Source organism: Streptomyces sp. R35, assembly GCF_041053035.1.
In the GTDB taxonomy this organism is placed as follows: Bacteria; Actinomycetota; Actinomycetes; order Streptomycetales; family Streptomycetaceae; genus Streptomyces; species Streptomyces lutosisoli.
Genome location: NZ_CP163440.1, coordinates 564833 through 620625, shown reverse-complemented (window position 1 = coordinate 620625; position 55793 = coordinate 564833). Strand labels below are relative to the sequence as shown.

Annotated in this window: 54 protein-coding genes, 1 tRNA gene and 6 pseudogenes (1 of these 61 cut by a window edge); 37 read left to right on the top strand and 24 right to left on the bottom strand. The window is 69.1% G+C overall.

The window, feature by feature from the left end; all coding sequences use genetic code 11:
* Positions 1-2: 2 nt before the first annotated feature.
* Both AB5J50_RS03130 and AB5J50_RS03125 read left to right on the top strand, forming a co-directional pair.
* The gene (locus tag AB5J50_RS03130; RefSeq protein WP_369254650.1) at positions 3-821 is read left to right on the top strand and encodes a universal stress protein; all 819 of its coding nucleotides are present in this window, start codon (positions 3-5) and stop codon (positions 819-821) included.
* Between the two features lie 127 nt (positions 822-948).
* Positions 949-1830, top strand: a complete 882-nt coding sequence (locus AB5J50_RS03125; RefSeq protein WP_369254648.1) for a universal stress protein — start codon at positions 949-951, stop codon at positions 1828-1830.
* A 249-nt stretch (positions 1831-2079) separates the two neighbouring features.
* On the opposite strand, the gene AB5J50_RS03120 is transcribed toward AB5J50_RS03125, so the two are convergent.
* From AB5J50_RS03120 to AB5J50_RS03105, 4 genes are all read right to left on the bottom strand, one after another.
* A complete protein-coding gene (locus AB5J50_RS03120) occupies positions 2080-3003 on the bottom strand; it encodes a nitroreductase family protein (protein WP_369265289.1) in 924 nt (307 codons plus the stop codon).
* Between the two features lie 167 nt (positions 3004-3170).
* Positions 3171-4112, bottom strand: a complete 942-nt coding sequence (locus AB5J50_RS03115; protein WP_369254646.1) for a pyridoxamine 5'-phosphate oxidase family protein — start codon at positions 4110-4112, stop codon at positions 3171-3173.
* A 291-nt stretch (positions 4113-4403) separates the two neighbouring features.
* Positions 4404-4694: a dsRBD fold-containing protein gene (locus AB5J50_RS03110; RefSeq protein ID WP_369254644.1), complete on the bottom strand. Its 291-nt coding sequence runs from the start codon at positions 4692-4694 to the stop codon at positions 4404-4406.
* Between the two features lie 36 nt (positions 4695-4730).
* Complete coding sequence (locus tag AB5J50_RS03105) at positions 4731-5315, bottom strand: hypothetical protein (protein ID WP_369254642.1); 585 nt, start codon at positions 5313-5315, stop codon at positions 4731-4733.
* A 415-nt stretch (positions 5316-5730) separates the two neighbouring features.
* Here AB5J50_RS03105 and AB5J50_RS03100 point away from each other — a divergent pair, with 415 nt between their 5' ends.
* The 10 genes from AB5J50_RS03100 (at position 5731) to AB5J50_RS03055 (ending at position 16513) form a co-directional block, all read left to right on the top strand.
* Entirely contained in the window at positions 5731-6801 is a 1071-nt protein-coding gene (locus tag AB5J50_RS03100) for a zinc-dependent alcohol dehydrogenase family protein (RefSeq protein WP_369254640.1), read from the top strand.
* A 19-nt stretch (positions 6802-6820) separates the two neighbouring features.
* Entirely contained in the window at positions 6821-7507 is a 687-nt protein-coding gene (locus AB5J50_RS03095; protein WP_369254638.1) for a helix-turn-helix domain-containing protein, read from the top strand.
* A gap of 134 nt (positions 7508-7641) precedes the next feature.
* The gene (locus AB5J50_RS03090) at positions 7642-8061 is read left to right on the top strand and encodes a pyridoxamine 5'-phosphate oxidase family protein (protein WP_369265288.1); all 420 of its coding nucleotides are present in this window, start codon (positions 7642-7644) and stop codon (positions 8059-8061) included.
* Positions 8062-8293: 232 nt separating this feature from the next.
* Entirely contained in the window at positions 8294-9775 is a 1482-nt protein-coding gene (locus AB5J50_RS03085; protein ID WP_369254636.1) for an APC family permease, read from the top strand.
* A 51-nt stretch (positions 9776-9826) separates the two neighbouring features.
* On the top strand, positions 9827-11050 hold the full coding sequence (locus tag AB5J50_RS03080; RefSeq protein ID WP_369254634.1) for an arginine deiminase: 1224 nt from the start codon (positions 9827-9829) through the stop codon (positions 11048-11050).
* 80 nt (positions 11051-11130) lie between these two features.
* On the top strand, positions 11131-12132 hold the full coding sequence (gene argF, locus AB5J50_RS03075; protein WP_369254632.1) for an ornithine carbamoyltransferase: 1002 nt from the start codon (positions 11131-11133) through the stop codon (positions 12130-12132).
* 3 nt (positions 12133-12135) lie between these two features.
* Positions 12136-13059, top strand: a complete 924-nt coding sequence (locus AB5J50_RS03070) for a carbamate kinase (RefSeq protein WP_369254630.1) — start codon at positions 12136-12138, stop codon at positions 13057-13059.
* 146 nt (positions 13060-13205) lie between these two features.
* Entirely contained in the window at positions 13206-15464 is a 2259-nt protein-coding gene (pflB, locus tag AB5J50_RS03065) for a formate C-acetyltransferase (RefSeq protein ID WP_369254628.1), read from the top strand.
* A 5-nt stretch (positions 15465-15469) separates the two neighbouring features.
* Positions 15470-16207: a pyruvate formate-lyase-activating protein gene (gene pflA, locus AB5J50_RS03060; protein ID WP_369265287.1), complete on the top strand. Its 738-nt coding sequence runs from the start codon at positions 15470-15472 to the stop codon at positions 16205-16207.
* A 48-nt stretch (positions 16208-16255) separates the two neighbouring features.
* Positions 16256-16513, top strand: a complete 258-nt coding sequence (locus AB5J50_RS03055) for a hypothetical protein (protein WP_369254626.1) — start codon at positions 16256-16258, stop codon at positions 16511-16513.
* Between the two features lie 59 nt (positions 16514-16572).
* Here the strand turns inward: AB5J50_RS03055 and AB5J50_RS03050 are convergent, their stop codons facing one another.
* From AB5J50_RS03050 to AB5J50_RS03040, 3 genes are all read right to left on the bottom strand, one after another.
* Entirely contained in the window at positions 16573-17718 is a 1146-nt protein-coding gene (locus AB5J50_RS03050; protein ID WP_369265286.1) for an RNA polymerase sigma factor, read from the bottom strand.
* Between the two features lie 11 nt (positions 17719-17729).
* Entirely contained in the window at positions 17730-18143 is a 414-nt protein-coding gene (locus AB5J50_RS03045) for a YciI family protein (RefSeq protein WP_369254624.1), read from the bottom strand.
* 370 nt (positions 18144-18513) lie between these two features.
* Positions 18514-19011, bottom strand: coding sequence for an N-acetyltransferase (locus AB5J50_RS03040; RefSeq protein WP_369254622.1), 498 nt, complete (start codon positions 19009-19011; stop codon positions 18514-18516).
* 610 nt (positions 19012-19621) lie between these two features.
* Here AB5J50_RS03040 and AB5J50_RS03035 point away from each other — a divergent pair.
* Entirely contained in the window at positions 19622-20497 is an 876-nt protein-coding gene (locus tag AB5J50_RS03035; protein ID WP_369254620.1) for a class I SAM-dependent methyltransferase, read from the top strand.
* A gap of 69 nt (positions 20498-20566) precedes the next feature.
* Positions 20567-20920, top strand: coding sequence for a VOC family protein (locus AB5J50_RS03030; protein WP_369254618.1), 354 nt, complete (start codon positions 20567-20569; stop codon positions 20918-20920).
* Positions 20921-21206: 286 nt separating this feature from the next.
* Here the strand turns inward: AB5J50_RS03030 and AB5J50_RS03025 are convergent, their stop codons facing one another.
* Entirely contained in the window at positions 21207-21965 is a 759-nt protein-coding gene (locus AB5J50_RS03025; RefSeq protein WP_369254616.1) for a PIG-L family deacetylase, read from the bottom strand.
* 152 nt (positions 21966-22117) lie between these two features.
* Between AB5J50_RS03025 and AB5J50_RS03020 the strand changes: the two genes are divergently transcribed.
* Positions 22118-22993, top strand: a complete 876-nt coding sequence (locus AB5J50_RS03020; RefSeq protein WP_369254614.1) for a PhzF family phenazine biosynthesis protein — start codon at positions 22118-22120, stop codon at positions 22991-22993.
* A gap of 472 nt (positions 22994-23465) precedes the next feature.
* Here AB5J50_RS03020 and AB5J50_RS03015 read toward each other — a convergent pair.
* The 3 genes and pseudogenes from AB5J50_RS03015 to AB5J50_RS03005 form a co-directional block, all read right to left on the bottom strand.
* A pseudogene (locus AB5J50_RS03015) lies at positions 23466-24493 on the bottom strand (RNA-guided endonuclease InsQ/TnpB family protein).
* 417 nt (positions 24494-24910) lie between these two features.
* A complete protein-coding gene (locus AB5J50_RS03010) occupies positions 24911-25360 on the bottom strand; it encodes an iron chaperone (protein ID WP_369254612.1) in 450 nt (149 codons plus the stop codon).
* A gap of 323 nt (positions 25361-25683) precedes the next feature.
* The gene (locus AB5J50_RS03005) at positions 25684-26424 is read right to left on the bottom strand and encodes an SDR family NAD(P)-dependent oxidoreductase (RefSeq protein WP_369254610.1); all 741 of its coding nucleotides are present in this window, start codon (positions 26422-26424) and stop codon (positions 25684-25686) included.
* A 263-nt stretch (positions 26425-26687) separates the two neighbouring features.
* On the opposite strand from AB5J50_RS03005, the gene AB5J50_RS03000 reads away from it, so the two are divergent.
* The gene (locus AB5J50_RS03000; protein WP_369254608.1) at positions 26688-26969 is read left to right on the top strand and encodes a hypothetical protein; all 282 of its coding nucleotides are present in this window, start codon (positions 26688-26690) and stop codon (positions 26967-26969) included.
* Positions 26970-27120: 151 nt separating this feature from the next.
* On the opposite strand, the gene AB5J50_RS02995 is transcribed toward AB5J50_RS03000, so the two are convergent.
* Positions 27121-28128, bottom strand: a complete 1008-nt coding sequence (locus AB5J50_RS02995) for a helix-turn-helix transcriptional regulator (RefSeq protein ID WP_369254606.1) — start codon at positions 28126-28128, stop codon at positions 27121-27123.
* Between the two features lie 166 nt (positions 28129-28294).
* On the opposite strand from AB5J50_RS02995, the gene AB5J50_RS02990 reads away from it, so the two are divergent.
* The 3 genes from AB5J50_RS02990 to AB5J50_RS02980 all read left to right on the top strand — a co-directional run bounded on the left by AB5J50_RS02990 (position 28295) and on the right by AB5J50_RS02980 (position 31010).
* Positions 28295-28717 (top strand): VOC family protein, encoded by a 423-nt coding sequence (locus AB5J50_RS02990; protein ID WP_369254604.1) that lies wholly within the window; start codon positions 28295-28297, stop codon positions 28715-28717.
* Between the two features lie 156 nt (positions 28718-28873).
* Positions 28874-29905: an aldo/keto reductase gene (locus AB5J50_RS02985; RefSeq protein WP_369254602.1), complete on the top strand. Its 1032-nt coding sequence runs from the start codon at positions 28874-28876 to the stop codon at positions 29903-29905.
* Between the two features lie 4 nt (positions 29906-29909).
* Positions 29910-31010 (top strand): winged helix DNA-binding domain-containing protein, encoded by a 1101-nt coding sequence (locus AB5J50_RS02980; protein WP_369254600.1) that lies wholly within the window; start codon positions 29910-29912, stop codon positions 31008-31010.
* A 328-nt stretch (positions 31011-31338) separates the two neighbouring features.
* Here AB5J50_RS02980 and AB5J50_RS02975 read toward each other — a convergent pair.
* A pseudogene (locus tag AB5J50_RS02975) lies at positions 31339-31466 on the bottom strand (transposase); the annotation flags it as partial.
* A gap of 92 nt (positions 31467-31558) precedes the next feature.
* On the opposite strand from AB5J50_RS02975, the gene AB5J50_RS02970 reads away from it, so the two are divergent.
* The gene (locus AB5J50_RS02970) at positions 31559-31768 is read left to right on the top strand and encodes a hypothetical protein (protein ID WP_369254598.1); all 210 of its coding nucleotides are present in this window, start codon (positions 31559-31561) and stop codon (positions 31766-31768) included.
* A 283-nt stretch (positions 31769-32051) separates the two neighbouring features.
* Complete coding sequence (locus AB5J50_RS02965) at positions 32052-32582, top strand: AAA family ATPase (protein WP_369254596.1); 531 nt, start codon at positions 32052-32054, stop codon at positions 32580-32582.
* Positions 32583-32657: 75 nt separating this feature from the next.
* On the opposite strand, the gene AB5J50_RS02960 is transcribed toward AB5J50_RS02965, so the two are convergent.
* Positions 32658-33887, bottom strand: coding sequence for an IS701 family transposase (locus tag AB5J50_RS02960; RefSeq protein ID WP_369254594.1), 1230 nt, complete (start codon positions 33885-33887; stop codon positions 32658-32660).
* A 355-nt stretch (positions 33888-34242) separates the two neighbouring features.
* Here AB5J50_RS02960 and AB5J50_RS02955 point away from each other — a divergent pair, with 355 nt between their 5' ends.
* From AB5J50_RS02955 to AB5J50_RS02945, 3 genes are all read left to right on the top strand, one after another.
* Positions 34243-34473: a hypothetical protein gene (locus AB5J50_RS02955; protein ID WP_369254592.1), complete on the top strand. Its 231-nt coding sequence runs from the start codon at positions 34243-34245 to the stop codon at positions 34471-34473.
* Between the two features lie 118 nt (positions 34474-34591).
* Positions 34592-35380: a tetratricopeptide repeat protein gene (locus AB5J50_RS02950; protein WP_369254590.1), complete on the top strand. Its 789-nt coding sequence runs from the start codon at positions 34592-34594 to the stop codon at positions 35378-35380.
* Between the two features lie 35 nt (positions 35381-35415).
* Positions 35416-36168 (top strand): tetratricopeptide repeat protein, encoded by a 753-nt coding sequence (locus AB5J50_RS02945; protein ID WP_369254588.1) that lies wholly within the window; start codon positions 35416-35418, stop codon positions 36166-36168.
* Between the two features lie 39 nt (positions 36169-36207).
* On the opposite strand, the pseudogene AB5J50_RS02940 reads toward AB5J50_RS02945, so the two are convergent.
* Positions 36208-36706: pseudogene (locus tag AB5J50_RS02940) on the bottom strand (IS701 family transposase); the annotation flags it as partial.
* Positions 36707-37056: 350 nt separating this feature from the next.
* A tRNA-Met gene (locus AB5J50_RS02935) sits at positions 37057-37130 on the bottom strand.
* A gap of 359 nt (positions 37131-37489) precedes the next feature.
* Here AB5J50_RS02935 and AB5J50_RS02930 point away from each other — a divergent pair.
* On the top strand, positions 37490-37915 hold the full coding sequence (locus AB5J50_RS02930) for a DUF3592 domain-containing protein (RefSeq protein WP_369254586.1): 426 nt from the start codon (positions 37490-37492) through the stop codon (positions 37913-37915).
* Between the two features lie 110 nt (positions 37916-38025).
* On the opposite strand, the gene AB5J50_RS02925 is transcribed toward AB5J50_RS02930, so the two are convergent.
* From AB5J50_RS02925 to AB5J50_RS02915, 3 genes are all read right to left on the bottom strand, one after another.
* On the bottom strand, positions 38026-38574 hold the full coding sequence (locus tag AB5J50_RS02925) for an SMI1/KNR4 family protein (protein ID WP_369254584.1): 549 nt from the start codon (positions 38572-38574) through the stop codon (positions 38026-38028).
* 179 nt (positions 38575-38753) lie between these two features.
* Positions 38754-39707: a sigma-70 family RNA polymerase sigma factor gene (locus tag AB5J50_RS02920; protein WP_369254582.1), complete on the bottom strand. Its 954-nt coding sequence runs from the start codon at positions 39705-39707 to the stop codon at positions 38754-38756.
* 21 nt (positions 39708-39728) lie between these two features.
* The gene (locus AB5J50_RS02915; RefSeq protein ID WP_369254581.1) at positions 39729-40928 is read right to left on the bottom strand and encodes an NAD(P)/FAD-dependent oxidoreductase; all 1200 of its coding nucleotides are present in this window, start codon (positions 40926-40928) and stop codon (positions 39729-39731) included.
* Between the two features lie 242 nt (positions 40929-41170).
* On the opposite strand from AB5J50_RS02915, the gene AB5J50_RS02910 reads away from it, so the two are divergent.
* The 5 genes and pseudogenes from AB5J50_RS02910 (at position 41171) to AB5J50_RS02890 (ending at position 43878) form a co-directional block, all read left to right on the top strand.
* Positions 41171-41476: a hypothetical protein gene (locus AB5J50_RS02910; protein ID WP_369254579.1), complete on the top strand. Its 306-nt coding sequence runs from the start codon at positions 41171-41173 to the stop codon at positions 41474-41476.
* A gap of 100 nt (positions 41477-41576) precedes the next feature.
* Positions 41577-42581 (top strand): ABC transporter substrate-binding protein, encoded by a 1005-nt coding sequence (locus tag AB5J50_RS02905; RefSeq protein ID WP_369254577.1) that lies wholly within the window; start codon positions 41577-41579, stop codon positions 42579-42581.
* A gap of 57 nt (positions 42582-42638) precedes the next feature.
* Positions 42639-42802, top strand: a pseudogene (locus AB5J50_RS02900) (MBL fold metallo-hydrolase); the annotation flags it as partial.
* A 124-nt stretch (positions 42803-42926) separates the two neighbouring features.
* Positions 42927-43544: pseudogene (locus AB5J50_RS02895) on the top strand (transposase); the annotation flags it as partial.
* A gap of 211 nt (positions 43545-43755) precedes the next feature.
* Positions 43756-43878, top strand: a complete 123-nt coding sequence (locus AB5J50_RS02890) for a hypothetical protein (RefSeq protein WP_369254575.1) — start codon at positions 43756-43758, stop codon at positions 43876-43878.
* Positions 43879-44124: 246 nt separating this feature from the next.
* On the opposite strand, the gene AB5J50_RS02885 is transcribed toward AB5J50_RS02890, so the two are convergent.
* The gene (locus AB5J50_RS02885) at positions 44125-45030 is read right to left on the bottom strand and encodes a LysR family transcriptional regulator (RefSeq protein WP_369265285.1); all 906 of its coding nucleotides are present in this window, start codon (positions 45028-45030) and stop codon (positions 44125-44127) included.
* Positions 45031-45176: 146 nt separating this feature from the next.
* Between AB5J50_RS02885 and AB5J50_RS02880 the strand changes: the two genes are divergently transcribed.
* The 3 genes from AB5J50_RS02880 (at position 45177) to AB5J50_RS02870 (ending at position 48399) form a co-directional block, all read left to right on the top strand.
* Entirely contained in the window at positions 45177-46295 is a 1119-nt protein-coding gene (locus AB5J50_RS02880) for a PrpF domain-containing protein (protein WP_369254573.1), read from the top strand.
* On the top strand, positions 46292-47689 hold the full coding sequence (gene dctA, locus AB5J50_RS02875; RefSeq protein ID WP_369254571.1) for a C4-dicarboxylate transporter DctA: 1398 nt from the start codon (positions 46292-46294) through the stop codon (positions 47687-47689). Before AB5J50_RS02880 ends, dctA begins: the two co-directional genes overlap by 4 nt.
* 248 nt (positions 47690-47937) lie before the next feature.
* A complete protein-coding gene (locus tag AB5J50_RS02870; protein ID WP_369254569.1) occupies positions 47938-48399 on the top strand; it encodes a hypothetical protein in 462 nt (153 codons plus the stop codon).
* Between the two features lie 70 nt (positions 48400-48469).
* Here the strand turns inward: AB5J50_RS02870 and AB5J50_RS02865 are convergent, their stop codons facing one another.
* Entirely contained in the window at positions 48470-48892 is a 423-nt protein-coding gene (locus AB5J50_RS02865) for a hypothetical protein (protein WP_369265759.1), read from the bottom strand.
* A 53-nt stretch (positions 48893-48945) separates the two neighbouring features.
* Between AB5J50_RS02865 and AB5J50_RS02860 the strand changes: the two genes are divergently transcribed.
* Entirely contained in the window at positions 48946-49314 is a 369-nt protein-coding gene (locus tag AB5J50_RS02860) for a transposase family protein (protein WP_369265284.1), read from the top strand.
* 253 nt (positions 49315-49567) lie between these two features.
* On the opposite strand, the gene AB5J50_RS02855 is transcribed toward AB5J50_RS02860, so the two are convergent.
* Positions 49568-49858, bottom strand: coding sequence for a hypothetical protein (locus AB5J50_RS02855; protein ID WP_369254568.1), 291 nt, complete (start codon positions 49856-49858; stop codon positions 49568-49570).
* A gap of 495 nt (positions 49859-50353) precedes the next feature.
* Between AB5J50_RS02855 and AB5J50_RS02850 the strand changes: the two are divergent.
* Positions 50354-50918, top strand: a pseudogene (locus AB5J50_RS02850) (L-tyrosine/L-tryptophan isonitrile synthase family protein); the annotation flags it as partial.
* 127 nt (positions 50919-51045) lie between these two features.
* Complete coding sequence (locus AB5J50_RS02845) at positions 51046-53703, top strand: glycosyl hydrolase (RefSeq protein WP_369254566.1); 2658 nt, start codon at positions 51046-51048, stop codon at positions 53701-53703.
* 42 nt (positions 53704-53745) lie between these two features.
* Here the strand turns inward: AB5J50_RS02845 and AB5J50_RS02840 are convergent, their stop codons facing one another.
* Complete coding sequence (locus AB5J50_RS02840; protein WP_369254564.1) at positions 53746-54018, bottom strand: acetyl-CoA synthetase; 273 nt, start codon at positions 54016-54018, stop codon at positions 53746-53748.
* Positions 54019-54592: 574 nt separating this feature from the next.
* On the opposite strand from AB5J50_RS02840, the gene AB5J50_RS02835 reads away from it, so the two are divergent.
* The gene (locus AB5J50_RS02835; RefSeq protein ID WP_369265283.1) at positions 54593-54874 is read left to right on the top strand and encodes a hypothetical protein; all 282 of its coding nucleotides are present in this window, start codon (positions 54593-54595) and stop codon (positions 54872-54874) included.
* A 278-nt stretch (positions 54875-55152) separates the two neighbouring features.
* Here AB5J50_RS02835 and AB5J50_RS02830 read toward each other — a convergent pair whose 3' ends face one another.
* Positions 55153-55793, bottom strand: partial view of an alpha/beta hydrolase family protein gene (locus AB5J50_RS02830; protein ID WP_369254562.1) — the 3' portion only. The gene runs 319 nt beyond the window's last position; only the last 641 of its 960 coding nucleotides appear in the window; its start codon lies off the right edge, out of view — the gene reads right to left on this strand; its stop codon occupies positions 55153-55155.

The following is a 55793-nucleotide window of genomic DNA, read 5'->3' as shown; positions in this document are numbered from 1 at the left end:
ACATGACCACCCGTCATGTGACCGTCGGCGTGGACGGTTCGCTCATCGCCGTACGGGCGTTGGACCGGGCCGCCGAGGAAGCGGTGCTGCGTGGCGCCCGGCTGGAGATCGTGTACGCCGTGCCCGACCTCGACGAGGCCGGCCCGGTACTGGCGTCCGCGGCTGCCCGGCTACGCGAGCGGCATCCCGGCCTGCCCGTCACGACCTCCGCCTTCGAGGGCGGACCGGTCCAGGCGCTGGCCCAGCACGGTCAGGACGCCGAGCTCACCGTGGTCGGTACGCGAGGGCTCGGCGGTGTCGGTGGCCTACTGTTCGGCTCGGTGAGCCTGCGGCTGGCCGCGCACACGCGCGGTCCGCTGCTCGTCGTCAGGGGGAACCACCAATCCGCCGGGCGCGGCGAGGTGTTGCTCGGCCTGGAAGGCGACGCCGACGCGGATGCCGCGGCGTTCGCCTTCGCGGAGGCGGAGCGCCGCGGGGTCCGGCTGCGTGTGCTGCACTCTGCGGCCCATCGGCGCCGGACGCCGGCACCCCCGGGCCCCGTCCCCGCGGATCGGGCGCGGGACGATGCTGCTGGGCACGTACTTACCGAACAGGCTGTACCGCGCAGTGCGGTTGCCGGGCTGCGGCAGCGCAATCCCCAGGTCGAGGTGGCGGTCCGCACGGTCGACTCCGACAGGGTTCACTCGCTGCTGGAGGCGACCCGCGAAGCCGCCGTCGTGGTCGTCGGTGCCCGCGGCCACTCCCACCGCATCGGCCCGCGACCGGGCCCGGTCACCGCCGCCCTGCTGCACCACTCCCACTGCCCGGTCGCGATCGTGTGAACGACCCTCGCGGGAGAACAGGACACGTGCCGGATGGGCCGGTCGGTCCCGGGCCGGGACCTGTGGCCCCTCCTGACGTGGGCCTGCCACCCGGAGACTGAGTCGCATCCCCTGAGGAGGTCCGCACATGTCCCGCAACGTCACCGTCGGTCTTGACGGTTCGCCCGAGAGTCTCGCAGCCGCCGACTGGGCCGCCCAAGAGGCGCTGCTGCGCGACGCGCCCCTGCGCCTCGTGCACGCCTGGCAGTGGCAGCCCTACACATACTCCCCGCTGGCGGGCGCCTCCGTGCCGCCCGTGGACGACTCGCAGAGCGAGTGGGCCGACCGCCTGCCGCGGGAGACCGCGGCCCGGCTCGCCGAGCGCCACCCCAGCCTGCACATCACCGCCGAGCGCATCTCGGAACAGCCCGTCACCACCCTGCTGGCTGCCGCGGAGGAGAGCGATCTCCTGGTGCTCGGGTCCCGGGGCCTGGGCGGAGTCACCGGGTTCCTCGTCGGCTCCGTGGCACTCGCCGTCGTGGCCAGGACCCAGCGGCCGGTCGTCCTCGTACGAGCCGGCAAAGGCGTCGAAGACGACCACCTGAACGACGAAGTCGTGCTCGGCCTCGACCTGGACCATCCGGACAATTCCCTGATCGGTTTCGCGTGCGAAGCCGCCTCCCGACACGGGCGCAAGTTCCGCGTCGTCCACGGATGGACCCTGCCGTCCACCTACGGTTACGGCGGCGCCTTCGACTTCGACCTCAACGACGAACTGCGCGCGCAGTTGCAGCACAACATGATCGAGGTACTGCGGCCGTGGCGGGAGAAGTTCCCCGGCGTCGAGGTGAACGAACAGGCGGTGATCGGCAACGCGAGCTCCCACTTGATCGACGCCTCCCGCAACGCGGCGCTGGTCGTGGTCGGGCGCCGCAACCGTCGTACGCCGGTGGGCCCGCACATCGGACCGGTGACGCAAGCGGTGCTGCACCATTCCGCCGCACCGGTGGCGGTGGTCCCGCACGACTGACCGAGCGCACGGCGGTGGTCAGGAGGGGCCTTCCCGGTGTGGGCGGCCCACACCGGGAAGGCCTCATGCACCGCCTGGCGACCGCCTCGCGCGGAGCCGGTCTCCTGGAGAAGAAGCCGCGCATCCTGCGCTCGGAACATCTGTACTCGGCGGCGGCCGGTCGCGCTCCGGCGGACGTCACCGTCGGCTGGACCGCGTCCATGGGCATGCGCCGCCCCGGAGGGTGTCGTGGACGTCGACTTCCCACTTTCAGGGCTGGATGTCGAGTATCTCCGGTACCGGGCGGCGTGGCGTGTCGGGGCCCTTGGGCCCGTAGCCGAGGCGAAGCACCATCTGTACATGGCCGGTGCCCGACATCGGGTCGCGCAGCGGCCAGCGCAGGTCCGGCCACTCCAGGGCCTGGGTGACGAACGAGCTGGACAGGCCTTCGAGGGTGGCAAGCAGCAGCACGTGCTGCATGGCCTGACCGGCGTGCAGCCAGTCCTCCAGGCGGTCGCGAGATGTGCTGAGGAGGGCGAGTTGAGGGGAGCGTTCGAACGCTGTCGCGGTGCGGTCCGGCACTGACCTGGTGCCCGCGAAGTCGCGTACCGGAGCCTTGCCGCCGCGCTTGCGTGGCCCGAAGGCGTACTCCGGGACCCCGTCGGGGGTCGAGTGCACCGACGGGTCGCCGGTACGGGTCCAGGTGGCCAGGTCCTCGTCGCTGCCCGGGTCGGTCCGATTGCGTGCCTCGGCCTCCTCGACGAGCTCCAGCACCTGTTGCAGATGCCATGCGGTGGCGAAGGACAGTGACGCCCCCTCCAGACTGGCGGCGTCGCTCAGCGCCGTCCGTACGGCCTCGGGTATCTCCGTCTCCTCGAACGGGAAACGACTGCTGTGCCGCTGGTGAATCGCCGGATACAGCGGGGCAAGGTTGCTCTCGCCGCTGCCGAACCCGGTCAGTTGTACGGTCGCGAGCAGGGTGGGGTCGGCGGGGTCGGGCAGCAGCCGGGTCGCCGGGTACCAGCCCCCGTGGGCAACCGCGACCCGCAGGTTGAGCAGGGCGGCGCCGCAGCCGAGGTGGAGGGCACGGGTGTCGGGGTCGGCGTGGGGCATGGTCCGGCCGAGGTCGGCGCGCACATGGAACGTGCGGCTGCCCTGGTAGTAGCGGAAGCGCCATGGCTGCGCGTTGTGCATCGACGGTGCGGCCGTGGCGTCGCGGACCAGGGTCGCCACACGCTCCGGGGAGAGTGCTCGTTGGCTCACCGCTGCCTCCCTTCGCAGGTCGGCGAGCCCTTGGACGGGGCCCGCTCCTCGGATGTCGCGGGATCCTCGCGGTGGAATGCCTGTCGGGAGAAGCGCGGTCAGTGCCCGCTGTGATCGGGCGGACTGATGCGGCGCCCCGTGAGCTGGGTGGGCGTGATCGACACCCACAGCTCACGTTCGCCTCCCGCCCATGGCTTGCTGTGGGCGCGATCGGCCAGCCGTCGCACCGCGTCGGGCTCGGTGACCGCCTGGGCGGGGCCGACTACGAGCACGCTCCAGCCCTGGCTCATGGCCTCGTCCACATGGTCGACCTCGAAGGCGACCTCCGTTCCCACGGCCGCCGCCGGGGCCGAGTCCGGCGCGGTCCGGAAGACGATCGCGTTGTCGACGACCTCGTAGTTCACCGGAACGACCGCCGGTCCGTCAGGGGTCGACACCGCGATGCGCCCCAGGCCGTGCGTGGAGAGGTGGGCGCGGCATTCCTCCGGGCCGAGGTCCCGCAGCTGGGGATCGAGGAGTGCCTGGCCCTGGCCCGGCGGGAGATCGATTCCGCCCCCGCGCAGGGCGGCGACGGAGGTGCCCAGCGCGGCGGCCAGTCTGATGAGAGTCGCCAGGCTCGGGTCGGCCGACCGCTCTTCGAGGTAGGCCAGGTACTGGGGCGCCATCTTGGCGCGGCGGGCTGTCTCCGCCTGGGTCAGCCCCTGGCGCCGGCGTACGGCGGCCAGGCGTCGGCCGATGTCACCGGCGTGGGACGCCCCGGCCGACGGGGGAGTGCCGGACCCGGTACCCGTCTGCTGCCGTGCCTCGTCCGTGCTTGGCCGGGAAACCGGGGCAGGGCTTTCTCCTGGGCCGTGTTCGAGGTGACGGATGTGGGCGTCGGGCCCGGGGAACACGAGCGTCACCTCGTCCGTATCCGACCAGTGCACGTCGTAGGGAGGGGTTCCGTCCTCGTGATGGAGTCCCACGATTTCGCCGTCGCGCCTGGTGGCGCCGGTGGCCGCGCCATCGACAACGAGCTGGTCGCCGAGGTGAGCTCGCATGGTCGCCGCCCCTTCCTCAGAATGGTGCTGTACCCAACGTGCCACGCGCAGAGCGCCGCCGCATGGCCCGGGCGGCCCCACCAGGGGTGCCGAACGGACCGTTCTCGGGCCGGCCGGCCCTTCAGCAGTTGTCGCGGGTGCCGCATCCGGTGGCGACCGGTTCCTGGCACGGATGCCGCGTGACCAAGCCTGACCGCCATGGCACATGAGAACCGGGGTGGATGTCCGATGTCGCCAGGCTCTGGGCGTGCGCGTGGCCATAGTCGAAGTGAGCTGCCGCGCAGGCGTCCGTCACATGGCCCATCCGGCCACCGGGCGAGGGCTTCGTCCAGCGGCGGGCGTGTCCAGGCCCTCGATGTCGCGCTCGGCGGTGTTGACCAATTGCTGGGCGAGGTCGTGCATGGCCCTGCCTGCCGCGAGTTCGTCACCGATCTCGGGCACATCGGCGTCCGCGGGGTTGCAGTGCGCGGCCCCGTGGCCGGTGAGGGTCGTGGTTCCGGTGTTCATCACTACACGTGCCGTGGTCGTCCCTCCGTCCTCGGAGAGGTAGAGGCGAACCTTCCACTCCACCGTATGCAGCATCACTTTCTCCTCACCTTCGTACGGACCGGTGACACCTCACGTGGTCTTGCGCCGCCACCGCGGTCCGACCTGATCCCACTCTCGCTCCCACTGGTCGTAGCGCCGCTGGTCGAGCCGCCCCTGTGCGACGCGCCCGGCGGCGAAGGCCAGGCCACCGAAGGCAAGTGCGGCTCCGGCTCCGAGCACGGCCGCCTCGACGGCGGCCGACGAGGCGGATGTCGGCGCCGTGGTGAGCTGCTCCTTGCTGTTCAGCCAGACGACGACCTTCGATCCCGTCTGATGCCCGGTGTCCACGAGGGCCCGGCCGGTGTGCTGGGAGCCGTCCGTGGCCGTCCAGCGGACCGTCGCCCGGACCTGGTTGTAGGGCGTGTCGGCCCCGACCGCCGCGGTCTCGGTCCCGCTCCCGACGAGGACGGCCTGGACCGGGTGCCGCTCGCTGCGAAGCCGCGCGAAGGACCCGTCGGCGGCGTGGGCTGTCAGCACGCCGGCCAGGGTGCCGCCGATCGCGATGACTGCCCAGACGGCCAGCACGATCCAGGCCTCGACGACGTCGTCGTGTCGTCGCAGGGGATTGCTGCGCCACCGCCACAGCAGTTGCCTCATACGCTTGGTGCCGCGCATCTGACTGCACCTCCTCATCGTCTCGTCGTAGACGGAACGGTGACAGCGGGGACCGCACCAGGGCAGGGGCCGACCGGTCGGCATCATGGGGCCGTCCGGTGCTCCCCGGGGCCCGGCGGCGGGCCGTTCGGCCCTTGTCCGCGGGGAACGGCGGCGCCGTGCTCGTATGCGAGGCCGTCGGCCGGCCCGAACGGCCCTGCCCGGTCCCTCTATGGGGACCGACCGGCCCATGCGGACAGCGGGTGTCACGCTCAGGCTGGACATACAAGGTCAATCCACGCGCGAGGAGGTTGTCAAAGGGCGCCCCACCATCGTCAGAGCCGGTGCCTCAGAGAGGGGGCTGGCGTGCGCAAGAGGACGCTCACACGCCGTCGCCTCCGCCACAGGCATCCGCCAGGTCCAGAAAGGCATCGCCATGAAAGCACTCGTGTTCCACGGTCCCGGAGAGTCCGCGTGGGAGGACGTGGCGGATCCCGGTATCCAGGATGCCACCGACGCGGTCGTCCGTGTCGACGCCGTCACGATCTGCGGGACCGATCTGCACATTCTCAAGGGCGACGTACCGGAGGTACGCCCCGGCACGGTGCTCGGACACGAAGCCGTCGGGGAGATCGTCGACGTGGGCGGCGACGTCCGCACGGTCCGCCCCGGTGACCGTGTCCTGGTCTCGTGCATCACGGCGTGCGGCCGCTGCCGCTACTGCCGGGAAAGCATGTACGGGCAGTGCCGCGGTGGCGGGGGCTGGATCCTCGGCCACTCGATTGACGGCACGCAGGCCGAATACGTCCGCGTACCGCATGCGGATCTGTCGACGCATCTGCTGCCGGGTGCCGTGGACAGCAAGGAAGCCGTGCTGCTGGCCGACATCTTCCCCACCGCCTACGAGGTGGGCGTGCTGAACGGGCGGGTACGGCCCGCGGACACCGTCGTCGTGGTCGGAGCCGGGCCGATCGGGCTCGCCGCGATCGCCACGGCACGGCTCTACACCCCCGGGAAGATCATCGCCGTGGACCTGGCCCCGGCCCGGCTGGACGCCGCCAAACGCCTCGGCGCCGACGCGGTGGCCACGGCGGGGGAGGAGGCGGAGCAGCTGGTCGCCGACCTCACCGAGGGCCTGGGGGCCGATGTGGTCATCGAGGCGGTGGGGGTGCCGGCGAGCTTCGAGGCGTGTACGCGCATGGTGCGGCCCGGCGGGCACGTGGCCAACGTCGGCGTGCACGGCAAGCCCGTGACACTCCACCTCGAAGACCTGTGGATCAAGAGCGTGACGATCACCACCGGCCTGGTCGACACGTACTCCACGCCCACCCTGCTGCGTATGACGGCCGCCGGGCAACTGCCCACGTCGTCCCTGGTCACCCACACCTTCCCGCTGGACGCGATGGAGGAGGCCTACGACGTCTTCTCACGCGCCGCCGACACCGGCGCGCTCAAGGTCGTCCTCGGCGCACCGCAGCACGACGCCCTGACGGTCAGGGCGTCCTGAGACGAGGAAGTGAACGGCCATGTCGGAGCAGACACCGTCGAACGCCGTGTCCGCCACCGCGGACAGCACACGGGGCGACATCGGGCGTCGCATCGCTCAACGACGCCAGGAACTCGGACTGACCCGGGAGGAGGCGGCATCCCGGGCGGGCACGGCTCCCGGCTACGTTCAGTACCTGGAGGAACAGTCGACCGCGATGCCCGGGACCGCCGTCCTCATCCGGCTCGCGGACGCGTTGCAGACGAGCGTGGCGGCCCTGCGCGGAGGCGACGCCGATCTTCCGCCCGGTACCGGCCGGGCCGCCCGCCACCCTGAGCTGATCGAACTCAGCGCCGAGGAGTGCCGGACCCGGCTCTCCCGGCACGGCGTCGGCAGGATCGCGATGGACACGCCGGACGGGCCGATCATCGTCCCCCTGAACTACACCGTCATCGACGGTGCGGTCATGTTCAGGACGGCACCCGACGCCGTGCCGGCCACAGCTGTCGGGGCGTACGTCGCCTTCGAGGTCGACCACATCGACGAGGCGCTCAGTCAGGGCTGGAGCGTGCTCATACGCGGCTTCGCCCGGGCCGTGACGGACCCCGACGCCGTGCGTCGGCTGACGGAGCTCGCGTACAGCGAACCATGGGCGGGCGGCGAGCGCGACGTATGGGTGCGCCTCGATCCCGTCGAAACCACCGGGCGCCGGATAGCGGTGCGCTGACCGCATGGTCCGGAGCGGATTCCGAAGGGCGGCCGTTCTCGGGCCGTTCTGGACCGACAGGCCCTCGCCTCGTCCCTGGCCGCCCCAGAGGATGAAACGTGTACGGCCGTACCCCGTGAAAGTTGAACCCAGTGATGAACCCGAACGACGGCTTCCGTGAACTCGACCGCCAGGAGTGCCTGAGTCTGTTGCAGCGGGCACCGATCGGCCGCGTCGTCCACACGCGCCACGCCCTGCCCGCCGTCCTGCCGGTCAACTTCTGCCTGGACACCGACTTCGCGGTACTGATGCGCACCGCGGCCGATTCGGAGCTGGCCGCCGCGATCGACGGCGTGGTGATCGCCTTCGAAGCGGACGAGGTGGATGCGGCGGCGCACTCCGGCTGGAGTGTCGTGGTCACCGGCCGCGCGACGGTGGTGACCGATCCCGTCGAGAACGGCCGGCTCGCCCGGTCCGGCCCGCGCTCCTGGGTGGCCTCGCCCGAGGAGGTCTTCATCCGTATCGAGCCCGAGTTGGTGACCGGTCGTCAACTCGTGGGCGGCCACACGATGTAGGGGGTGGACCTGTCCTCCTGACCAGACCCGCGCCACGTCAACGGCCCTGTGCTCCGCATCCCCACCCATCGGGGAGGCGGAGCACAGGCCCGTTCGGGACTCCCCGAACGGGACCAATGGGCCCGGCGGGGGACGGGTGGCCACTGACCGCGATGACGGGCGCCGAGCAGGATCGTTCGCGGATCGAGTCATCCGCAGCCCGTCCCCAGCGACCCGCGCAAGGAGCACAACCATGTCCAGCACCCAAAGAAGTGACGAGAGGCCGTCCCCCAGGGCGGCCCTCGGCCTTCCCTCGGCGACCGCGCTCGTGATCGGCAGCATCATCGGCACCGGAGTCTTCGCGCTCCCGTCGGCCCTGGCACCGTACGGGCCGATCTCGCTCGTGGCGTTCGGCGTCGTCACGCTCGGCGCGCTCGCGCTGGCGGTGACCTTCGGGGCGCTGTCGAAGCGTGTCCCGGCGAGCGGCGGTCCGTACGTCTACGCCAGGGAGGCCTTCGGCGAGTTCGCCGGCTTCCTCAACGCCTGGTCGTACTGGATTACCGCGTGGGCCGGGAACGCCGCGATCGTGGTGGCGTGGGTCGGATATGTCGAGGTGTTCGTCAACACCGGCCACCGCACGGCGATGTCGGTGCTCATCGCGCTGGTCGGGCTGTGGATCCCGGCCGCGATCAACCTCACCGGCGTACGGAACATCGGCGCCGTCCAAGTGGTCACCACCGTACTGAAGTTCATCCCGCTGGTCTTCATGGCCACCATCGGCCTGCTGTTCATCGATCCGCACAACTTCGGTTCCTTCAACGCCAGCGGCCAGTCGGCGCTGGGCGCGATCTCGGCCGCCGCGGCCATTGCCCTGTTCAGCTACCTGGGCCTGGAGGCCGCCTCGGTGGTCGCCGGCCGGGTCCGCGAGCCGGGCCGCAACGTGCCGCGCGCCACCGTGTACGGCACCCTCGCCTGCGCCGTCATCTACATCCTGGGCACCCTCGCCGTCTTCGGCACCGTCTCGCACGGCGAACTCGGCGCCTCCACCGCGCCCTTCACCGACGCCGCCAACAACATCTTCGGCGGCACCTGGGCCGGCGACACGGTCGCGGTGGCCGCCATCATCTCCGGCATCGGCGCCCTCAACGGCTGGACCATGCTCTGCGCCGAAATGCCGTACGCCGCCGCCCGCGACGGACTCTTCCCCGGGGCCTTCGCGAAGCTGCGCGGCGAGAACGGCGTCCCGGTCTTCGGCATCGTGGCCTCCACCGTCCTTGCCTCGCTGATCACCGTGTTCAGCTACACGCGCTTCGACGACGTCTTCACCAAGATCGTGCTGCTGAGCGTGCTGACTGCCGTGATCCCGTACCTCTTCTCCGCCGCCGCCCAGCTGTACTGGCTGCTGGTCCGCGGACGCGAGACCCTCAGCCCCGGACGGCTGGCCCGCGACATCACCGTCTCCGTCCTCGCGATGGCCTTTTCGTACTGGTCGATCCAGGGCAGCGGGTACCAGACGGTCTACTACGGGCTGTTCGTCCTGCTGCTCGGACTGCCGGTGTACGTGTGGCTGAAGCGGGGCCAAGGGGTGTACGGCGAGGAGTCGACGGCCCCCGTGCCTCTCTCCGACGGCAGGGCTCCCGAGACCGCCGTCCCGACGGCCAAGCGGATCTCCCGTGCCGTGCCCACGAGTCGCACCGGTGCCCTCCGGAGGAACCGCCTCCGCAACCGCGACTGACCGCGCCCCGAGCCGGCCCCGCACCCGTACGACCACAGGAGCAGCCCCGCCATGAACGCCACCACCGCCTTCCACGTCGACTCCGAAGTCGGCCGCCTCCGCCAGGTGATCCTGCACCGCCCCGGCCTGGAACTCTCGCGGCTGACCCCGCGCAACGTCGACTCCTTGCTGTTCGACGACATCCTCTGGGCCAAGCGCGCCCGTGAGGAGCACGACGCCTTCGCCCAGGTGCTGCGCGACCACGGGGCCCGGGTGCACTACTTCGCCGACCTGCTGGCCCAGACCCTGGACGTGCCGGAGGGCCGCGACTGGCTCCTGGACCGGGTCGTCACCCCCGCGACCATCGGCCCCGCCCTGCTGGACGCGGTACGCGAGCGCTGCGCCGAGCTGGACGGCGAGAGCCTCGCGGGATACCTGATCGGCGGCATGCTCAAGAGCGACCTGCCGCTCACCACCCCGCACAGCCTGGTCTGGAACGCGCTGGACACCGAGGCCTTCGCGCTCGCCCCGCTGCCCAACCACCTCTTCCCACGCGACAACTCCTGCTGGATGTACGACCGGTTGTCGGTCAACCCGATGGCCAAGGACGCCCGGCGGCGCGAGAGCCTGCACGCCGAGGCCATCTACCGGTTCCACCCGATGTTCGCCTCCGCCGCGCCCGAGCCGATCCTCGACGGCCCCGTCGGGACACTCGAAGGCGGCGACGTGCACGTCCTCGGCAACGGCGCCGTCATGGCCGGCATGGGGGAGCGGACCACCGCCCAGGCCGTGGAGAACCTGGCCGCCCGGCTCTTCTCCACCGGCACGGCCACCCGGCTGATAGCCGTCCAACTCCCCGCCACCCGCGCGTACATGCACCTCGACACCGTGCTGACCATGCTCGACCGCGACGCCTTCGCCGTCTATCCCGGCCTCGCCGACTCCCTGCGCTCGTGGACCCTGCGGCCCAGCGACGCCTACGCGACCGGATTCGACGTCACCCCCAACTCCGACCTGGCGACAGCGCTGGCCGAGGCGCTCGACCTGGACAAGGTCCGCATGCTGTCCGCGCCGCAGGACCTCGCGGGCGCCGAGCGCGAGCAGTGGGACGACGGCAGCAACTTCCTCGCACTCGCCCCGGGTGTCGTCGTCGGCTACGAGCGCAACGTCACCACCAACACCTACCTCCGCAAGCAGGGCATCGAGATCGTCACCATCGCCGGCGCCGAACTCGGCCGCGGCCGGGGCGGCCCGCGCTGTATGAGCTGCCCGATCGAACGCGACCCGGCCCACTGAGGGCCGCCGCACCGACACGGCCATACGCCCCGGCGATCCCCAGGCACCCGCCCGCTCCCACCGCACCAGCGAGGAACCCCATGACCATGGACCTGCGAGGACGCTCCTACCTGAGCGAACTCGACTTCACCGCCGCCGAGATCCACCACCTCCTGGACCTGGCCGCCGGCCTCAAGGCGGCCAAGCGCTCCGGCACCGAACAGCCCCGGCTGACCGGCAAGAACCTGGCGCTGGTCTTCGAGAAGACCTCCACCCGCACCCGCTGCGCCTTCGAGGTCGCCGCGGCAGACCAGGGCGGCGCCACCACCTACCTCGGCCCCGGCGACACCCACGTGGGCAGCAAGGAGTCCATCGCCGACACCGCCCGCGTCCTCGGCCGGATGTTCGACGGCATCGAGTACCGCGGCTCGGCCCAGTCGATCGTCACCGAACTCGCCGCCCACTCCGGCGTCCCCGTCTACAACGGCCTCACCGACACCGCACACCCCACCCAGAGCCTGTGCGACGTCCTCACCATGCACGAACACAGCCCCAAGCCACTGCCGGAGATCAGCTACTGCTACCTCGGCGACGCCCGCAACAACATGGGCAACTCGCTGCTGTCGATGGGCGCCCTGCTCGGCATGGACGTACGGATCGCGGCGCCCAGGGCACTGTGGCCGGCATCCGAACTGGTCGCCGCCTGCCGCGCGCTCGGCGAAAACAGCGGGGCCCGGATCACCCTCACCGAGGACGTCGAGACCGCCGTACGCGGCGCGGACTTCCTGCACACCGACGTCTGGGTCTCCATGGGCGAACCCGCCGCCACCTGGCGCGAGCGCATCGAATTGCTGCTTCCCTACCAGGTCAACGACAAGACCCTCGCCCTCACCGGCAACCCGGACGTGAAGTTCATGCACTGCCTGCCCGCCCTGCACGACCACCGCACCCACCTCGGCCGCGAACTGCTCGACACCTACGGTGTGGACGGCCTCGAAGTCACCGACGAGGTCTTCTCCTCACCCGCCTCCGTCGTCTTCGACCAGGCTGAGAACCGCCTGCACACCATCAAGGCCGTACTCGTCGCCACTCTGGAGGACTGAGCCATGCGTATCGTCATCGCCCTCGGAGGCAACGCCCTGCTGCACCGCGGCGAACGCCCCGACGCGGCCGTCCAGGAGGCGAACATCGACCGGGTGACCACCGCGATCGCCGCCCTCGCCCAGGAACACGAGATCGTCATCACCCACGGCAACGGCCCCCAGATCGGCCTGCTCGCCGTCGAGAGCGCCGCCGACCCCGCGCTGAGCGCCCCCTACCCGCTGGACCTGCTCGGCGCCCAGACCCAGGGCATGATCGGCTCCCTGCTGGCCCGCACCCTGCACGACGCCCTGCCCGGACGGCGGATCGCCGCGCTGGTCACCCACACCCTCGTCCGGGCCGACGACCCCGCCTTCGACCACCCCACCAAGTTCGTCGGCCAGGTCTACCCCTACGAGATGGCGTCCACGCTCGCCCGCAAGCGCGGCTGGCACATCGCCGCCGACACCACCGGCTGGCGCCGCGTCGTCCCCTCCCCGGCACCCGAACGCGTTCTGGAGACCGACACCGTCCACGAACTGCTGAACAACGGCACGCTCGTCATCTGCGCCGGCGGCGGAGGCGTCCCCGTCACCGCCAACCGCGACACCGGCGCACTCACCGGGGCAGAGGCCGTCATCGACAAGGACCTCACGGCAGCGCTGCTCGCCGAGGACCTGAAGGCGGACTTCCTGCTCATCCTCACCGACGTGCCCTGCGTCTACGACGGTTATGGCACCCCCAGCCAGCGGCCCGTCCTCGGCGCCACCCCCGCCGAGCTGCGCCGCGGCGGCTTCCCCGACGGTTCGATGGGCCCCAAGACCGAGGCCGCCGCCCGGTTCGTCGAACACACCGGGGGACTGGCCGCGATCGGATCCCTGGACGCGGCGTACGAGATCGTCCACGGCAACGCGGGCACCCTCGTCCGGCCGGATCTGCCTGTCGCGTGAGTGCCCGTGACAAGGGGGCCGGACGGCCCCCGTTGGGGGGCCGCACGGCGGGGGCGTGGGCCCTGCCCGGCCCTCCTGGCGGCGATCGTGTCGCACGAGTATGGAAAGGGAGACATTCCAGTGCGGAACAAGGGAGAGAACCGGCGATGACAGTGACAGTGACAGCCGGGACACGCGCGCTCGAGGCATGGCGCGGTTTCGCCGGAACGCAATGGCGCGAGCGCGTCGACGTACGCGACTTCATCCAGGCCAACTACACACCGTACGAGGGCGACGCGGCCTTCCTGGCCGGCCCGACGGACCGCACCCGCGCCGTGTGGGAGAAGGTCAGCGCGCTGTTCCCGGAGGAACGGCGCAGGGGCATCCTGGACGTCGACGCCAAGACCCCGTCGACGATCACCTCGCACTCGCCCGGATACATCGACCGTGAGCGGGAGCTGATCGTCGGCCTGCAGACCGACGCCCCGCTGAAGCGCGCGATCATGCCCAACGGCGGCTTGCGGATGGTCGAGAACAGCCTGAAGGCATACGGCTACGAGCCCGACCCCTTCGTCACCCGCGTCTTCGGCACCTACCGCAAGACCCACAACGACGGTGTCTTCGACGCCTACACACCCGAGATGCGCGCCGCCCGCAAGGCCGGGATCATCACCGGACTGCCCGATGCCTACGGCCGCGGCCGGATCATCGGCGACTACCGGCGCGTGGCGCTGTACGGCACCGCCCGCCTGATCGAGGCCAAGCAAGCGGAGCGCGCGCTGCTGGACACACAACCGTCCACGTCCGACGTCATCCGCGACCGCGAGGAACTGGCCGAACAGACACGGGCGTTGGACGAACTGACGCGGATGGCGGCCTCGTACGGCTGCGACGTCTCCCGCCCCGCGACCACTGCCCGCGAGGCCGTGCAGTGGCTCTACCTCGGCTATCTCGCCGCCGTGAAGGAACAGAACGGCGCCGCCATGTCGCTGGGCCGCACCTCCACCTTCCTGGACGTCTACCTGCAACGGGACCTGGAGGAGGGGACGCTCGACGAGTCCCGCGCCCAGGACCTGATCGACGACTTCGTGATCAAGCTGCGGATCGTACGGTTCCTGCGCACCCCCGAGTACGACGCGCTGTTCTCCGGCGATCCGACCTGGGTGACGGAGTCCCTGGGCGGCATCGGCACGGACGGGCGTCCGCTGGTCACCCGCACTTCCTTCCGCTTCCTGCAGACCCTCTACAACCTCGGCCCGGCCCCTGAACCCAACCTGACCGTGCTGTGGTCGCCCCGACTGCCCGCAGGCTTCAAGGAGTTCTGCGCCCAGGTCTCCATCGACACCAGCGCCGTCCAGTACGAGTCCGACGAGCTGATGCGCCCGCGCACCGGGGACGACACAGCCATCGCGTGCTGTGTGTCGGCGATGGCGGTCGGCAGGCAGATGCAGTTCTTCGGGGCACGGGTGAACCTCGCCAAGGCCCTGTTGTACGCGATCAACGGCGGCCGGGACGAGCTGACCGGCGAGCAGATCGCACCCCAGGCACCCGCGCTGACCGGGGAGTACCTGGACTACGAGGAGCTGTCGGCGGCGTACGACCGCATGCTGGACTGGCTGGCGGGGACGTACGTCAACACGCTCAACGTCATCCACTTCATGCACGACAAGTACGCCTACGAGCGTATCGAGATGGCGCTGCACGACCACCCGGTGCACCGCTTCATGGCCTGTGGTGTCGCGGGCCTCTCGGTCGCCGCCGACAGCCTGTCCGCCGTCAAATACGCCCGGGTGAAGGTGATCCGGGACGACACCGGGCTGGCCGTCGACTTCGAGACCGAGGGCGGCTGGCCGGCGTACGGGAACAACGACGACCGCGCCGACGCCCTCGCGGCCGACCTGGTCGAGTCCTTCATGGCCAAGGTGCGCAAGCACCCGACCTACCGGAACGCCGAGCACACCCAGTCCGTACTGACGATCACCTCGAACGTCGTCTACGGCAAACACACCGGCAACACCCCCGACGGCCGGCGCGCCGGCCAGCCCTTCGCGCCCGGGGCCAACCCCATGAACGGGCGTGACCGGCACGGTGTGGCCGCCTCCGCCCTGTCGGTCGCCAAGTTGCCGTACGAGCAGGCCCGCGACGGCATCTCACTGACGACGACGATCACCCCGGAGGGCCTGGGACACGCGCCCGGCGAGCGGGCCGGGAACCTGGCCGGCATCCTCGACGCGTACATGGCCTCCGGCGGCTTCCACATGAACGTCAACGTCCTGGACCGGGCCACGCTGGAGGACGCGATGGAACACCCCGAGAAGTACCCGGAGTTGACCATCCGCGTCTCCGGCTACGCCGTCAACTTCGTCCGTCTGACCCGTGAGCAGCAGCTCGACGTGATCAGCCGCACCTTCCACGGATCGCTGTGACTGCGATGAAGGTCGAGACGACGGGCCGGATCCACTCCTGGGACCTGTCCACCGGCGTGGACGGTCCCGGGACCCGGTTCGTCCTCTTCACCAGCGGCTGCCCGCTGCGGTGCCTGTACTGCGCCAACCCCGACACCTGGCACATGCGGGACGGCCGCGAGGTCACGGTCGACGAGGTGATGGCGGAGACCGAGAAGTACCGGGGCTTCGTCACCACGGCCGGGGGAGGGGTGACGATCACGGGAGGCGAGCCATTGCTCCAGCCCGCGTTCACCGCCGAACTCCTCCGCCGCTGCAAGGAGGTGGGGCTGCACACCGCACTCGACACCTCCGGCTTCCTCGGTGAGCGCGCCTCCGACGAACTCCTCGTCGACACAGACCTGGTACTCCTGGACATCAAGTCCTTCGATGTTCGCGCTTACCGGAAGCTGACCGGCGGAGAACTGGCCCCCACGCTCAACTTCGCCACCCGCCTGGACAGCCTCGGCATCCCGGTGTGGATCCGCTACGTTCTCGTCCCCGGCTGGACCGACGATCCGGAGGCCGTGAACGGGCTCGCCCGCTTCGTCGCCGGTCTCGGCAACGTCGACCGCGTGGACGTCCTCCCGTTCCACAAGCTGGGCGCCTCGAAGTACGAGGCGCTCGGGGTCCCCTTCCCGCTGCGGGACAACCCGGTTCCCGAACCGGCGCTGACGGAGCGCGTCCGTGAGCAGTTCAGGGAACACGGGCTCACCGCGTACTGAGGCCGTAGAACTGGGTCGTCGACGACGGGAGGGCACGGTGGGCGGCGCGTGCCAGGGCGCGCAGGCTCCTACGGCGGCGCCGCCGTGCTGGACGCGGTCAACAAGGTCCCGGTGAACGTGTCGACCAACACCAACAAGCAGCCGCTTTCCTGGCAGCCGAACCGTCGCAGGTGGCCCACCTTCACCGGGCGTCTCGGCGGGCGGGTCCACGGAGACACCACGCCTCCAGCGCGCATGTCGTCGTCGCTGAGATTCCCCGCCGGCAACGCGTCGTGCGGCTGGTCCCGGCCCGGCTGCTCACTTTGAGGCAACCGCTCTGGCCATGGGGCCGCGCCAGTGCCGCGGGAAAATCCGAGCGCGACCCGTCAGCGACGCCGACGGGCGTTGAGCCGGGCGGCCTGGCGCGTCAGGTGGTCGCGCTCGGCGAGGTTGGGTGCCTTTTGGGCCGCCTCGGCGTACAGCCGTGCCGCCGTCGCCAGGTCGCCGTCGCGCTCGTGGAGGTAGGCCGCCACCGCGGTGTGCCGGGGCAGTGAGTCGTCCAGCGCCGCAAGTGCGTTGAGCCCGGCGCGCGGTCCGTCGGCCTCGCCGACGGCCACCGCGCGGTTGAGCCGGACGACCGGGCTGTCGGTCAGGCGCGTGAGCTCGTCGTACCACTCGACGATCTGCACCCAGTCGGTCTCCTCGGCGGTGGGCGCGTCGGCGTGGAGTGCCGCGATGGCGGCCTGGGCCTGGAACTCGCCCAGCCGGTCACGGGCGAGGGCCGCCTGCAGGATCTCGACGCCCTCGGCGATCGACTCGGTGTCCCACCGGCCGCGGTCCTGCTCGGCGAGCGGCACCAGGCTGCCGTCGGGCGCGGTCCGGGCGGCGCGCCGGGCGTGGTGGAGCAGCATGAGGGCGAGCAGCCCCGCCACCTCGGGGTGGTCGATCGCGGCCGAGAGCTGCCGGGTGAGCCGGATGGCCTCGGCGGCGAGGTCGACGTCGCCGGAGTAGCCCTCGTTGAAGACCAGGTAGAGGACGCGCAGCACGGTGGCGACGTCGCCGGGCTGGTCGAACCGCACGCCGGAGATGGTGCGCTTGGCCCGGCTGATGCGCTGCGCCATGGTCGCCTCGGGCACCAGGTAGGCCTGGGCGATCTGGCGGGTGGTGAGCCCGCCGACGGCACGCAGGGTGAGCGCGACCGCGGACGACGGGGTCAGGGACGGGTGGGCGCACAGGAAGTAGAGCTGGAGCGTGTCGTCCACGGCGGGCGCAGGCCCGGGCTCCGGTTCCTCGTCGACGAGGTCCTCGCGCCGGCGGCGGGCGGTGTCCGCTCGGGTCGCGTCGAGGAACTTGCGCCAGGCCACGGTGACCAGCCAGCCCTTCGGGTCCCGCGGAGGGTCGGCAGGCCAGACGCGGACCGCCTCGACCAGCGCGTCCTGCACGGCGTCCTCGGCCGCCGCGAAGTCGGCTCCGCGGCGGACGAGGATCGCGAGCACGCTCGGTGTGAGGCTCCGGAGCAGGACCTCGTTCATGATGAGGTCGCTCAGTGGCACTCAGTGATGGTGGGCGACGCGGTCAGGAACGGGCGCAGTTCCAGCCACTCGTGGATCGGCTTCCCGCCCGCCCCGGGGGCGGCCGACAGTTCCCCGGCCAGCTCGACGGCGCGCTCATAGCTGTCGACGTCGATCACCATCCAGCCGGCGATGAGGTCCTTGGTCTCGGCGAACGGGCCGTCGGTGACCGGCGGGCGCCCCTCACCGTCGTACTTGACCCACGTCCCCTCGGGGGCGAGCGCCTGACCGTCGACGAACTCGCCGGTCCCCTCGAGCCGGGCCGCGAAGTCGTGCATGTACTGCACGTGGGCCGAGATCTCTTCCGGCGTCCACTTGTCCATCGGCACGTCGTTGACCGGAGCCGGGGCGCCGCGGTAGTGCTTGAGCAGCAAGTACTTGGCCATGGTGGTTCTCCTCGGTGCTGGTGCGACCCATTGTGGTCGCGTTCACTGCGGGGACGGAGCCAGCCACGGGTTCTCGACATCGCCGCCAAAACTTTTTGGCTCTCGCGGATGAACCTGGGTGAGCCGTCTCGTGGTGTCCGGGTCCACGGCGTGACGCGAGGGCGAGACGGAACGAGGCCTTCCAAGATCAGCAGCGACCGAGCAACCGAATCTGTCACCCGCGATCCCGGCATCGGTGGTGGACAGAGTCGGCTGGGCCGTCAGTCTGCTGAGGCTCGACGACACCACGGCGTCGGCGATAGCACGACGGCTCGGGGCGAACCGGTGATCTCACGGTGGCCGCACGTCAGCCGTCGCAGTGCTCACCTCGTCACGAGGCGCGGGGCAGCGCGAGCCAGTCCTGCCAGGTGATGTCGCGGCCCAGACAACGGGGCTGCTGGAAGGGCCAGTCGGCGGCGATCCACTGCGGCACCAGCGCGTCAAGCGCGCGCTCCACCTCGCCGCCGACGAGGTCGTCCACCACCCACCAGGAGACCTCGCCGTCGGAGCCGGTGCGCTCGGGCGGGTCGATGTAGACGCAGCCGAGGATCGCCGTCTCCTCCTCGTCCAGCAGCGCGTAGTTGAACGACTGGTGCGCGGCTATCTCCTTCTCGTGCCGCAGCAAGTCGATGCGGTCCTCTTCATAGGTCATCGTCTCCTTCGGCCAGGCCCAGGCCGGGCCGAAGATCTCCCACAAGCGCTCGCGGGAGCCCATCACGGCGGGGTAGTCGAGCGCGGTGTCCGCCTCCCGGATCGGGCGCAGGTGAAGCGCGGTGTCGGGCACGGGCACGTAGACGGGGTGGACGAAGTCCTCAGGAAGCCAACTCATAAGGGCCGAGGCTACAGCCGGCCGACGCGGGATGATCCAGGCGGCGCGGGTGCCGTGGCGGACGACCACCGGGCTCCGCCTCGGCGAGGGGAGAGCGGGCGTTGTATCTGTCCTGGACCGTGCGGCGGTGGCCTGCGGCGTTGGTGATGGGGCTGTGGGAAGCGCAGGAATCGGCTGCCCGGGAGCGGTTCGAACGCTTGCGGGAGCCGGACGGCCCGGCACTGGAATCGCTCTTGGGCTGCGGTCATCGGCGCTGACTGCGGATCGCCACCCGTACCTGCTGTAACCGCTGCAGACGTTGCGCGGTGTGCGGGCCGTGCCGGTGCTGCGCAGCCGCCCGTTCTCCAAGGCCGGGCCCACTTCCACCTCGAACGCGCGCCAAGCGTCGCCGCCGTCACCTTCCCCAACTCACCTTCACGGCACCGCCGTACGAGGAGCCGGACGGCCGCCGAAACGGTGGTCACGCTGGTGCCTGCGACGTTCTGGGCCACGGAGAAGCCGACCTTGGAGCCGGTGATCGAAGCGCAATTCTGAAGAAGCGCCGTAAGCATCCGCCTGCTTAGCGTTGCGAAGCAGGCGGGACGACCTTGCAACGGGAGGGGACATCATCATGGGCGACGAGCGAGCTGCGGCGGTGGACAGTACGGCGGAGCGGGTCGCCTTGTGGCGGGCCATGCACGTCCAGGTCGATCCACCGCCACACGTGCTTGAGGACGAGGTCGGCCTGCGGCTGGCGGCCCCGGACGACGGCTGGCGCCGCCGCCCGGACATGGACCCGCACGCCATGAGCCGCGTCCGGGCGGGCATCGTGGCCCGGGCTCGTTTCGTCGAGGATCTGGTCGTCGAGCAGGTCGGTCAGGGCGTCGGTCCGTACGTCATCCTCGGCGCGGGCCTGGACACCTTCGCGCAGCGCAGGCCGGAGATCGCTTCCCGCCTGCGGGTGTTCGAGGTCGACCGGCCCGGTCCGCAGGCCTGGAAGCGGCAGCGCCTGATGGAGCTCGGCTTCGGCGTCCCCGAGTGGCTGCGGCTCGTGCCGGTCGACTTCGAGGCGGGCGACTCGTGGTGGGAGCAGCTGGTGTCCGCCTGCTTCGATGCACGGCAACCGGCGGTGGTGGCCTCCACGGGCGTCTCCATGTACCTCACCAAGGACGCGAACGCGGCCACGCTGCGCCAGGTGGCATTGCTCGCCCCGGGCTCCACGCTGGCCATGTCGTTCATGCCGCCGCTGGAGCTGGTCGATGAGGAGGCTCGCCCCATGCGCCAGGCGGCGGAGCACGGCGCCCGAGCATCCGGGACGCCCTTCATCAGTTTCTTCACCCCGGAGGAGATGCTGGCACTGGCCCGCGACATGGGTTTGAAAGAGGCCCGGCACGTGTCGGCGGCCATGCTCAACCAGCGCTACTTCGCCGACAGGACGGACCGTCTTCGGACGTCCAGTGCAGAGGAACTGCTCGTGGCGGCGACTTACGAGTTCCCCCGCGATTGAGATGGGGGTGTGAAGGTGGCGATGGTGTTGTGCCACCAGGCCCGATCGTCGTCCTGGCAAGATAGCGGCATGGAACGTGTGCTTGGAGTCGGTGGCTACTTCCTGCGGGCCGCCGACCCGGTGGCCCTGGGCGCGTGGTACCGCGATTGCCTGGGCCTGGACGCCGATGAGAAGGGCCTGTGGCGTCAGGAATCCGGGCTGACGGTGTTCGCGACGTTCGAGTCCGAGAGCGACTACTTCGGGTCCCGCGCCCAGCAGACCATGCTCAACTTCCGGGTCCGCGACTTGGAAGCGATGCTCGCGCAATTGCGCGCCAAGGGAGCGGACGTGGCTGAAGAGACGCAGGACATGGAGGGTGTCGGTCGATTCGGCTGGGTCACCGATCCTGAGGGCAATCGGGTGGAGCTGTGGCAGCCCGCCTGACCGCGTCTTCACGCAGGCGGTGACGTGCTGGTGGCCCACCAGGTTGTCGGGGTGTGAACCATGGTCAGGCCGCGCGGTCATGTCCCATTACGCCTTCTGCGGGCTGTCACGGGGACACCTTGGAGAGCTTGTCACCGAACTTGCGCCGCAGTGGGAGGCGCGATGCGAGTCCGTCCGGGCGCCGCCAGCGGTGCCGCGGCGACCGGCGGCGTCAGGTCGGCGCTGGGCCACAATACGAGTTGGTGTTCACCGACCGACTGCTGGTCATCACTGCGGCCCGTCATGTTCAGGCTGTCAGTTCGGTTTGATCTGCCACGGGGGAGACGGTGTCCTGGCGGATGTACCACTCGGTGGAGAGAATCCGCTCCCGGACGGCTTCCGGGAGGCCCGCGAGCAGACCCGGTGCGGCCCCTCGCTCCACCTCGGTGCGATGGGCCAGCACGGCAGCCCATTTCTGCTCCAGCCAAGGGCTGACATCGACAGTCGCGGTGATCCGTTCGTCCGGAACACTGTTCATCGCCTTCCCGGCACGGGCCAGGTCGCTCAGCGTCCGTACAGCCGAGTGCGGGTGCGTGGCCAGGTAGAGGGCGCTCGGCTGCCAGGGGTCACCCGCACCCGGATAGAGCCGTTCAAGTCCGGCTGCCTGGACTGCGAGCGTGGTCACCCGGTGGGTGTGCACATGGTCCGGATGACCGGTCAGCCCACCGTAGGCGTCGTGGGTGACCACGGCCTCCGGGCGAATCTCCCGCAACTGCGCGACCAACCGCCCCACCGTCTCGTCGAGCGGCGCATCGCAGAACCGCACGCTGCCCGAAGCTGACTGAGGTGCCCAGGCGTCGGCGTAACCGAGCATGCGCGGCTCGTCTGTGCCGAGGATCCGAAGCGCTTCGGCCAGTTCCGCGCCGCGCTGAGTGTGAGCGGCCCAGGTCGCCGTAACAACCGTAGTTCGAGCTCCTGCGGCCGCGTGCCGGGCAAGCACGCCGCCGGACCACAGGGACTCGTCGTCCGGGTGAGCGAAAACCGCGAGCAGACTCGGCACCGGCATCGACAGATCACCTTCCAGAGCGAAGAGAGCCTGATCGTATGCCTTGCTGACGCGCCCAGTTCGGCGTGCCGACCTCCACAGACAGGACAGCAGCAACTCGAGTACACGGCCATCCGGGAATGGCCGCAGGCCCGCCCGGTGTTGCCGCGAGCATGACGACGAATGAGCCCCGCCCCGAGGTGCTGCGATACACCGCCTTCTCCAGTGACCCCGCCGGCGGAAACCCCGCCGGCGTAGTTCTGGACGCCAGCGCCCTGGACGACAGTGACATGCTGGCCATCGCCGCCGATCTCGGATACTCAGAGTCCGCGTTCCTGACCGCGCCCCCGGAGGGCCTCGGCGGCCAGGACGGACGGGCGTACAGCATCCGCTACTTCAGCCCCAAGGCCGAGGTGCCGTTCTGCGGGCACGCCACCGTCGCGACCGCTATTGCGCTTGCCGAGCGGATCGGCTCCGGGGAACTGGTGTTCGCGACGAGGGCGGGCACCGTGCCGGTGGAAGTGGCCGAGGAGGGCGGGACGCTCCGGGCCACGCTCACCAGTGTCGAGCCGCACATCGAGGAGATCGCCGACACCGACCTCGATGAGGCGCTCGCCGCGCTCGGCTGGCCGGTAGCCGATCTCGACCCGGCCTTCCCGCCCCGTATCGCCTTCGCCGGCGCCCGCCATCTCGTCCTCGCGGCGGCGACGCGCGCCCGCCTCGCGGATCTCGCGTACGACTTCGCACGCCTCGAAGCCCTGATGCACCGCTTGGACCTGACCACGATCCAGTTGGTATGGCGAGAGTCGGCCACCGTCTTCCATGTCCGTGACCCCTTCCCCGTCGGCGGCGTCGTCGAGGACCCGGCGACCGGCGCCGCGGCCGCCGCGTTCGGTGCGTACGCGCGTGAGCTCGACCTGGTCCCCGAGGACGCCGTCCTCACCCTGCATCAGGGCGAGGACCTGGGCCGCCCCGGCGAGCTCACGGTGACGCTGCGCGCGGGAGACCCGCGCGTCCATGTCGGCGGCACAGGAACTCGTATCAGCTGAAGCGCCAGCCATGACGGCAGTGCGGGCACAGATCTCCCCAGTGGTCACGGAGGATCGCAATTCCGTGACCACTGGGCCCGTGCCTCATCCACTCCCGGGTGCTCCATCGCACCTGTCCGCGCGAGTTCTTGGCGGACGACTTCGGCGGACTTCAGGAGTCCCCGGGAGGCTTTTCCTTGTCTTTCGTGGTCGAGTCCCGTAGTCGTTGACGTGTGAGTGATGACGGACGGGCCGTCAAGCGCAGCTCACCCCAGGGCATGAAGTCGAGCACAACTGCATCGAGCATGGTCCCGACCACTGGGAAGTCCTCTGGGCGTGGGTGTTCCAGGCTGTCCGTGAGGTTCACGAAATCTATGAAGGCCGGGACGTCGGATGCGGGAGCGACCACCGCGGCTTCCACACCGAATCGCCCTCGGTGCCCTGTCACTTGGCATTGAATCCTCCCCTCCCTGAAGGGAAGGGGATTCCTGGCTCAGGCTGCCATCCGGGGCGGCGCCCCAGGTGGTCTTATGCCCTCAGCACCAGCCGGGTTGAGACCAGCCCGGACGAGCATTACGCGTGCGGAGTTCTTGTCGCGTGGGCTCACCGTTCCGCATGCGGTGCAGGTGTGGGTGCGCTCTCCCAGCGGCAGTGCGTGCTTGGCTCTCGCTCCGCAGTGCGCGCAGTCCATCGTGGTGTGCGCGGGATGTACCAGGTGCACACGGCGTGCGTGCTTGCGGCCCATCTCGATCAGGGCCTGTTTGGTGGCGCCGATGGCGGCGTCGGCGGCCTTCTTGGCCATGGTGGTCTTGGCAAGGAACTTCGGTTTGAAGTCCTCGACGGCCAGGGCATCGTGGTCGCGGACGACGGACTTGGCCCACTTGCGGGCCGTGTCCTGGCGCTGCAGAGCGACCTTCTGGTGCGCCTTGGCCCGAAGTTTCTTCGCTGTGCGATAGCCCTTCGACCCGGCCTTCCCCCTCTTCGGTTTGCGGCGGGCCATCATCCGGTCGTACCGGGTCAGCTTCTCTTTGGCCTTCTGCCCGTGCCGGGCGTGTGCGAGGTCATGGGCGTCGCTGGTGGTGGTCGCGGTCTCCTTCACACCCCAGTCGATGCCGATCACGCGGCCGGTCTCGGGGAGCGGCTGCACCTCGACGGGGACGACGAAGCTGGCGTACCAGTGCCCAAGGCTGTCCTGATATACGCGCACCGATGACAGGTCGGCCGGAAGGTCTCGCGACCACACCACCGTCAAGGCGATGCCGCCCGCCAGGTGCAGCTGCGCGCACGGGCGTCGGTCAGCATCTTGTCGAGCTGCGCCGGGCCGCAGGTGCGCTTGTCGGCGCCCTCGGGACGGTTCTTGTTCCAGGCATGCACCTGCTTCGACTTGGCCACGCACTCGTTCCACACCCAGCGGCACCGGTCCCACTCCGCCGCCAGCAGCGTGTGGGCGGTGGACGGCACGCGAAGCCGGAAGGTGTACCGGGCGTGCCCCGCTCCGTCGGCCCCTGCTGCTTCCGCCACGCCCTCACCCCGTCCAAGTTCCGGCCGCCCAAGCCCTGTCGGACGACCGTACGTGCGAGATCCGCACATCCGCGCCCCGCTCCCGCCGCGATCACCCCCATCGGCGAACGCGGGCACGCGCGTTCGCCTGCACCCGGCTCCGTCGGGCAAGCCGCAGCGGCGCTCCGCGCCCGGGAAGCAGGATGCGGCGACGCTCCGCGTCGCTGTCACTGGAGGTGATTCCTCCCCGGCGTGAACGCCGGGGCCTCCTCGCAAGGGACCAGGTGAACTACCTGAAAAGGGCGGAGTCCGCGTAGCCCTTGCCCCCGAGCAGGGCGTCGGGGTGTCTGCGGGGACGTCCCATGCGGCAGAACGAGCGCCAGGCCGCCGAGCACGTAAAGGTGCCGCAGGGCCCGGCCCGTTCACCGCGTACGCGCCTCAGCTCACCGCCTGCTTCACGAGCGCACCGATCCGCGCCTCCACGTCGGCCGTCACCTCGGTCAGGGCGAAACCGGCCGCCCACATCGTGCCGTCGTCCAGCTTCGCCTGGTCGCTGAACCCGAGCGTCGCGTAGCGCGCCTTGAACTTCTCCGCGCTCTGGAAGAAGCAGACGACCTTGCCGTCCAGCGCGTAGGCGGGCATCCCATACCAGAGCTTCGGCGCGAGTGTCGGCGCGCTGGCTGTGATGACGGCATGGACGCGCTCGGCCATGATCCGGTCCGAGTCCTGCATCTCGGCGATCTTCGCGAGCACGTCCCGCTCCGCCTCCGCCGCCTTGTCCGCGCGCGAGCTGCGGCGGGCCGCCGTCTTCAGCTCTTTGGCGTGGTCCTTCATCGCGGCCCGCTCCTCGGCCGTGAATCCCCCGTGCGTGCTGCCGGTGTTGCTCATGGCGGAGTTCCCCCTTGAAGATCTTGATGTGCGGGATCTTGCGAGGGGACCATATCTTGGCCCACCGACAGCCGGGAGCGTTTCTCCTGTCTGCTCACCTCTGATCTTGATATCGATGATCTGCCCCGCCATGTCGGTGCGGGACAGGGGCCGTTGCTCAATGCCCAGGCGGTGGGCACGGATCCGCGCACCCTCCGCTCTGCGCTCACGGGCCATCCGGCTTCGGTGCCGAGCGTCCACCCGAAGCCACGCCACCGAGGACGACAACCACGGAGGCCGTCGGCCACGGGGGCCGTCTGCTCTCCAGGGGCGGGGTGCCGCCGTCAGACGATGTGGCGACCGCCGTCCACCGTCAGGACGTCGCCGGTCGTGTACGCCGCGTTGGTGAGGTAGTGCACTGCCTCGGCGACATCCTCGGGTGTGCCGACGCGATGCAGTGGGGTGTTCGCGGTGATCCATTCCCGGGAGCTCTCCCAGACCTGCTCGGCCTCGTCGTACCAGGGGGTGTCGACCAGGCCCGGCGCGACCGCGTTGACCCTGATGTCGGGGCCGAGTTGGGAGGCGAGCAGGCGGGTCATGTGGTTGAGTGCGGCCTTGCTCACCGCGTAGGGGACGGAGCTGCCCAGGGCGCGGGTGGCTGAGACGGACGAGATGTTGACGACTGAGGCGGCGTCGGACTTCCTCAGATGCGGGACGGCGGCGGCGGTCAGCTGCCATGCGCCGAAGACGTTGACGTCGAAGATCTCCCGCCAGACCTCGACGTCCGCGGCTTCCAGGTCGTCCAGCGGGATGAAGCGGGTGGTGCCCGCGTTGTTCACGAGGATGTCGAGGCGGCCGTAGGCATCGATCGCGGCCTGGACGATCCGCCGGGCGTCCGCACCGTCGGCCACGTCTCCCTGCACGTACACCGCGTCCGGCAGCTCGGTCGCGAGATTCTTCCCCGCGACCTCGCTGCGGGCCGAGTTGACGACGATCCGAAAGCCTTCCGCGGCCAGCCGCCGGGCGACGGCGGCTCCGATCCCTGACGACGAACCGGTGATGAGTGCGACGCGGCTGTCCATCATTTCCGCCCCCTTGAGTGATTGATCGTTGACGAGTCGGGACGCGGAGCATAGTCTACCGTCAGGCGGAATTGATATTCCGCGATGTGGAAGTTGAATGGATCCCTTTCCCTGGGAACCCGTGCGAATCCGGGTAATGTGGCCCGACTGTCGCACCCTGCTTTCCGGTTGCCGTGGCCCCCGTACGTCCGGGGCGATTCCGTTGTTTCCTCGCGCCCGGTGAGGGCTCCGGGTGATCCGCGACAGAACATGAGAGGGATTCATGGGTGCGCCACGCGTCCGGTCAACAGGCGGCGGCATGGGGGGAGTTCACCACCTGGTCGCCGAGCGGGTACGGGAGGGCGCCCGCGGCACTGGCCGTACGTGAGGCGGACGACCACGTGGTCACCCGCGAACAGCTCCTGGCCTGGGGCGAGGGCGCTGACCACCTGCTCGGCCAGCACTTCTTCCCCGGCGCGCACTTCTACTGGGACGAGCAGATTCCGGCGGTCGCGGCGCAGATGGCGGAGGAGGTGGACACTGCGGCCCCGGGCCTGGCCGGCTGGTGACCGGCCCCCAGGGTTCAGAACCGGTTCCGCGGCGTGCTGGCGGCCGTACTACTGCGCCGTCAGTGCGGATGATCGGTCGGCCCCGCACCCTTCGTACCCTGTGGCGACCTGCTCGGCGGCAGGCTCCAAATTGGCGAACACGGGCACAGTGTCATGGCGCGGTGCGCCCACCGGTGGCGGCGTTGGCGTAGCGGTGGGCGAGGCGGGCGAGGGCGTCCTTGAGTTCGGGCGGTCCGACGACTTCGAAGTCGGCGTCGAACCAGCCGATGGCGGAGGCCAGACCGGGCCATGACCACGAGCCGAGAACGAGTCGGCAGCGGTCCGGGCCCAGTTCCTCGACGAATCCATCTGGGGTGTAAGGGGCGACGGCGATTGCGGGCAGGTCGAGGATCACCTCACCGCGGCAGGGCCAGTCGCCAGGTCCGTCGGAACCTCGGAATCTACCGGTGATGAAGGTGGCCACGTCGCCTCCGGGAAGCTCCCGTGGAGTGAAGCGGGGGCCGGTGGGGGTGCGCGGCGAGAGGCGATCCACGCGGAAGGTGCGCCAGTCCTCGCGGTCGAGGTCCCAGGCGAGGAGGTACCAGCGTCCGCCCCAGGTGATCAGGTGATGGGGTTGCACCCGGCGCTGCCGTCGCGCGGCACTGTCGGCCTGGTCCGGCGTGGGAGGGAAGGCAGGGGTGTAGTCGAAGCGCAGTTCCTCGTGGGCGTGGATGGTGGCGCTGAGTGCCATGAGTACGCGGCTGTCGACCTGCGCCCCGGGGTGGGCGTCGGACGGCGCGACCGCGGTGACCTGGAGCATGTCGATCCGGTGTCGCAACCGGGAGGGCATGACCTGCCGGACGGTGTTGAGGGCGCGTGCCGCGGCCTCTCCGATGCCGGTCCCGGTGACAGTGGCGGTCTGAAGGGCCACGGCAAGGGCGACGGCCTGGTCGTCGTCGAACAGCAGCGGAGGCAGCTGTGAGCCGGCGTCGAGCCGATATCCGCCGTCGGGCCCTTTGAAGGCCAGGATCGGATAGCCGAGCTCCCGCAAGCGGTCTATGTCGCGGCGGACCGTTCGTGGACTGATGTCCATCCGCTTGGCCAGCTCCTCGCCCGACCAATCGCGGCGGGTCTGGAGCAGGGAGAGAAGCGCGAGCAGTCGCGAGGAGGTCTTCTGCACAAGGCACATTCTGCCGCGGGTAGAGGACACAACCTGTCCCCTACCCATGGAACGTTGGTCTCCGAGCCACCGAACGGGAGCGATCAGAAGCTCCGGCCACCGTGGCCCGCAGCCGTGGCGTCTGCGCCCGGCGCTCCCGCAACGAATCGAAGGCAAGGAGCCAATCATGTCCGTCACGACCACGACTCACCTGAATTTCCGGGGCGACGCTCGCGAGGCGCTCGAGTTCTACCACTCCGTCTTCGGGGGGCGCACGGTCGCCATCACCTACAAGGACGCGGGCAATGTGCAGAACGCGGACGAGGCGGAGTGGGTGATGTGGGGCGAGGTGGCCGCGGAGAACGGCTTCCACGTCATGGCCTACGACGTGCCGTCCCAGATGCCGTGGAACCAGGGTGAGAACTCCTTCTTCGTATCCGTGCGCGGCGACAACGCGGAGGAGATCACCGCCCTGTGGGAGAAGCTGTCCAGCGAATCGACCGTGTTGCGGCCGCTGGAGCCCGCGCAGTGGGCGCCGCTCTACGGCATGCTCACGGACCGCTTCGGCGTCGTCTGGGTCCTGGACGTCGTGAGCCAGTACATCGGGTGACCCGCTTCGCGGTGCGGCAGACGTCCGTCCGCCGCACCGCACCTCCCCTGCGCCACTCCGGAGCACTGGGGACTGTCGACGAGGTCTGCGAGAAACGAACCATGCGGACCTGCCTGAAGCGGACCTGCATGAAATGGAGAAGGGAACCGGGTCACGGTGAAAATGCGCGAGCTGGGGCGAACCGGCATCGAGGTGAGCGCCTACTGCCTGGGCACCATGATGTTCGGCAAGGTCGGAAACCCCGATCACGACGACTGCATCGGCATGGTGCACCGGGCGCTGGACGCCGGCATCAACTTCATCGACACCGCCGATGTGTACCCCTACAGCGAGACCGAGGAGATCGTCGGGAAAGCCCTCAAGGGCCGCCGCGACGACGTTGTGCTGGCCACGAAGGTCAACGGCAGGATGGGCGAAGGGTCCAACCGTCACGGCAGCTCGCGACGCTGGATCGTCGCCGAGGTCGAGAACTCGCTGCGGCGCCCGCAAACGGACCACATCGACCTCTACCAGGTCCATCACCCCGACCCCAGAACGGACATCGAGGAAACCCTGTCCGCGCTGACCGATCTGGTGCGCAGCGGCAAGGTCCGCACGATCGGCTCCTCGAACCTGCCGCCCTCGGAGATCGTGGAGGCGCACTGGGTGTCCGAGCGACGTGCACTGGAACGGCTGCGCACCGAGCAGCCCACGTACTCCATCCTCAACCGCGGCATCGAGCGCGAGATCCTGCCCGCCTGCCGGCGCTACGGCATGGGTGTGCTGGTGTGGAGCCCGCTGGCGATGGGCCTGCTGACCGGCCGCTACCGCAAGGGCACCGCTCAGGCGGAGAACCCCAGGATGTTCTGGGTGCGCAAGCACCTGACCGACGAGCGCAAGCTCGACGTCGTCGAGCAGCTCATTCCCGTGGCCGAGGGAGCTGGTTTGTCGCTGACTCATCTGGCGATGGCCTTCGCCACCACCCACCCTGATGTCAGCTCGGCCATCATCGGACCGCGCACCATGGAACAGCTGGAGGATCTCCTGGCGGGCGCCACCACGACGCTCGGCGACGACATCCTGGACCGGATCGACGAGATCGTCCCGCCCGGGACCGACCTCGGTCCACTCGACGTGTCCTACAGCCCGCCCGCTGTCACGCGCCCGGCGCTGCGCAGGCGTTCGGCTGACGAGCGGGCGGCGGCCTGATGCGATGACTGTCCTCACCACCCGTGCCCTCAACCGCGCCACTCTCGCCCGGCAATTCCTCCTCGCCCGCAGCGACGCCCCGGTCCACGATGCCGTTGCGCACCTGTGCGGGATGCAAGCGCAGCAACCGCAGGAGCCGTTTGTCGGACTGTGGTCGAGGCTGCGCAGCTTCAAGCCCGCTGCTTTGGACGACCTGTTGACCGGGCGGGAGGTGGTGCGCACCCACCTGATGCGCCGCACCGTCCACCTCGTCACGGCCGAGGATGCGCTGGCCTGGCGAGCCCGCCATGACGCCATGCTGCGCCAGCGGGTGTTGGCCACCTATCGCCGCGAGCTCGCCGGGGTGGACCCGGAAGAGGTCGCGGCGGCAGGCCGGGCGGTCATGGCCGACGGCCAACCCCGTACCATGGCCGAACTCGTCCAAGCACTCGGCGATCGTTGGCCCGCGCCACCGCCCCGGGTGCTGGGCGAACTGCTCGTCGCCGCTTTGATCCCAGTGGCCCAACTGCCCCCGCGCGGGCTGTGGCGCACCAAAGCAGGCGTACGCAACGTACCCCTCTCATCATGGCTGGGGCGCGAGATCGCGCCGTCGGCACCGGCGGACTCCGACCCGGCCGGACAAGCGCTGGTACGGCGCTATCTGGCCGCGTACGGTCCCGCCGCCACGGCCGATCTGCGCGCCTGGTGCGGTCTCGCCGGACTCCCCGCCGCGGTCAAAGCCGTGCGCGAAGAACTCATCTCCTTCCGCGACGGACGAGGCCGCGAACTGCTGGACCTCCCTGACGCGCCGCGCCCCCACCCGGACACACCCGCGCCCGTCAGGTTCCTGCCGGCATTTGACAACGCGATCCTCGGCTACCGCGACCGCAGCCGCATCATTGACGATGCCCATCTTGGGCTGTCGGTCGCCGGCGAGCGTGTCGTTCTGGTGGACGGCCGCGTGTCTGCCACCTGGACCGTGAAAGACAACCTGCTCGTCATCACCCCGCTTCGGCCTTTCTCTGCAGCCGATCGCACCACTGTCACCAAAGAGGGACAGGCACTGGCCACGTTTCTGACAGACCGCGACGACGATCGCGTACGGATCGAAGCCTCTACCCACTGAAAGGTGAAACCCTGAACGGGACTGCGTCGTCGCCCCTTCCGTCGCCGTCCAGGACGCCGATCTGCTTCCGGCACCTGACCGAGTGGCCGCAGTTCTCCCACATCGCCCCGCACCGGCTCGCCACCCGCACCGCAACACCGCGCGTCGCGGTAACTACTGAGGACATCCCAGCGAAGAGTTCTGATCGTCGTCGTGGGCCACTTCCGGCCTGGAGCTGTACATCCCGCGCTCCTGGACGTGCGACCCTGACCGCTGCCAGGCAACAGGGTTCGGCGTGGACACTGTCTTCGCGACCGCCCGGGGATACGCGGCGGTGGGCCGGGGCGCCGGCGTAGACGAGATAGACGGCGACCTGGGAGTTCTCGATCCTGCTGGCGGTGCCGGTGTACTGGCGCCGAATCCCACGGTGCGAGTGCCCTTCTTCACGTCGCCGGTCTCGTCGACGACCAGCACCGCAGCCTCGTCGGGATGTGCGGACCGCTGCCCCGGGCCGGTCTGCGGGCCTTCATGTCTCGCCGGCGTCGGCTGCATGTGATGCAGCGGAAGCGGTGCACACGGCAGGGTTCCTGCTCGTCATCGTCCTGATCTGCCTGCTGGGCGTCCTGGACGTGTCCAACATGCTGCTGGAGAAACTCAGGCAAGCCGCAAAGACCTGGAAGACGATGCGCCGCGCATGGCAACCCGGGGACGTTGACGACGCGAAGAACCAGGCAAGCGACGCCGAGCCGAACGAACCGGCCCACCAGCCTCCCCGCTAAAGATCCCATCTTGACGCTGCGCCAGCTCTGAAGGGGCCAGAACCCACCTGGCCCCTTCCTGCTGCCCACCAGACGCCCTCCGAGAAGGCTTCCATCCCCAAACGAGACGGCTGCGCAACAGAACTCACTTCAAGGACCGCGGCCACCGCGCCCACGCCCTCTTGGTGGAGTACTCCGACGTGGGGCTCCTTGCGTTCGAACTGTAGGGTCCAAGCCGTGTGTTCGGGCCGTCGTCGTGAGCTGACGGGCAATGTCACCGGCTGCCAGTAGGTTGGCCGCCGTGATGGTGGGCACGGAAGAGACCCGGCTGGTCGTCCTGCGGGGCAACAGCGCGTCGGGCAAGTCGAGCGTCGCGGGCGGCCTCCGCGAGAAGTTCGGCCGGGGCCTGGCCCTGGTCGGTCAGGACAACCTTCGCCGGGTCGTGTTGCGCGAGCGGGACCGGCCGGGCGCGGCGAATGTCGGGCTGATCGACACCGTCGCCCGCTATGCCCTGGACGCCGGGTATCACGTCGTTCTGGAGGGCATCCTGTACGCCGACCGCTATGGCGACATGCTCGCGCAGCTGCGCGCGGACCACCGCGGTCCGACTCACAGCTATTACCTGCACGTGCCGTTCGCGGAAACCCTCGCCCGCCATGCCACCAAGCCGATCGCCGGCGAGGTGGGCGAGACGGATCTGCGCGACTGGTACAGGGAACTCGATCTCCTGCCCGGCGGAGCCGAGACCGTGATCGGCGCCGACAGTACCCTCGCCGCCACCGTCGATCGCATCATGCTCGACTCCGGCATGATCGGCCTGCGGGCGCTCTCGTAGAACCGCCAGGAGGCTGGGCGTGCCCTCCGGTCGCTTCCCGCAGGGGCCTAATACTCCAGCTGTAGATGGTGATCTTCACGCTAGAGCGGCTTGCCGTCGGTAGTGGCAGGCTCGGGATCTGGCCTGGTGGCGGCGTCGCCAGTGCGACCAGCCGAGCCGATGGGCGACATCGTGGACGGGGCGGACAACGAGAGCGATGAACAGGCGCTGAATCTCATTGCTGGTGAGCGGTACGAGATCCCCGGAAGGAGTGTGACGGGTGTGTTCGTCCGCGCGTACGACCGCGAGGAAGGCATGCGCGAGCATGGCCAGGGTGACCCAGCGCGACCAGGAAATATAGCGGCGAACCTGGTGCTCATCCAGGCCGGCCAAACCCTTTCCGGACTGGAAGAACTCCTCCACCCGCCATCTTGAACCAGCGACCCGGACCAACTTGGACAACGGCACCGGCATGGGCGAATAGCAGCGGTAGAAGGCGAGTTCGCTGGTGCTCGGGTTGCGGCGGATCAGCAGCTGACTGGTGCCGGGGCCGGTCAAGTCGACGACCGCCCATTCGTAGAAGCGGTGGCCCTTCGCACCTGCGCCTGCGGAAAGCCTCTGCCACGAACGCTTGGGCACCTTCTTGGCCAAGACGTCCGCGCGCAGCTTTCCCATTCCGGTGGTTGCTTCGTGCGAGCAGGCCACCGCCAGGACGTAGCCGATGCCGCGTCCTTCCAGCGTTGTTCGCAGGTTCGCGTTGCCGCCATAGACCTCGTCGCCAGCCACCCATGCGGTCTGATGGCCAGCATCCAGGAACCGGGCGATCATGCGTGCCGCCAACTCCGGCTTGGTGGCGAAGACGGGCTCCTCGGCCAGGCCAGCGACGCGGCAGCGGCCAGGATCAGAGGTCCAGGAGCGAGGGACGTACAGTTCCCGGTCTACCGCAGCGTGGCCACGCTGACCTGTGTAGACCATGTAGACAGCGACTTGGGCATTCTCGATGCGTCCGGCCGTGCCGGTGTACTGGCGCTGGACGCCGACGGTGTGGATCCCCTTCTTCAGGTCCCCGGTCTCATCCACCACCAGCACGGCGTCGGGGTCATGGAGGTGTTCGACCACGTACTCCCGCACGTCGTCACGGACAGCATCAGCGTCCCAGGAAGCCCGGCACAACAAGTGCTGCATCCCGTGCGGGGTCGCCTCGCCGACCCACTCGGCGATCGTCCAGCAGTTCTTGCGGGGCAGGTCCGACAACAGGCCCAGGAGCAGCCTGCGCGCACGGCGACGGGGTTCGACCCGGGCGAACCGGCCCGCGATCCGGCTCAAGGCCGCCTCGAAAGACTGCCGCCAACGGACGGGATCTATGCTGTGGCCCGCGGCCACCGTCTCTTCGCTAGTCCACACACCTCACGATGATCAACGGTGGCTGCCCCTACGGGACCAGCTCGGCCGCTCAGACACCGAAAGGCAGCCTGATCGGTGATCTGAGGTGTTGAGGAAGAGGAGCGCAGTGCAGGTCGCTGGAGTCGATATCTACGTGAACCATGCTGTGCTGCACCTGGGAGCGACCGATTGGGTTCCCCTCTCCCTCACCCTGGCGGAAACACCCGCAGCCAGCTGCGATACCCACGTGGCGGTCCGAGTCCGGCCTCAGACGGGACTCATCAAGGTACGTTTTTTCGTGCAGCCACAGTCTGAGGACCCCGAAGGAGCCGACCCCGCATTTACCACGGTCTTCGACGGCTCACTACTACTGCCGGACGGCCGCATCGCCGTCGGTGACGTCGAGCAACTGACCCGGCTCGTATACCGGGTGGGAGACCGCGGCGAGTTCAAGGTGCGCGTCGCAGTGGACTCCCCAGGCGCGGACGCTCGCGCCATCGACGTCACGATCACCCGAAGCATCACCTGACGAGGCAAGACCGCCCGTGGTCGCAGGCCGGCGACTCAGCATTCAGTCATCTCCACCAGCAAGATCGCGATCTACAGCTGGAGTACTAATCGGAATTCGACGACGAAACAGAGCAGTGATGACTGATACTGAGATGCATGAACTTCTTGAAAAGGCTCGCTCTGCCATCAGGGAGGAGGAAGTCGACCTGCTGAATGTCATGCTTCCCCGGATTCAGGAGCTGGCAGATTCCGGAAACCCATATTTTCAAGAGGTAATTGGGGCTGCAGCCCTTGAGATCGAGAAAGATTATCCGAAGGCATATCAGTATCTCAAACTCGCCGCAGACGCCAGGATCCCATCCGCACAGCGCGGCCTCGGGCATATTCTGGCCCTGGGGCTGGGTGTCGAGAAGGATCTTGAGATGGCGGTAGTCCTTTTCCGTGAAGCAGCCCAAGCTGGTGACCAGTTCGCGAGGTACAACCTGGCTGTCCTGTATCTGCGAGGCGTGGGGGTTCCGGAGTCCCAAGAGAAGGGAATCCAGCTGCTGGAGGAGGCGTCAAATGCTGGCCTGCCCCCTGCATCGGTGCAGCTGGCGGACATCAAGGGGGCCATGGAGGACTACGCGGGGGCCAGGGAGATTCTCGAACGGATCATCCCGGACGGGGAAATTCCTTCCTTGTCGGCAAAGAACCTCTCTGCCATGTGTTACATGGGCATAGGCGGCCCGGTCGACAAGGTCAAGGCGCTTGGTAGCGCCTTGAAGACGGCGGAGCTCGGTGATCGTGATGGACTTGGCTATGGTCGCACTATCGCGAGCGAATTGACCGCAGCTGAAATTGAGGAATCGATTTCTTGGTCGAAGGTTGATGATTGGGCTCAAGCGTTCCTTGCCTACGCCATCGACCAGTCAATTGGGGGCAGTTGAGGATGCGAAATCCTGGCAGGTCTCAGCTTCTCGAAATGGCCCAGTCGGCTCTCGCAGATGGATTGCGTGGGATTCCTGAGGGTGTCGACCGAATAAATTCAATACTTCCTCGGGTTCAACAGTTCGCAGACTCCGGGGACCCATTCTTCCAGGAAATAGTAGGCGCCGCCGCCCTCGAATTCCAGAAGGACTACGAGAAGGCTCACAGGTACCTCGGCCTCGCCGTGAAGGCCCGCATCCCATCCGCTCAGCGCCGTCTCGGCTTCATGCTGTCCCTGGGCTTGGGCGTTGAGAAGGACCCTGAGAGGGCCGCGGCCCTCTATCGGTGGGCCGCCGAAGCAGGCGACGCCGTCGCGAAACACAACCTGGGATGCATGTACCTGCTCGGCGACGGAGTCACCGCCTCCGCGGAGGAAGCGCTCAGGTTGTTGGAGGAAGCAATGGCGGAGGGGTTCAGCCAGTCAGCCAACTACCTCGCAGACGCCAAACGGCAGATGAAGGACTACGCCGGGGCGAGGAAGATCCTTGAATTGATCGTTCCCGAAGGCACCGCGACCGTGGCCTCAGTGAGAAACCTAGCGACCATGTACTACTACGGTCTGGGAGGAACCTCCGACAAGGTCAGGGAACTGGGCTGCTACATGAAGATGCTCGACCTGGGCGATGGTGACGCCATGCACTATGGGCACACCATCGCGAGCGAGATGACCGTCGAGGAGGTCAGGGAAGCCGCCGCCTGGGCAAAAACAGATGCGTGGACCGAGACATTCGCCAAGCGCGACCGCTGAATCCAAAGCTCTGCCGCGCCAGCCTTGCGTGAGCGGACGACGTCGCCAGGCGGACTGGCGGAGGCGGTGGGCCGCATCATGCGCGGGCCGGACGACGACTGTCGTGAACAGCGGCTGGATCTCGTTGCAGGTGATCGGGATCAGGTCCGTCCCGGGCGGGGTGGCTGGCGTGTTCGTCGGCACGGACGACGGCGAGGAAGGCGCGGGCGAGCATGGACAGGGTGACCCATCGGGACCACGAGGCGAAGCGGCGGAGCTGGTGCTCGTCCATTCCGGCCAGGCCCTTTCCAGCCTGGAAGGTCTCCTCCACCCGCCATCCCGACCCGGCGATGCGCACCAGCGCGGCCAGGGGCACCGGGGTCGGCGACCAGCAACGGTAGTAGGCGAGTTCGTCGGTGGTGCGGTTGCGGCGGATCAGCATCCGATGGCTGCCTGGGCGGGGTTCGGCCAGGTCGATGACGGCCCAGTCGTAGAAGCGGTGGCCGTTGGCGCCGGCCCCTGCCGACAGCTTCTGCCAGGCACGCTTGGTCACACGGCGTACGGCATACCCGCCGACCTTGCCTCACGGATTGAAGTCTTCGCCACGCACCGGTCATTGGTCACTAGGTCGTCGTCGCGGCCGACGCCGCTTATCCGGGCGTCGATGGGCGTCGATGGGCGCCGATGGGGGAGTGGGCCCTGCCGTGGTATGCGTCGGCGAAGTCGGAGGTGCCGCGTTCGGAGCCGGACGACAAGTGCAGTACCTGTGTGCGATCCCGATGGTGAGTAGTCCAACTGCGGTGTCCACAGTGCAGTTCGGCCCGCCCGACGTGCGTGCTGCAACGCCGTGTGCCCGGGGCTGGATACGCCTGAGGGGCCAGCACATAGTGCCAGCCCCTCAGGCTTCAGTAGCGGGGACAGGATTTGAACCTGCGACCTCTGGGTTATGAGCCCAGCGAGCTACCGAGCTGCTCCACCCCGCGTCGGATAGCTCCACCTTACGCCAACTATCGCGGCCCCGAGACCATGATCACCTGCCCGCCGCGAGGGGCGTCGGCGGTCGCGGCCGCCACTTCCTCATCGCCGGCCAGGCCGTGAATCCGCACGCTTTGACCGAGAGCGGACTGAACGCCGGACGGATCCCCCGGATGGGCCGGCCTTCCCCGCCTTGGCGCCGTCCAGACCGGCATCGACGGGACACTGACACGGAACTCCTCCTGCCGCACCAGCAGAACGTCAACGCCACCTTGTGCCGCTGAGCACGCGCGGAACAATGGTGGAGGCAGGCTGCCACAGCCGCCCCACTCGCAACCGACACCCCCACGCACGCGTCGCACAACACATGGAACGCGAATGGCTCTTCTCGCTCATCCCGCTGACGATTGGCGCGGTCTTCCTCAGCTTCGGCGTGTACGGACTCCGTCGCGCCAGCGCGCTCCGTCGCACAGGTGTCACCGCAGAGGGTCGGATCGTCCGCCACGATGTCAGGCGAGACGACGAAGGCGCCACGCTTTACCACCCGGTCGCAGCCTGGACGACTCGGGACGGCCGCGACTGCGAGTACTCATCCAGGTTCGGCCGCGGTTTCGTCGGAGGCGACTTCGGCGTGGGGACCTCTGTCATGGTCCAATACGATCCGGAAAGTCCCCGCCGGTTTGCAATCCAGGGCTGGGACGGAACGACGGTCGACCTGGTGTTCACCGTGTTGGGGTCGGTGATCACAGCGAGCACGATGGTGGTGTTGCTTGTCCGGCTGCTCGCTCTCTGAACGCAGCCGACTCTTATTTTCTACGCCGGCAGCACGTCCGCACCGAGTGACCCGGGCCCACCGTTTCTGGCTCCGTGCCAGTGAGTCGGTCCGGACGGCGTGACACGCGGTCACGGGCTCAGCCAGTCGGTGTACCAGGTGCGAAAGTCGGGGCTCACTGGGACGAAGCCGCCCCAGTCCGGATCGATCTGCCAGATCTCGCCGGTTCGCGGCCCGTTCAGGATCAGCCTGATGAAGACGCCGCAGCCTTGTTCGGCCAGCATGAGCGTGCCCTGGGGCAGCGCATCGGCCAGTGGGTTGATCCGGCCGGGCAGGGGTTCGGTGAGTGGGAACGGCTGGGCAAGTCGGCCCAGCCGCCGGTCTTGCTCCCACTCGTCGTCCACGGCCCACTCCTCGCCGGCCTCCGGGCGGGGGACGGTCAATGGCATCAACCCGTGGCAGGGACCGGCGCGGCCGTTGCCTACCTCCGAGACGAAGGACCGGTACTGCGTTGGCAGATCGATGCCGTGGGTTTCCTCGAAAGCCCGGATCTCCGTCTCCGGCAGCTGAGGCGTCAATTCGTAGAGATGTGTGTCCGCTCCGAAGCGCTCCCGCCCCGGGTCCTGTGCCGCCATCTCCAGGATCCGTGCGCGTACGCCGTCCCCGTCCCAGTTCTCCATCCCGCGACCGTAACAATGGTGTCCGCACCCCGTGCGCCGTGTCTCCGCGCTACGCCGCTGCCGGTGGCGGGCTTCGGTGTGGCTCCAGCAGTGGGTACTGGACCCGTGGCTTTGTCGCTGAGAGCCGACGGCGCATGCAGGTGAGTTTCGACGGTACTTCGTGATCGGTCGGCGTCGGGTCACCACTGGGTGATGAGCGGCGTGTCCGGTTCGCGTTGTCGCCAGGCTTCGGTGAGGCGGGTGAGGCGGGTGGGGGCGGCGATGCCGCGCACGGTTGCGATCTTGCCGTCTGTGATGTCGAACGTCACGGCGCCGATGACCTGGTCGCCGATCACGAAGAGGATGGCGGGGGCGCCATTGACGATCGCGTAGTGGATGGCGGGCGTGCCGCCGGCAAGTCGCCGTTTCGCGGGTGTGGGTTTGAAGCCGGCCCGTGCGATGGCGGCGATGCGCTGCGCAGTGTCGTACCGCAGCAGTGTCTTGGTCAGGCCGGCGCCGTCGGAGATCGCGGTCGCGTCGTCGGTGAGCAGCGCCACCAGGCGTTCGGTGCGGCCCGAGGAGGCAGCGGCGAGGAATTCCTCGACGATCCTGCGGGCGGATGCCGGGTCGACTTCGCCGCCGCGGGGGCGCGCGGCGGTGATGCGGCGCCGGGCCCGGTGGAGGTGCTGCTGGCTTGCGGACTCGGTGATATCGAGGATCTCGGCGATCTCCGCGTGGCTGTGAGAGAACGCTTCGCGCAGGACGTAGACGGCCCGCTCGAGGGGTGACAGGCGCTCCATGAGCGTCAGCACAGCCAGGGAGACCGATTCGCGCTGCTCGAACGTGTCGGCCGGGCCGAGCATCGGGTCGCCGTCGAGGAGTGGTTCGGGCAGCCAGGCGCCGACGGTGCGTTCGCGGCGGGCGTGTGCCGAGCGGAGCCGGTCGAGGCACAGGTTGGTGACGACCTTGGTCAGCCATGCTTCCGGCACCTTGATCCGCTGCCGGTCGGTCGCCTGCCAGTGCAGGAACGCGTCCTGAACGGTGTCTTCGGCGTCGGCGGCGGAGCCCAGCAGCCGGTACGCCAGCGAGGCCAGCCGGTTCCGGCTGGCCTCGAACCGGCTGGTGTCGAAGCGATCAGTGGCGGTGTCGTCCACGCGGAACACCTTATGAGGCGGCTACGCGACAGCCTTCTCGGCGGTCGCGACCGGCGCGGCTGTCAGGCGGTGCTTGCGCTTGGGCATGCCGAAGGTGGGGTGGGAGGTGGCCCACAGCGACATCCTGAGGATGGCCGCCTTGATCCGCGCGGGCTTCCGGCCGCCCATGTGCTTCGGCTTTGCCTGCCCTTCGTCGTCGACCATCTGCAGGATCGCGTCCCGCCGCCCGAGGCTGATGTGGTTGCACGTGTAGACCAGCTTGGTGTTCGCGATCTCGCGGCCGGTCAGGCGTCCCACGATCGCCTCGACAGCCTGCTGGCCGGTGTAGCCGGCCGAGGCGCAGGACATCGGCAGCGGCCGGCCGTTGTCCCCGATGGCGTAGGCGCTGTCGCCGGCGGCGTAGACGTTCGGGTGCGAGCGGGACCGCATGGTGGGATCGACGACGATCTGACCGTTCTCGGTGACCTCCAGCCCGCTGGCGGCGGCGATGGGGTTGACCGCGAATCCGGCGGTCCACACGGTTGCGTCGGACGTCAGGGCGGTGCCGTCGGCACACAGCACCCGCGTCGCTTCGACGGCTTCGACGCGGGTGTGTTCCAGGACGGTGATGCCCAGCCGGTCGCAGGCCTGGCGCAGGTGGCCGCGGGCTCCGGCGGAGAGCCGGGCGCCCAGTTCGCCGCGGGCGACCAGCGTCACCGACAGGCCGGGCCGGGATTCGGCGATCTCGGTGGCGGTCTCGATGCCCGTCAACCCGTCGCCGACGACCACCACGTTTCTGGCTTCGCCCCGCCTGTCCAGGCTGTCCAGGCGCTCGCGCAGGCGCAGCGCGGAGGGCCGGGCGGCGATGTCGAAGGCGTGCTCTGCCGCGCCGTGGATGCCGTGGTCGTTGCCGTGGCTGCCGAGCGCGTAGACAAGCGTGTCGTAGCCGAGTTCGCCGCCGCCGTCGGCGTCGGCCACGGCGACGAGCTGGCGCTCGGGTTCGACGGCGGTGACACGGGCCAGGTGCAGCCGTATCCCCGTGCCAGCGAAGACGTCGGCAAGCTTGGGAGCCTTGATCTGCTGGCCGGCCGCGAGCTGGTGCAGCCGCATTCGCTGGACGAAGTCCGGCTCGGCGTTGACTACGGTGATCTCGGTGTCCGCCGGGGACAGCCGGCGGGCCAGGTTCCCGGCCACGTAGGCCCCGGCATAGCCGGCGCCGAGGACGACGATGCGGTGCTTCATGTGTTGCTCCTGTCAGTTCGCTTGCTCTTGCGTGAGTTGAGCGGAACGGCGCCCAGATTCCTGACAGGAAATACATGTGGCGTGGGTCACAGGGCGGCGGGAGCGTCGCCCAACGATGCTCGCGACGCCGAGGCGGAGCAGGTGCTGCGCCGCCGTGCCCCGGCCACGAACCCCGGCGGATGCCACCGCCCGATCGAGCACGCAGGCATGATGAAGGACTTCACCGACCTCACCGCCCCTAGATGAACGAGGCCGCGTGGCGGGCGCTCGACCTGATCCGCGCCTACGCCGCCCGCGACCGCGCCGCGGCCATCGAGCACCTCGCGCTCCTGGAGCCGGACCAGCTGGAGTACACCGGGGGCGTGCTCATCGCGATGTACAACGACACCGGTCAGGTCCTTCATGACACCGGGTGCCCGTGCAACCCGGCGACCGTGGTGCGCGCGGTCGCCTCCGTTCCAAACGCCGTATGTGCGCGCCTCTGCGACACGACAGACGTGATCCCGTACGACAGGCTGGAGGAGTTCTTCACCAAGGACCTCGCCTGATCATCGCGTGGCCCGGCCCGGTCCGGCACATCGACGCCGGGATCAGGCGGGGCCGCTTCGGGCCCGTCCTGCGGACACCTTCGCCCCGAGGAGAAACGCCGTGCCCCGTGAAGAGACCAGGTCCCTCGACGAGCTGCACGCTGCCGCCCTGGCCGAGGGCGGCACCCTGACGGTCTACGCCGGCGGGGACATCCCGAACCAGCAGGACTACACGGTCGACGGATTCCGGCGGGCTTTCCCCGACATCGAGATCAACATGATTGTCGACTACAGCAAGTACCACGACGTCCGCATCGACCGGCAGCTGGACGAGGGCCGACTCGCGCCGGACGTCACGCACCTGCAGACGTCCTTCGACTTCGACCGATGGAAGGCCCTCGGCGTGCTGGAGGCGTACAAGCCGGCCGGCTTCGGCCAGGTGCACGACATCTTCAAGGACCCCGAGGGTCACTGGTACGCGATCGGCGTCTTCGCCTTCAGCTACATGCACGGGCCCGGCGGTGGTCCGGCCACCCCGCAGAACTTCGTCGACTCCGAGTGGAAGGGGCAGATCCTGTCCTCCCATCCCGGGGACGACGACGCCACGCTGTTCCTGTACAAGACGTACGCCGACCGTTACGGGTGGGACTGGATCCAGCGCCTGGCCGAGCAGGACGTCGTCTTCCACCGCGGCACCAACAGTCCGGGCGAGGCGGTCGACGCCGGTGCCAAGCGGATCGGCGTGGCCGGCGCCGAGACGGGTGGCGCGGACACCACTGTCTGGGTCACCCCGCAGGGCGACCACCCGTTCCTGGCCTGGGGTCAGCGCGCGGCCATGTTCAAGAACGCCCGGCACCCGGCGGCCGCCAGGCTCTACCTGAACTGGCTGCTGACGCCCGAGTGGCAGGCCGCCGGCCAGCACGGCTGGGGCGTGCGTACCGACGTCACCCCGACGGGACAGGGGATCTGGGACGTCCCCAACGCCCACACCCGCGAGTTCGTCGACTTCATGGCCGACCGCGCCACTGTGGAACGCTGGCGCCAGACCATGGTGCTGTTCCTCGGCGAAGTCTCCGGGCCGCCCACCCCTGGCTGGCTCGGACTGTCCCCCACCCGACACGCCTGAACGGCTCCGTCACCACGCCACCGCTCTGCGGAGACTGCCGGCTTCACCGTCCTCGATCTGGACTTCCCGGTCGGGTCCAATAACAAGACCGCGACCCTGGTAACCGGCGAGCGCGACGCGACGCCGGTTTCACCCGTGCGGACGGGCACCGCCTGGCCGCGGCGGTCCTGGACAGCGGCAAGCGGCCGACCACGGTCTTCGTCAGCCACGGCGAACCGGACTGCCGCAATGGCGGCGAGCACGTGATCACCCCGCTACTTTGCGGCTGGTGTCTGGGCTAGGACTCCGGGGCCGTCATCAGCCGTTCGTGCCGGGCGACTTCGACTCCCTTCGAAGCCGTTCTGGACGAAGTTCCTGCGCTCCTTATGGGCCCGCGGCCTGGACCAACGTCCAGCTGGTCATCTCCGACAGCCACAGCGGCCTGGTGGCCGCGCCCGCACCGTCTTCCTCGGCTCGGCCTGGCAAAGGTGCCGCGTCCACTTCGTGCGAGACGTCTTCGGCGTGATCGAGAAGGGCTCGGGAGAGATGGTGGCGGCGACCATCCCGCACCGTCTTCGCGCAGACCACCGGCGAGGCAGTGCGCACCCAGCTGAATGCGGTGTGGCCGACATGCTCGGACGACAATTCCCCCAGGTCAAGAACATGCTGCTGGACGCCGCGACAGATATCACCGCGTTCGCGGACTTCCCGCCGGCGCACTGGAAGAAGATCTGGTCCACCAACCCGCTGGAGCGGCTGAACCGGGAGGTCAAACGCCGGGCCGACGTCGTCCAGGTCTTCCCCAGCCCTGCCGCTCTGGACCGGCTGGCCGCCGTGGTCCTGGCCGAACTCCACGACGAACGGCAGGTCTTCGACCGCCGCTACCTCTCCGAAGCCTCCATGGCCGATCTCCTCACCACCAAACCGGCCGAGGACGACCAACAACTTCCTCCACAACAGGAACCGAATCAGCTCGGCCAGTGACTACACCACTCAGCGGGACACCATCAGACCCCGCATCATTCTTGATTCCTAATGAGAATCTACCATCTTGAATTCGCTGGTCACGGGGCTGGTGTGTGTGGTGGGTTGTGTACTCGCGCTTGTCGGGGGCGGTTGTCCGACATCAAGATCGTTTGTCGGCGCGCGATCTCGATGTTGGTCAGAAATAGCAGGGCGCAGGGAGCATGGTGGCGTGACGGACGTGCAGGCGGAGCTTGGTGAGGATGCGCCAGTTCTTCAGGTGGGCCACCTCGAGATCGCCGTCAAGTACGTGCAAGCCGCACACCCGGACAGGGCGCTGCCCCGGATCCGCTGACTGGGCCGGACCGCCCACTGCCATCACGCCGCAGTGGAAGACATCGACCATGCCTTCGGCCTGTCACTGCCGGAGCCGACGCTCGCCGCGCCCACCTCGGACCCCGTGCTCCTTCCGGATCACGAACCCAACGTATGGCCAGGGTTGCTTGCCGCCGCCCGTTGCCCACGTCCAACACCGAAGCGCGGGGCCTGGATTGGCGGCGGTGAGCGCGACGGTTCCATGACCGGTGGGCGTGGTTCGGTGTCAGAGGGTTCGGGCCGCAGCGGCGTCGCGGAGGAGTCCGGCGAAGGTCAGGGCGGCGGGGGTGAGCGAGTGGTCGGCCATGCGAACCAGGAGGATGCGGCGGATGGGGGCCGGCGGCTGGAGGGGCAGGACGTTGACGCCGGGTCGGATGCCCTCCAGGGCCAGGGTGGGGGCGAGGGCGACGCCGATGCCGGCGGCGACCATGGCCTGGGCTTCCTGGTAGTCGTGGGCCTCGTAGGCGATGTGGGGCTCGAAGCCGACGGCGCGGCAGCCGCGGACGAGGGCTTCGGCCACCGGGTGATGTTCGGCGCGGGTGATCCAGGGGTCGTGTGCGAAGTCGGCGAGTGAGGCGGCGTCGCGGCCGGCGAGTGGATGGTGGTCGCTGACGAGAAGGGCCGGCGGGTCATCGAGGAGAGGGGTGATGACGATGTCCTCCCGGTCGATTCGGCTCCAGTCGTAGTCCCACATCAGCGACATTTCGATCTCCCGGTTCTCCAGCATCGTCCAGAGTCCGGCGATGCGGGCGCTGCGGACGGTCAGCCGTACGTCGGGGTGGGCGTCCCGGAAGGCGATCACGGCCTGCGGGAGGAGCGAGGCGCCGACGGTGGGGAAGGTGCCGATGCGCAGGGTGCCCGCGCGCAGGCCGGCGTAGTCGGCGAGTTCGTTTTCCGCGGCCTGCAGTTCGCGTGCGATCCGTTGCCCTCGTTCGGCCAGCGCCCGTCCGGCGTCGGTGAGGGTGACGCCCCGGGCGTGGCGTTCCAGCAGGGGCTGGCCTGCCTCTGTTTCCAGGCGGCTGATCTGCTGCGATACCGCTGACGGGGTGTAGTTGAGGGCGCGGGCTGTCGCGGTCACCGAGCCGCGCCGGGCGACCTCCGTGAACAGCAGGATGCGCCGGACGTCGAGCATGCCGCCACCTCCAGCGTTCACTTGAGCTTAATAGCCATGCAGATTTCCGAGATTGTACTTCACGCTGCCGTAACCCACCGTGGAGGACACCACGCACGGCGAGACCGTCGGTGGGCTTCCCCTTCCATGTCTGTGAGGAGTCAGTTGTGCTGCGTCTGCAGGGCGAGATGATCCGCGGAGGAACCAGCAAGTGCTGGATCTTCGACCACCGCGACGTGGCCGCCACGGGCGTGGACGTCGATGCCCTCCTGCTCGCCGCCTTCAACGCCGCCGACCCCCGCCAGATCGACGGCGTGGGCGGCGCTTCCTCCACCACCTCCAAGGCCGCCGTCGTACAGGCGTCGACCGAGGCCGGTGTGGATGTCGAGTACGCCTTCGCACAGGTCGGAATCGGCGACGAGCGCGTGGAGTGGGCCAGCAACTGCGGCAACTGCGCCACCGCCGTGGCCCTGTACGCCGTCCACCACGATCTCGTGCCGATCACGTCGGACACCACCACCGTCCGCATGCTCAACGTCAACACCGGGGCCCGCCTCACCGGCACGATCCCCACCCCCGCGGGCGTGGCCCCGGAGGAGGGCACGGCCGTGGTCCCGGGTACCTCGGCGCCCGGCGTGCCGGTCCTGCTCGGGTTTCAGGACCCGGCGGGCTCGACGACCGGCCGCGCACTGCCGACCGGCCGGGCACTGGACGAGCTGACCGGCCCGGACGGTCCCGTCGAGGCATCCCTGGTGGACGCCGGCGCTCCGGCCGCGCTGTTCGAGGCCAAGGCGTTCGGCCTCGATGGCACGGAATCCCTCACCGCGTTCGCCACCGCAGTGCCCGCGCTGACACTGCTGCGCCGCCAGGCAGCGCTGGCCATGGGCCTGGCCCGCGAGGGCGATCCGGTCAGCCACGCGGTGCCGAAGGTGGGCATCGTCGCCCGACCTGCCCCCTATCGCACCGCCCAGGGCATACTCGTCAACCAGGACGAGTACGACCTGGCCGTGCGCATGGTCTCCATGCACGCCCCGCACCCGGCGATCGGCCTGACCTCCGCCGTGGCCCTGGCCACGGCCGCCGCCACCCCCGGCACCCTCGCCCACCGCGTCGCCCGGCAGACCGCCGACGGCACGCTGCGCCTGGGCACCCCCGCCGGCGTGATCGCCACCCAAGCCGTCCCCGCACCGGACGCCGCGTCCCCCACGGTGCTCCTGCACCGCGCCGCCCGGCGTATCGCCCGAGCCGAACTCCTCGTTCCCGTCCTGGAAGGACGCCCCGCATGAGCCGCAACGACGCTGCCCCGGGTACCGTCACCGCACCACCGGGCCGCATCCGCCGGATGCTGTCCCACCTCTACGTCCAGTGCCTGATCGCCGTCCTCCTCGGCGCCGCCGTGGGCTGGCTGTGGCCATCCGTCGGCGCTGACCTGAAGCCGCTCGGCGACGGCTTCATCGCGCTGGTGAAGATGTTCATCGCGCCGATCATCTTCTGCACGGTCGTCCACGGCATCGCCTCCATGGGCAACGCCCGCGCGGTCGGCCGCGTGAGCCTGAAGGCTCTGGTCTACTTCGAGGTGCTGACCACCGTGGCCATGGTGATCGGCCTGGTCGTCGTCAACGTCGTCAAGCCTGGCAGCGGTCTGCACGTTGATGTCTCGACCCTGTCCGCCAAGGGCCTGCCGCCGGAGGCGACCACGGCCCATGAGGGCTTCGCCGAGTTCGTCCTCGCCATCATCCCGGCCACCCTGGTCAGCGCCCTGACCGGCAACGAGATCCTGCCGGTGCTGCTGGTGTCGGTGCTGTTCGGCTTCGGCCTGCACGCCAGCGGAGAGGCCGGCCTGAGCATCGCCCGGGGCATCGAGAAGTTCTCCACGGTCCTGTTCACGCTCATCCGCTGGATCATGCGGCTCGCCCCCATCGGCGCGTTCGGCTCAATGGCCTTCACCATCGGCAACTACGGCCTGGACACCCTGCGCCACCTGGCCCTGCTGGTCGGCTCGTTCTGGCTGACCGCCCTCTTCTTCGTCCTGGTCGTCCTCGGGACCGTGATGCGCCTGAACGGACTGCGGCTGCTGCCCTTCCTGCGCTACATCAAGGAAGAACTGCTGATCGTCCTGGGCACCTCCTCCACCGAGCCCGTCCTGCCGCGCATGATGGCCAAGCTCCAGCACGCGGGCGCCTCGAAACCGGTCGTCGGCATCACGCTGCCCGCCGGGTACTCCTTCAACCTCGACGGCACCGCCATCTACCTGACCATGGGCTCGGTCTTCCTCGCCCAGGCTCTCGGCATCGACCTCAGCCTCACCCAGCAGCTGGCCATGCTCGCAGTCATGCTGCTCACCTCCAAGGGCGCCGCAGGCGTCACCGGCTCCGGCTTCATCGCCCTGGCCGCCACCCTCAGCGCCATCCCGCACGTCCCGGTCGCCGCCCTCGCGCTGATCTTCGGCGTCGACCGGTTCATGTCCGAAGCCCGCGCCCTGACCAGCCTGGTCGGCAACGGCGTCGCCACCCTGGCCGTCGCCCGGTGGGAGGGCGAGCTGGACGAGGACCGCGCCAAGGCCGTCCTGCGCGGAGAGATCCCCTACGCCCCCACCCCCGCTCCTTCCGCGGTGACAGCCGAGCTCGATCCGAAGGAGACACCCGCACCAACCCACGCCCCCGTCCCCGCCGCACGCTGACGTCGCATGGGCGGGGCGGCCCGGAGCGTCTGCTCCGGGCCGCCCCGCCCGCGTCTCAACAGGACGTCATACTCGCCGTCCGGCCTGATCAGGAACATCTGGCCCTCCCGTACGCCTAGTCTTCCAACCGCTGATCAAGTCCGGCGAACGCCGCACTGAACTCCCGCATCCTCTGCCGTTTAGGTGATCAGAGATCCACGGATTCCCCGGCGTGAGCGAGGTACCTGTCCGGGCGGGAGGTGCGTCAGGTGGCCAGGGATGCGGAACCGGACCTTCATGGGCTGATCACGGCCCGCAGAGCCGAACTGGAACTGCAGGCAGAGAAGTTGAGCCAGCAGCTTCAAGAGGTGCGCGACGAGCTCGAGGAACTCACCGTCGCCGAGCGGGTCGCGCGTCGGCTGGCCGAGCAGCTGCACGCCGAAACGAGGACGACGCCTGGGGGTGCCGGCCAGGTCGCGGGCCGCGCGGTGCTGCTGGTGCCGCAGCGCGAGCGCAACACAGACGAGACGGTACTGCCAGAGGACTACCAGCGGATCATGGACGTGGTGCGACGGGCGGATACGCCGGTCATGGTCAAGCAGGTCTGCGGTGAGCTGGGGATGTCCAAAGAGCCGGCCCGCTCGGAGGCGATGCGCTCGAAGCTGAACCGACTGGCCAAGCGGGGCTGGCTGCGCAAGCTGGCCGACGGGAAGTTCACCACCACGCTGTGAGTGTGGTCCAGCAACGGCATACAGCCCGGGCCGTAACGCCGATGCCCCCGGCGGCAGTTGATAGATCATGTCAAAGTAAACCAGCCCTGCCGGGGGCACTGAGACGGTTGTCTACCAGTCCAGTCTGCAGCTGTCCACGGCCACCCTGACCTTCCTCGGCGACCTGCTCCGCGGCCATCTGAAGAAGATCCGCTCCCGGTGGCGCAAGCTGCCGGCCGGGAAGATCGCCACGATCGTCCTCGCGGTTCTCCGCCATGACCAGCGGCTTGCCGACATGGCGGGCGGCAACCACATCTCCGCCACGACGGTGCGTCGTTGGGTCCTGGAGGTGATCGAACTGCTTGCCGCGCGGGCCCAGCGCCTGGAGCGCGTGCTGAAGAAAGTCATCCGAACGGGTGGCCACGTCGTCCTGATCGACGGCACTCTGATCCGCACCCGGCGCCGCACAGGAGCGGACAACCGCCGCAACTACAGCGGGAAACACAAGGCCCACGGCCTGCTCTTCCTCGCCCTCACCGACGACAAGGGCCGGCTGCTGAGGGCCGGCTGCTGTGGCTGTCCGCGGCCCGCCCGGGACGCTCCTCGGAGATCACCACCGCCCGTTACAACAAGCTCGTCGAGCGCCTGCGGGCCGTCGAGCTGGGTGCCATCGGTGACCTCGGCTTCGTCGGCCTGGACGACGACCCGGACAACCCCGTGGTCATCACCGGCTACAAAGCCGCCCGCACCAAGCCACTCATCCCTGCGAAGAAGCAGGTCAATAAGCTGATCGCGTCTGTCCGCGCGGTCTGCGAGCACGCCTTCGCGCACCTGAAGAACTGGCGCATCCTCACCAAGCTCCGCCTGCACGTCCGTCACGCCACCACGCTCCTTCGCGCCCTGCTCGTACTGACCAACATCGAGATCGCGCGTTGACAGACGATCTTGACGCCAGACAACCGCCCCCGACCAGCGCGAGTACACAACCCACCCCACACACCAGCCCCGTGACCAGCGAATTCAAGATGGTGGATGTTCAATGTCGTTTGTCAAGCCGCTGAGTCGAAGCAGGCTTGTTGTCACCACGCGACGTCGAGGCCATTCGTGGTCGCCCTGGGCGAGTCGTTGGGCTACTGGTCGAACAGGGATGTGCAGTCACTGCGGTGGTGAGGAAAGCAGTCGGTCCTGCTCAGGAAGCGGGAGGCGCGGCCACGATCCCAGGTCCAAGTGTCTTGGAGCTCGGGAGGGCCAGGACGTCGGCGAACAAGTCGGCGAGGGTCTGCTTGCTCTTTCCCCAGTCGTAGAGCTGCCCAGGGATCTCCGCTTTCGCGTCCAGGGTGGTGCTGCGGTTGGCACTGCGGTCGATGCGTACCTGTAGTACGCCGCCGAAGGTCTTGCGGTCGGAAGGGATCTCGGCGATCAACGTGCATCCGTCCTCCCGCTGCTCGACGGACTGAACTACTTGGCCGTGGAAAGCCATGGAGCACAGAACGGAGGCGATGACTTGGCCTACGGGTGCACGTATCTCAGCCTCCTGCGAGTTGACGGTTCGCCAGCCCCGCTTCAGTGCCCGCGCGCGCCCACGGGCTGCGGCCCCGCGGTGTATGGCCTTGCCGAGGGCCGGGAATACCGCGGCTGCCCTCGCGAGAAACTCCTCAGCGCTCATGGGAACGCGTGCGTGTGCGGCGCAACTGCTGACTGCGTTGCGGACCACGGGGATGCCGATGATCACCTCAAAGCGGTGCTCATCGGCCCAGTCGGCGCTTGCGTCGACTCCACCGTTGTCTTGTGCTGCCGACATGGTCGCCTCGTGTCGGTGTTATGGGACCAGAGCCAGGATTCAACCACCGTGGGGCTGCCGAGATCAACGCGCGCGTTCACGAACCTTGCCCGGCTACACCACGCGGCGGGACACCATCCGGCTGCGGCACGCCGTTCACGGGCGGGGACCGCCGACGGGGCCGACGTACGCGATATGACCCTGCCCGGTTTCCCCTACAAGTCCCCCTACCCGGCCAAGGTCCTCGGCCACCTCCACGACCAGGGAGAACGCCTCTCCCGCACCTGCCTGAACACCCTCTGCACCGAGATCGAGCGGATCTCCCCACCCGATGCCCGCGTGATTAGCTGCTCCGACGGCCATGTCTTCGGCGGCCTCATCCATGTTCCGGACGACGAGTACATCGACGCCTACGCCGACGAACTACGCGTCCTCATACGCCAACTGGGCCTGCGCAGACCGTCCGTCTTCGACCTACGGGACGTGCTCGGCGACCTTCCGCACGACACGAAACGTGCCCTTGTCCACGATCGCCACGCGCGAGTGCCGGCAGCGCGCCCAGGGCGTCATCCAGCGCAGCCGAGCCTGGGGCGACCTGATCGCCGAGCACCACCCCCACGCGGTACGCCTCTCCACCCACCCCCAGCCCATCGGCGCCCCCCCCAGCTCGGGCATCCGCATCCTCGTCGCCCGTGACGCCTGGACCACCCCGTGGCACTCGGCCGCGCCGCGCCGCACCGATGGCACATGGACCCTCATGCAGTTCCGGCACGGATGTGGTGAGTGACAGGTTCTCGCCAAAACTTGTCCAAGCGTCGGACGCTCCTCCTCCCGCTCTGATCGGGTCTCCCGCGACGGCTGTATCAATGCCCGTTTAGGAGGATCTGGTGTCAGCACCGACCCGTAAGAGACGATGGCTCACGATCTGCGCCATCACCGCGTCCGCCGCACTCGTCGCGATACCCTCAGGCGCCGCGTCCGGCCCGGAGGGCAGCCCCTTCGGGGCCCGTGCACTCACCCAACTTGCATCCGAACGCGCGCAGTCGGTGGGCGGCATCACGCCCAGGGCGAAGGCGGAGGATGACGGCGGTGACGACGGCAACGAGGCCGACGAGATCGCCGAGGGCGCGGACCAGTACGCCGAGGCCCGCACCTCGCCCGGCATCGTCGCGCCCGGCGCCTACGGTGCCGCGTGGGACAGTCTGAGCAGTCTGCCGGGCACAGGCGGCAGTTGGCGGAACGTCACCGACCTGCCCTACAACTCCGACGACCCGCGTTACCGCGACTACGACTCCAACTCCAGCGGCGGCTCGGGCAATGTCACCGGGCGGATGGCCGCGATGGCCGCCGACGACGACGGGTACGTGTACGCGGGCAGCGCGGGCGGCGGAGTGTGGAGGTCCAGGTCCGGAGGGGGGCGCTGGCAGCCCATCAGCGACCGGCTGTCCTCGCAGTCCACGGGCGCGCTCGCGCTGGACGGGGGCGGGCGGCTGTGGTTGGGCACGGGTGAGGCGACGACGAACGCGGACGCGTACCTCGGCAGCGGCGTCTACGTCCTGTCCGACCCGCGTCACGGCACGTTCTCCTCCCGCAGCCGGGTCGGCGGTGACGAGCTGGAGTCCACCACCGTCCACGAGCTGCGCTTCGGCGGCGGCAAGGCGTGGGCGGCGACCAGCGAGGGTGTGTGGAGCCACTCCACGAAGACGCTGAAGGGCGCCTGGAAGCTGGAGTTCGCGCCCAACCCCGACTATCTGCCGGGCGGTTCACTCGCGAGCGACCCCTCGGCCGCGTACAAGAACATCGCCAACGACATCGCGATCGACCCGAAGGACCCCACCAAGGTGGTCCTCGCCGTCGGCTGGCGCAGCGGTGACGACTACAACGGCTTCTACACCAAGGTGAACGGTGTCTGGACGCGGATCACCAGCGGCCTGGGCGACCTGCCGTCCGACGCGGACAACGTCGGCAACGTCACCTTCGCCCGCTCCGAGGACGGCTCGCGCTACTACGCCATCGATCAGTCGCCGGAGCAACTGAACACCAACCCGGACAGCGGTCTTGAGGGCATCTACGTGTCCAAGTCCGGCTCTCCCACCGGTCCTTGGACGCAGATCGCCGACTACAAGGGCCTGGCCGCCGACGGCTCGGCGCTCACCTCCAGCGGCTACATGCCAGGCGTGCAGGCTTGGTACAACCAGTTCCTGACCGTCGACCCGGCGAACGCGGAGCATGTGTACGCGGGCCTGGAGGAGGTCTACGAGACCAAGGACGGCGGCAGCAACTGGTCGACGGTCGGCCCGTACTGGAACTTCGGCTTCTCCTGCTGGAGCATCGACCCGGCCAAGCAGACCGGCGACTGCAACCAGACCACCCACTCCGACCAGCACGGCGTCGCCATCGGCAGCTACCACGGCAAGAGCTTCGTCTACGTCGGCAACGACGGCGGCGTCTACAAGCGCCCGGTGGGCGGCTCCCAGGACACCTCCGGGCACGCCACCGACTGGACCTCCCTCAACGACGGCACCATCGACACCCTCCAGTACTACTCGGTGGGCGTCGGCAAGGACCTGACCTACGGCGGAGTCTCCGTCACCGGCGGCCTCCAGGACAACGGCCAGTCCATCCTGCGCGGCAACGACACGGTGATGGGCTCCAACTTCGGCGGCGACGGCGGCGACACGCTCACCGACCCGGCCAACGGCTGCAACATCGCCGAGGAGTATGTCTACCTCGCCATCCAGGTGACCCAGAACTGCGCTGTCAACGACGGCAGTTGGATCACCGACTCCAGCAAGATCACGTCGTACAACGTCGCCCCGGCCGACAACGCCACCGGCGAGGCCCGCTTCATCGCCCCGATCACGGCCGACGCGAAGAACAGCTCGACCTGGATCGCCGGCGGCCGCCACATCTGGGTCCAGACCCACGGCTACGCCATCCGCAGCGGCTCGGAGTGGACCAGCGTGTACGACCTGGGCGCCGGGCACACCGCGACCGCCGTCGCGGCCGCGGGCGGCAAGGTCTACGCGGCCTGGTGCGGCCCCTGCAACAACCAGGGCTTCGCGCGCGGCATCTCCGTCGGCAACGCGGACGGCACCGGCTGGCACGACATCACCCTGCCCGCCACCGGCGCGGACGGTGCGGTGCCCAACCGCTACCTCAGCGGCTTCGCCGTGGACCCGAAGAACGCCGACCACGTCTACCTCGCGGTCAACGGCTTCTCCCGGCACTGGACCGAGGGACCCGGCGCCGGCGTCGGCCACGTCTTCGAGTCCACCGACGGCGGCACCACCTGGAAGGACATCTCGGCGAACCTTCCCGACGTGCCGACCAACTCCGCGGTCGTCACGCCGACCGGCGGCCTCGCCGTCGCCACCGACCTCGGCGTCGTCTACCGCGCGCCGGGCCGTACGACATGGCAGCGCGTCGGGAACCTCCCGGCCGTCGGCGTGCTCCAGCTGAAGCTGAGCCCCGACGGCAAGACGCTGTACGCGGCCACCCACGGCCGCGGCATCTACACGATCAAGGTGCGTGACTGCGGCTGAGGTGCACGAAACCCAGTGCGGGGGTGATCCGGGTATCCGTGATCACCCCTGCGTCGTGTACGGCACCACACTCACGTGCAGCGTGAAGGCGACCCGCGGCGCACCCGCCACGTCCGGCGCCTTCGCCAGCGCGGTGACGTCGGCCGTACCGGCCCGGGTACCGGCGCACCGCAGCGAGGCGCGGGCGGTGCCGTCCGCGTCCAACCGCCAGCCGGTCGGCAGCACGAAGACCGGCGCGGAACTCTGCACGTCCGTCCACCGCTTGTCGTCCGTTCGGGGCTCCAGGACGAGGGACACCACGGTCCCAGGCCGCACGCACAGCCGCTGGTCGGATGCGTCAGCGGGGGCGACGGTGACCGTGGCTTCCCCGGCGGCACAGCTTCCCGCCGAAGCGGGGGGAGTGGTGGCCGGCCCGGTCGGGCTTGGCCCGGTCGGGCTCGCGGGTGCCGCCGAGGACGGTGCCACGGACGCACCGGTCGACGCCCCCGACAGCCCTGCCGAGCGGCTCCCGGACGGCCCTGAGGCCGATCCGCCACCCGCCGACGCTCCGCAAGCCGCCAGGACGAATACGCCGGCGACCATCCATCCCCCAGCCCAGCTACGCATGCCAACACCTCCCGGCTCGCTCGTACGACTACCAGCATGCCCCGCCGTCGCCGATGAGGGTCCCGTGGTGGCGGCCCTGCTGGGCATGAGGTGTGCTCGGACCGATGCTGGAGCGCCACCTCATGGGGTCTGTTGACGATCAGGTCCGCGCGGCAGATCCGGGTGACGGTGGGGGAGGTGGAGCCGTCGACCTTGGACTTGCCAGTCGCGGCGTTGAGGATCTCCGGTCGTAAATTCCCTCGCCGGTCGCGGTGGGCGCCGATAGGCTCGGCGGGTGATCAATATGGTGGTGCGTGGTGACCTCGGGAACGTCGTTGCTCGCGCCGAGGGCGGTGTGGAGTGGACCGCTGCCTTCGCGGATCTGGGCCCGGCGGGATTCCCGATGCTCTGGGCCATGACCCCGTATGGGGATGCGGTTTTCAACCAGCGGCAGGTGCCGCTTCTACTGTCGGAACTCGACCGGCTTCCCGCCGCCTGTGGTGGTGACTGGGTCGGGCAGGCCCGCGAGTTGTGCCAGGTCGTCGAGCGGGGGACGCACCTGTATCTGTGGTTCGTCGGCGACTGACCGTGACCCGTTGCCCGTCAACTCGGTTGGGGACTACGGCGGTTGGCCGAGGACCTGTCAGGCGATGGTGCCTTTCTGGACGGAGTGGGACTCGTTGGCGCGGACGACTTCGCCGACGGACTGGTTGGCCGCAGACGGCGGCGGTTGAGACCGCCCGATGCGAGAACTCACCGAATTTTGCCTAGCGTTATGGGTGGGCCCTGACTCCTCCCACCGGGAGCGAGAGAACGCGGCCGTCTCGTGCTGCTGGTCCGCTACGGAGATGGTGTCTCTTTGGCCTACTTGGATTCGATTCGACCAAGCGGGTTGGGGCCGGCAGTCAGCGCGTCACGCGCTGACTGCCAGGCGGAGTCCCCGGGATAGAGCTCGGTGCGGAGGTAGGCCCAGGTGAGCCGCGCGACCGCGGTGACTCGCTCGGGGTTCTCGTCCGTGGTCTCGGCGACGTCGTATCCGGAGATCCCGCCAAGCCCGTGCTCCGCGTCGAACAGGGTGAGCAGGGACTTGGGGCCGGGGGAGAGGACGTACGGATCGGTGTGCCAGTCCGGGCCCTGGACCGTCAGGAAGGCAGAGTCGTCCTTGTCGCCGGCGACCACGAGCGCGGGCGTGATCATCTCGGAGAAGTCCGTGGTCAGGAAGAACGAGTAGTTCTCGACCGTGAACTCGGTGAGGGCGTCGCCGCCTCGGCCGGGCGCGGCCAGCAGCACACCCGCCTTGATCCGCGGCTCGGCCAGGTTCACCTCCGTTCCGTCGTGCGGATCGGTGAGCCGGGCACCCAGGAGCAGGCTCGCGGTGTGCCCGCCCATCGAGTGCCCGGCCACGGCGACCTTGCTTCGGTCGAGGCGCCCGGCGAGCTGGGGGACGGCTGCCTCGATCACGTCGAGCTGGTCGAGGATGCGCTTCATGTCCTCGGCTCGTGAGC

Excerpts from the sequence above, each read along its gene's own strand:
- AB5J50_RS03130 (WP_369254650.1), top strand. The coding sequence starts at position 3 with ATGACCACCCGTCATGTGACCGTCGGCGTGGACGGTTCGCTCATCGCC.
- AB5J50_RS03125 (WP_369254648.1), top strand. The coding sequence starts at position 949 with ATGTCCCGCAACGTCACCGTCGGTCTTGACGGTTCGCCCGAGAGTCTC.
- AB5J50_RS03120 (WP_369265289.1), bottom strand. The coding sequence starts at position 3,003 with ATGCACAACGCGCAGCCATGGCGCTTCCGCTACTACCAGGGCAGCCGC.
- AB5J50_RS03115 (WP_369254646.1), bottom strand. The coding sequence starts at position 4,112 with ATGCGAGCTCACCTCGGCGACCAGCTCGTTGTCGATGGCGCGGCCACC.
- AB5J50_RS03110 (WP_369254644.1), bottom strand. The coding sequence starts at position 4,694 with ATGCTGCATACGGTGGAGTGGAAGGTTCGCCTCTACCTCTCCGAGGAC.
- AB5J50_RS03105 (WP_369254642.1), bottom strand. The coding sequence starts at position 5,315 with ATGCGCGGCACCAAGCGTATGAGGCAACTGCTGTGGCGGTGGCGCAGC.
- AB5J50_RS03100 (WP_369254640.1), top strand. The coding sequence starts at position 5,731 with ATGAAAGCACTCGTGTTCCACGGTCCCGGAGAGTCCGCGTGGGAGGAC.
- AB5J50_RS03095 (WP_369254638.1), top strand. The coding sequence starts at position 6,821 with ATGTCGGAGCAGACACCGTCGAACGCCGTGTCCGCCACCGCGGACAGC.
- AB5J50_RS03090 (WP_369265288.1), top strand. The coding sequence starts at position 7,642 with ATGAACCCGAACGACGGCTTCCGTGAACTCGACCGCCAGGAGTGCCTG.
- AB5J50_RS03085 (WP_369254636.1), top strand. The coding sequence starts at position 8,294 with ATGTCCAGCACCCAAAGAAGTGACGAGAGGCCGTCCCCCAGGGCGGCC.
- AB5J50_RS03080 (WP_369254634.1), top strand. The coding sequence starts at position 9,827 with ATGAACGCCACCACCGCCTTCCACGTCGACTCCGAAGTCGGCCGCCTC.
- argF (WP_369254632.1), top strand. The coding sequence starts at position 11,131 with ATGACCATGGACCTGCGAGGACGCTCCTACCTGAGCGAACTCGACTTC.
- AB5J50_RS03070 (WP_369254630.1), top strand. The coding sequence starts at position 12,136 with ATGCGTATCGTCATCGCCCTCGGAGGCAACGCCCTGCTGCACCGCGGC.
- pflB (WP_369254628.1), top strand. The coding sequence starts at position 13,206 with ATGACAGTGACAGTGACAGCCGGGACACGCGCGCTCGAGGCATGGCGC.
- pflA (WP_369265287.1), top strand. The coding sequence starts at position 15,470 with ATGAAGGTCGAGACGACGGGCCGGATCCACTCCTGGGACCTGTCCACC.
- AB5J50_RS03050 (WP_369265286.1), bottom strand. The coding sequence starts at position 17,718 with ATGAACGAGGTCCTGCTCCGGAGCCTCACACCGAGCGTGCTCGCGATC.
- AB5J50_RS03045 (WP_369254624.1), bottom strand. The coding sequence starts at position 18,143 with ATGGCCAAGTACTTGCTGCTCAAGCACTACCGCGGCGCCCCGGCTCCG.
- AB5J50_RS03040 (WP_369254622.1), bottom strand. The coding sequence starts at position 19,011 with ATGAGTTGGCTTCCTGAGGACTTCGTCCACCCCGTCTACGTGCCCGTG.
- AB5J50_RS03035 (WP_369254620.1), top strand. The coding sequence starts at position 19,622 with ATGGGCGACGAGCGAGCTGCGGCGGTGGACAGTACGGCGGAGCGGGTC.
- AB5J50_RS03030 (WP_369254618.1), top strand. The coding sequence starts at position 20,567 with ATGGAACGTGTGCTTGGAGTCGGTGGCTACTTCCTGCGGGCCGCCGAC.
- AB5J50_RS03025 (WP_369254616.1), bottom strand. The coding sequence starts at position 21,965 with ATGCCGGTGCCGAGTCTGCTCGCGGTTTTCGCTCACCCGGACGACGAG.
- AB5J50_RS03020 (WP_369254614.1), top strand. The coding sequence starts at position 22,118 with ATGACGACGAATGAGCCCCGCCCCGAGGTGCTGCGATACACCGCCTTC.
- AB5J50_RS03010 (WP_369254612.1), bottom strand. The coding sequence starts at position 25,360 with ATGAGCAACACCGGCAGCACGCACGGGGGATTCACGGCCGAGGAGCGG.
- AB5J50_RS03005 (WP_369254610.1), bottom strand. The coding sequence starts at position 26,424 with ATGATGGACAGCCGCGTCGCACTCATCACCGGTTCGTCGTCAGGGATC.
- AB5J50_RS02990 (WP_369254604.1), top strand. The coding sequence starts at position 28,295 with ATGTCCGTCACGACCACGACTCACCTGAATTTCCGGGGCGACGCTCGC.
- AB5J50_RS02980 (WP_369254600.1), top strand. The coding sequence starts at position 29,910 with ATGACTGTCCTCACCACCCGTGCCCTCAACCGCGCCACTCTCGCCCGG.
- AB5J50_RS02965 (WP_369254596.1), top strand. The coding sequence starts at position 32,052 with ATGGTGGGCACGGAAGAGACCCGGCTGGTCGTCCTGCGGGGCAACAGC.
- AB5J50_RS02950 (WP_369254590.1), top strand. The coding sequence starts at position 34,592 with ATGACTGATACTGAGATGCATGAACTTCTTGAAAAGGCTCGCTCTGCC.
- AB5J50_RS02945 (WP_369254588.1), top strand. The coding sequence starts at position 35,416 with ATGGCCCAGTCGGCTCTCGCAGATGGATTGCGTGGGATTCCTGAGGGT.
- AB5J50_RS02930 (WP_369254586.1), top strand. The coding sequence starts at position 37,490 with ATGGAACGCGAATGGCTCTTCTCGCTCATCCCGCTGACGATTGGCGCG.
- AB5J50_RS02925 (WP_369254584.1), bottom strand. The coding sequence starts at position 38,574 with ATGGAGAACTGGGACGGGGACGGCGTACGCGCACGGATCCTGGAGATG.
- AB5J50_RS02915 (WP_369254581.1), bottom strand. The coding sequence starts at position 40,928 with ATGAAGCACCGCATCGTCGTCCTCGGCGCCGGCTATGCCGGGGCCTAC.
- AB5J50_RS02910 (WP_369254579.1), top strand. The coding sequence starts at position 41,171 with ATGAACGAGGCCGCGTGGCGGGCGCTCGACCTGATCCGCGCCTACGCC.
- AB5J50_RS02885 (WP_369265285.1), bottom strand. The coding sequence starts at position 45,030 with ATGCTCGACGTCCGGCGCATCCTGCTGTTCACGGAGGTCGCCCGGCGC.
- dctA (WP_369254571.1), top strand. The coding sequence starts at position 46,292 with ATGAGCCGCAACGACGCTGCCCCGGGTACCGTCACCGCACCACCGGGC.
- AB5J50_RS02855 (WP_369254568.1), bottom strand. The coding sequence starts at position 49,858 with ATGGCTTTCCACGGCCAAGTAGTTCAGTCCGTCGAGCAGCGGGAGGAC.
- AB5J50_RS02835 (WP_369265283.1), top strand. The coding sequence starts at position 54,593 with ATGGTGGTGCGTGGTGACCTCGGGAACGTCGTTGCTCGCGCCGAGGGC.